Origin of the sequence: Clostridium sulfidigenes, from assembly GCF_052067195.1 — a bacterium.
GTDB lineage: Bacteria > Bacillota > Clostridia > Clostridiales > Clostridiaceae > Clostridium_J > Clostridium_J sulfidigenes.
Window position 1 is genome coordinate 1 of record NZ_JBQHQR010000017.1, and the last position, 55,501, is coordinate 55,501.

The following is a 55,501-nucleotide window of genomic DNA, read 5'->3' on the forward strand; positions in this document are numbered from 1 at the left end:
ATTTTAAACCATAAATTCAATATATTTAAATATGTTTCTTTTTTCTTATATCGCTATCCTAAGAATTAGTGAGATATAAAGAGAATATTAAAGAATAAAGAGGAAGTTGTTATATACAAATCAAAATATGGTTCAACAAAAAAATATGCAGAATGGATTGCTACTGAACTTGATGCGGATATTTTTGAGGCATCTAAAATTGATGTAGTGGATATGCAAAATTATTCTACTATTATTTATGGAGGCGGTCTTTATGCAAGTGGAATACTGGGTGTTTCATTAATTACTAAAGCCTTTGATAAGCTAAAAGATAAAAATTTAGTTGTATTTACTGTAGGACTTGCTGATCCAAGTAACACTGAACAATTTATACCTGTTATTGACAAGAATTTTACAAAGGAAATGCAGGATAGGATTAAATTATTTCATTTTAGAGGTGCTATTGATTATAAAAATCTTGGTTTTATCCACAAATCTATGATGGCTTTATTAAAAAAGAAAGTAAGTAAAATGCCTGAGGATAAAATGGATGATGAAGCAAAAATGATGCTCGAAACCTATGGTAAAGTAGTAGATTTTACAGATAAATCATCAATTAAGCCATTGATTGAATTTTGCAATGTATTATAGAGTATTACAAAACAATATGGTGATATGTTTATAAAGGAGCAATAGAGGAATGTAACTGGAGGAGTAAAATGAAGTTAGTAACAATATGGGACAAGGTTGCCGTTGATTTTGGAAAAGTTGGACCTAAATATTGGAATAGTTTTGGAGATAGATTAGTTGAGCTTTCAAGGATTAACAAAGGAGCTAAAGTGTTAGATATTGGAATGGGTAGAGGTGCTTCATTATTTGCGGCAATAGATAAAATAGGTAAAGATGGATACGCTGTAGGCATAGATAATTCAGAAGTTATGGTAGGTGAAACCCATAAAGATATTTTAAATAAGAAAATATGTAATGCAGAAGTTAAGAATATGAATGCTCAGAATTTAAACTTTAAAAAACATTCATTTGATAATGTTATTTGTGGATTTGGAATAGGATATCTTTTACTTAGTGAAAATAGATTAAATGGAATACTAGGAGTACTAAAAAATGGAGGACAAGCAGGATTTAGTATATGGGGTAAACAGGAAGATCAAAAGTGGTTAACTAAAATAGTTAATAAATATTTACCTAAGAAGATACAAAAGGAAAATAAGGATAGAAAACCTGATATTCCAAAGTTTGATACAGTAGTGGATGTAATAAAAATATTAGATGAGTCAGGTTTTAAAAATGTTAAAGTTCATGAAGAAAATACAGATGTTGTGTATAAGGATAAAGAGGAATGGTGGCAAGAAATGTGCACCAACGCAGTTAGAGGAATATTTGAAAAAATAGAAGATTTGGGTTGTGATGTATTTGAAGAGTTTAAAAAAGACATATTTCAAGGACTAGAAAGTTTCGACAAAGGTGACGGACTTCATTTTAATATGTCAGTAATATATGCATTTGGAGAAAAGTAAATATATAAACAATGGTTTTAGTTGTCGTAAGGTATTTGAAATAGATGATGGTTCTTTAGCGGAAGTATTAAGTAAAAATTTAAGATAAGTTATATACAAAGAAAGCAAAAGAAATTGGTAGAGAAAGACTTAAGTTTATGGAAAAATATTTTAATAGGTTACAGATGGAGATAGAAGGCATTAAGTAAATTAATGCTTTCTATTTTGTTTTAAGAATTAATTAACTAATATACAAGAATATATATTATATTGAAATTAATGTTATAATTAAAATATAAATAAAATGATTGAGAAGCTTAGGATAAAATAAAGAATGGAATGTTAGGAGTTGAATTGATGCCAATATTTGAAAATAAAACAATAATTACAAAAGAAGTAATAAATGAGCTTTCAGAAGAAAATTATAAGGAATGTAATAAGAAATATCGCAGTTTTGTTTTATTAATGTTTCTTATATCTGCATTTTTTACTGTTATAAACTTCATAACAAATGGAGTATACTTGGTTTCTGTGTGTATGTTTTTATCTACAGTATTTTTCCTTTTTATGTTTTTTAAAGGGTATACTTTAAAATTAAAAGAGAGTTATAAAAACTTTAAAGGGGTATATGGTGAATCAGTGGAAATAACGTTAAATTTTTACGATGAAAAAATAGATATTATTACATTTAGGTCTAATTTAACATTAGAGTATAGTCAAATTACTAAAGTACTAGAAACAGAAAATCTATTTTCACTGATGATAGAAAAACAAAATATAATTCTTAGTAAAAACGGTTTTATAAATGGTGATATTGATAAATTTAAATTGTTTATAAAGGAAAAAGGACTTATTGAATAAAATACTAATGTCAAAGGAGCATAAATTTCATTCTTTTATCTAGATTTCGAGGAGCGATAAAATATGATTTTATTTGTAGAATGTGTTATTTCCTGTGCAGTTTTCACTCTAATTATATTACCTTCTCTTTATAAAGACCCTATTAAGCATATTATATCTTACCCTAAAGAAATTAGAGAAAGGGTAGAAAATCTTCCTCAGTATAAAGATGTTATTAAAGGAGAGAAAAAAAGACATTTATCAATTAAAATAATTTCAGTATTGTTTTTTGCAATTGTTCTTGCTGTAGTGGCATATTACTCTGGTGCAAAAAACTTTAAGTCTGCATATATCCACGTTTTTATATTATTTTTTGTGGTGAATATTTACGATATGATAGTATTAGATATTGGACTTTTTTGTCATAGTAAAAGAACAAGAATACCTGGAACTGAGGATATGGATAAAGAATATAAGAATCCCTGGCATCATATAAGGGGTGCTGTTATAGGAATAATAATTGGCACTGTTGTTGCTTTATTATCAGGGGCAATAGTCCATATCATAGGGATAATATAAAGTTACTAATTGAATTTTATAATGGACTATAGAGTATTAGAAATCAGATGAAAATTAATATACAAGTAAAATTTACAAGGAAACATTAAATTTTTTAATTTGGAGGGTATTATGAATTTAACAGAACTTAATCCTAAAGGTAGATTTAGTAGTCGAGTAGAGAACTATGCAAAATATAGACCTAACTATCCTAATGAAATAATAGGGTTTCTAAATACATCCATTGACTTAACTAAAGGAGCAATTATTGCTGATATTGGCTCTGGAACTGGAATTTCTGCTAAATTATTTTTGGATAATGAAAACGAAGTATACGGTATTGAACCTAATGCAGAAATGAGGTCCGCTGGAGAGAAGTATCTAATTAATTACACAAATTTTCATTCAATAGATGCATCTTCTGAATATACAAAGTTGGAATCAGAATCAGTAGATATAATTACATCAGGACAAGCATTCCATTGGTTTGAACCAGAAGCTACAAAAAAAGAATTCCTCAGAATATTAAAACCTGGCGGGTTCGTAGTAATTATCAATAATAGAAGAAAATTTAGCAATAGCAAATTTATGAATGAATATATGGAACTAATTGAAAAATACTCAGAACGTGAGGGGGGGAATTCACTTAATACGGATTTACCCAAATTCTTTGGTTTAAAAACAATCGATAAAGAAATATTTTCTAATCCTCAAGTGTATAATTTAGAAAGATTAAAAGGGGATTTAGTATCTTATTCATATATTCCAAATGAAGAAGACCCAAGATTCAATTATATGATTTCTGAACTCGAACTTCTATTTAAAAAGTATAATAAAAATGGAACATTGATTTTTGATTATGAAACAGTAGTATATTACTGCAAAATGAAGTAGTTCACATAAATAATAATTGGAACTATTATTACTTTGTGAATTATGAAGAGAGTTAGTAATTTTTGAAAATAAAAAAATATATATGTTTTAGTATTATATTAGAAATCATATGAAAATGAATGTAATTAGGAGGGGTTATTAAAATGTTGGGAAAAGAGGAAATAATTAAAATACTTAAAAACATGGAGTTACCTTTAAATGAATATTGGATAACCTCTGGTGCTGGTTTAGTAATTCATGGTGTTAAAGAAACCACAAATGATATTGATTTAGGATGTACTACAAATTTAGTTGAACTATTTTTAAAAAAAGGTTGTAATTACACAGTAGAAAAGGATAGTTCAAGAATTGTTCAGATAAACGATACAATAGAAATACTAGAAAATTGGTTCGTAGATGAAATAGTGTTCATTGATGGATTACCTGTAGGAAGTTTAGAAAGTATAAAAAAGCAGAAGACACAATTAGGAAGAGAGAAGGATATTAAGGATATTAGGCTTATAGATGATTATATTAAGAATAAGGCTAATAATTTAATTTAGTACTATTTTGAATAGAGTTTACTTATGAAATTAAGGTAGTAGTCTTAAATAACATAAAGATAAGAAATGATGGATTAATGAAAGGAAGAATATCAATGGTTAATATATTATTTAGTTCATATAACTTTAATGAAAAATGGGCAAAAGGTTCCATGGAAAAATATATAAAGTGTGATGATAAGGTTTTGGTAATTCCATTTTCTTTCGGTGAAAATATAAGTAATGATATGGATTGGCAGTGTGCCTATAGTAAAGATAACGGGAAGTATTATAACACCATTGTTCTACCATTTTTGAGTTATGGAATTGGGAAAGAAAATATAGACTGGATAAATTATTTTAAAGATACAGAAGAAAGTGCAAAAAAGAAAGTAAGAAACAGGGATATATTATTTTTCACTGGAGGATTACCTGATAAAATCATGAATCGCTTAAAGGAGTTTGATTTAATAAATGAGATTGAAAGTTTTCTAGGAGTAATTATAGGGATTAGTGCTGGAGCGATGATTCAGATAGCAGATTATCATATTACTCCTGATAAAGATTATGATACATTCTCATATAATAGAGGACTAAATTTGATTAGAGATTTTGATATTGAAGTTCATTATGAAGAAACAGATATAGAAAAAAACTATATAAATAAGGTATTAAATGAAAGAGCGGATACCGTATATGCTATTAAAGACACTGGTGGAATAATTGTTGATAATAGTGCAATCACATTACTGGGAGACATACAGACATTTAGTAGATGATAGTTTAAATTTTTTCAAGATTTAAAAAGTTTGTCTTGATAGAAGTAGGATGTATGAAAAGAAATATAAGTATATTATTGGGCAGTTTACTGATTTGGTTTACGTTGGATATTATAGGATTTTCCTTAGGGAATTTTTGCTTAGTTGAAAGTCCTGATATACTGAGTTTTGATGCTGCTTGGTGGATAATCAAATAATTGTTAATAACATTTATAGCTTTAAATATATAATGGGAGATTAGCTGATATGAGGATAGTTAAAAAATTATTTATAGTATTAGTAATTATAATAGTAGCAATTACAATATTACCTTGGATAGTATTTCCAATTAGTAATAATATAAAGTTATATAAGTTTTCAAAGCAATTATATAATTGTAAATTGCCAAATAATACCGAGTTAATTGATAAAGATTCTGTATATGGTAAATTAAATGGTAATGGATTAGATTTTGCTACTGTTATAGTATTAAAATCTGAATTGGATAACCAAAATATAGAAAACTACTATAAATCAAGAGATTTTCATACTATAGAAGAGAAAGATAATCCTCCAACTATGGAGGTTGGAGTTATAAGTGATGGTAAAATTGATAGTAAATTATTAGAGCATAAAAGTTTTATATTGGACGAAGATAGCAAAAAGGATGATTACTATTATGTAATTATTTATGATGGTGGGTATGCTTCTTATTTTGATATTAATGGTAATTTAAAATTATATAAGCATTATATTTTGAACTTAACCAATAAAAATAAGTCATAATATTCTTAAGTTTCAATGTAATTCAGAGAATTGATTATAAATTTATACAATACTTGATATTATATAGAATATAAAGGGGGTATATTTATGGAAAAAAAGGCAGAAATATTTATACTAGGAACTTATCATTTTGGAAAGGGTGGAGAACATTTAATAAAAACTGAATATGAGGATATTACCACTGAGAAAAAACAAAAAGAGATTAAGGTAGTAATAGAAAAGCTAATGCAATTTAAACCAAATAAAATTGCTGTTGAAGCAAATCGAGGAAAAGAAGAGGAATTAAATAAGGCTTATTCCGAGTATTGTATAAATAATTATAATTCATCTAACAAAATAATAAGTCATAGAAATGAAATTGTTCAATTGGGTTTTAGATTAGGACAAATATTAAACCATAATAAAATTTATCCTATAGATTATCCAGTAGATTTACCGGAACAGGTTTTTGAATATGCTGAAAAGAATTGTCCAAAGTTCTATGAGAAGTTTATGAATGAAATAAAGGAATGTAATATAAGTGAAAATGAAATTATGAAGAATAGTACAGTTATTGAAATCCTAAAGCATCTTAATGATCCTACGCGTATTGCAAAGGAGCATAGTGATTTATATTTAGATATGGCTCAAATAGGAGCTGGAGATAAATATTATGGAGTGGACATGCTTACAGAATGGTATAGGAGAAATCTTTATATTTTTGGAAATCTACAAGATATAGTTGAACCTGGAGATAGAGTTTTGGTTATTTATGGAGCTGGACATTGCAAAATACTTCAGGATTTTGTATCAGAGTATAATGATTTTGAATTAGTAGATACCTTGGAGTATCTATAAATCTAGATATCTAGATTTATAATTTAGAAGATTAATTGATGATTTCTATAGTATTTGGTATTATATAGAAAATAAGGTTTATTGGGGGTAGTAAATATGAGATTTCAATTAGCTAAGAAAGAACAACTCAAAATACTCTGTGCAAAGTCTGTAAGTATGGCTTAAGGCGACAATTGCACAGAGGTAAATATCTAGTCGCCATTACTAAATAAATTCATACTTATACAGGCTTTGTTTCCTTAATTTAAAGTATAAATTTAAGGAGCTGAGCTTTATGGGATATGTAAAGGCTGAAACAATTTTACCAGATAATTTATTAAGAGAAATTCAAAAGTATATTCAAGGAGAATATGTATATATTCCATCTGAACATACAACACGGAAAAAGTGGGGAGAAAAGTCAGGAACTAGGCAGCGTATAAAAAATAGAAATGAAGTTATACGTAATAAGCATGAAAGTGGATATACCATTGATGAGCTGTCAGAAGAATTTTTTCTTTCTATAGATAGTATTAAAAAAATTGTATATAATAAAAATAGAAATGAAAAGCTATCACTCTAATAATGAGTGGTAGCTTTTTATGTGCAAAGAATAATATAGAATTGTTCTTTATATATTAATTGATGATCTCTGTATATTAAAATAAGTATGATGATAAATTTTGATATGTGAAATTATTAATTAAAGATATTTATGTTTTGTGGGGTGAAATATAAATAATAAATTTTTTGAATTAGGTATACAGAAAGGAATAATATTTAAAATGGGGTTAGATATAGAGGAGTTAGGTGAAGAGTTTTCTCATTTAAAACTTGTTGGTAGTAAGGACAATTCAATAAGACTAATCAATGGAATAATAAAGAATAAAAAGGTTGAAGATGAAGATTTATTTGTTATAGAGGGATTATGGGCCTATGAAAAGATAATTAAAAGTAATATTAGAATAATAAACTTTGTATTTTGTATAGAGTTTATTAAAAACAAATCTATCCTTGATATGGTTAAGAGTATTTCTATGGTAGCAGAGAATTCATGTTTAATATCAAGTAATTTGTGTAAAAGATTGAGTAGCAGAGATAGTGGAGAAGGATTTTTTCTATTATGTAGTTTTCCAAAGTACGACCTTAAGGATGTAAAGCTAAAGGAAAACAATTTGCTAGTAATACTTGATGGATTAGAGAAACCAGGAAATATTGGAACAATTATAAGGTCAGTTGATGGTGCTGGTGGAGATGGAGTAATTATTTGTAATAGTAAAGTTAGAAAAACAAATCAAAAGCTGATAAAGTCAAGCATGGGATCTAGTTTTATGTTGCCAGTTATAAGTAGTGACATAGAATTACTTGTAAGATGGCTTAAGAGTAATGGATTTAAGATTATTGTTACTGATTTAAAAGCCAGTAACAATTACTATGATGCTAATTATAAGGGGAGAATTGCTATTATTGTAGGAAATGAAATACATGGAATTTCAGAAATTTGGAATAAATATGAATGTGAAAGAATAATAATCCCCATGTTTGGAGGTGCAGATTCCTTAAATGTAGGAGTAGCAGCTACTATGATTGTTTATGAAGCAAGCCTTTCTCAAAAGAATTTAGGTAAAAGAATTGGCTAACTATGATTTAAATAAATCATAGTTTTATGGATTATATAAGTAGGAAAGAGGGCGTAGTCTTAGAGGCTACACCTTCTTTTTTAGTGATTATTTTTAGTAAGTATTAAGTAATAGCAGGATTTATTAAAATATACCTTGCAATGCAAAGTATATTTTAATATAATAATAGTATACTTTGTATTACAAGGTAAAGGAGGAGTTGCTGTGAATAATAATTCTCAAATTCTTAAAGGTATTCTTGAAGGATGTATACTAAGTATAATTTCAAAGGAAGAGACCTATGGTTATGAACTACTAACAAAATTAAAAGAATGTGGCTTTGAAGATATTGTTGAGGGAACACTGTATCCTTTATTACTTAGGCTTGAAAAAAATCAGTTAATAATTGCTGAGAGAAGGAAATCATCCACGGGAGTTAATAGAAAATATTATAAACTATCAGAAATGGGAAGTATAGAACTTGAAGGTTTTATAGAATACTGGAATAAACTACATGTTAATGTAAATAAGATTATAGGAGGGATGGACAATGAGTAATAGCATATTGAGGGATGAATATAAGGAAGCATACACCAGTATAGTAATGTACTTATCAAGTAGCGGTATGGAAGGTAGCTTTATGGATGAAGTAAGTGAGGATGTAAAGGACTTACTAATAAGTGCACAGGATGATGGTATTGATGTGAAGAGTATAATTGGTAATAATATTGAAGAATTTTGTAAAGAAATAATAAAATCAAAGGATATTAATAGTAGTACAATACTTAATATATATCAAAGTACTAGGTGGGCTATAATTATGTCAGCAATGATGTCATTATTATATTATATATTTCATATGAAATTCACCTTAAATATAATTTTTATGTTTATAGTTGACTTTTTGTTTTGTAGGTTTATTTTTAGTATAGGATTAAGGAAAGTAATAATAAAAAATAGAGGAAATACAAAAAAAATAATAAAGGTGTTATTATTATATATTTTATTTGTGATACCAGGAGCAATTCTAAACTTTATCTTAATTACAAATTTTGTTGTAGAAATTAATTCATTATACACATTCATGGTTTTAGTGGCAATATTGCTATTAAGTTACATCATAGGTAAAGCTTTTAGAAATAGGAAGGTGAGATTAGATTAAGTAATAAAGCAGTAGAATGCTAAAATTCTACTGCTTTATTTTATATAGACAAATAACTAAATATTTAACCTTTTAAATAGGTTTCTATAAGAAGTTTTTACAATATGAGTTTTTATTGTAGTGTATCCTTGGTTGTAAGTATACACATACTATATACATAAAGGAAATGAGAATTAAAGAAAAGAGGGCATAGGTAATGATTAATTTTAAAAAATACATTAAGAAGGGACAAATTTTATTGGCTGTTATGGTATTAATGTATAATATAAATGAGAAAATAATATTTGGAATAGAAAATGATGAAGTATATGGAAGGATGGAAGGTGATAAGGTTTTTATGAATGTATCTACAACCGTAGACTTACCTCATCAACCACCTAAGGAGTCCACAGAAGAACTGTATCAGGATGTGTTTTTAGCTTTACTAATGCCTTATATCCAGATTGAGGTAGAAAAATATTATTCTACATACTTATCTCAAACGCCACTAGTTGATCCTTACTCCATATATATAAATAGTATTTCTAGACCAAATGGTTATCGTTCCTTTGTCTTTGATATAAGTCTTCAAGTAAATCCCTATATAGGACCTCATATTCTTGTGGGGACTGATAATATTGATTTCACTGTAGAAGGTAACGGAAGGGTTAAGGTGAAAAAGTTTGAGCATATAAAAAGTTATGACTTACCACCAACCTATGAGCATATAATGACAGAGATTGTATAAGATTTTAGCATCAGGTTGTTATAACTAGTGAAGTTAGAGTAAAATAAAATTCGCCAATACCCTAAAAGGGATATTGGCGAAGAGGAAATAGTGGAATATAATAGCACTAGTTTTTACTATTCTTCATAGTTAGAAAGTGTGTTATTTAATGAATGTAGTGCACTTTCTACTGAGTTAAGGGTATTTTCGATTATTTGTCTGTTTTGCGATTTTTCAACAGATTTTAATGCTTGATCCAAGCAAGTTTTTGAATCTTGAAGTTCAATTTGTACATCTCGTAGATGGCGTTTAGCGCTTTTTCCTTCATTATTGTGCATAACAATTACCTCCTAAAACTTTATTTTTAAGGTATGGAGCTAGCATATTATGAAAATAAGCTTAAGCTCAATCCAAGAGTGAAATTTTGTTCATAGTAAATTTCTTCATCTACAACAGTCCTATTAACACCATTATTATCAGAAGAATTTCACTATGAAATATCAAAATTATTATATGTGATAAATTTAAAATCATACTTGGAAAGTTTAGCTTATGAAAGAAAAAAACTTAAGAAATAGATTATTAAAGAATTTATTTCTTAAGGTTTCAGTAAAAAGTTCTATTAATCATTCATTAGTTCTTCTAGATCTATTGGATACTTTCCGTATAGTTTACCAGCATCCATAAAGGCTTCAATATTATTCATTGGAGTGTGCATTGGAATTTGACATCCAGTGCTTAAAATATAACCTTTTTGAGAATTGTAACCTTTTCTAATACATTGTTTAACTGACTTAAAAATGTCTTCTTTAGTTCCAGCATATATAACATCAACAGGAGGAACATTTCCGGTTATTACAACCTTATCACCCATCACATTTTTAGCTTCTTCTATATCTTCTATATTATCAATACTAAAATTAGAAATTCCAGTATTCACAACATCTTCCCAAATGTCTCTACTTTTTCCACAGATGTGTATACCAGGGTAACTACCAGTTTTTTCTTTTATTTTATTTATGTTTTTTTGAAGAGCTGGTAAGGAAAATTCTCTGAATTGCTTTGGACTTATAAGACTTGTTGATGAGACTGGATCAGCAAAACTAATTGAGATACCCAGTTTAGCAACTTCTTCTATGTATCTATTATTAGATTCTGACACTATTTCCATAAGAGTATGAACTTTTTTAGGATATTTAATCATCCATTTTAATAAATTTTCAGTTCCTACTACAGAGGCTGCAACACTAAAAGGACCAGACATAGAGGCACTGACATCTACATCATTTATAAGTGCATCTTTAGTAAGTTTTAATGCTTCCAGTAGTATAGGTAATTTTCCATCCTTTAGAGGGTTTACTATTTTGAGAGATTCAATTTCATCTATTGATTTAATAGCAGGTTCTAGTAAATAGGAGATAGCATAATCAGGATAGCATACCTTGGCTCCCATAGCTTCAGCCACGCCTCTAAGACTAGTAGATATGCCTACGCTATCATGACGAAGTTTTTTAAACAAAGCTATTTCTAAATCTGCCATTAGTCGTGCAGAATGATAGTAATCCTTAGTTGTTATACCAATGAATGGCGCCATAGTTGCTCCCATGTCGGGGATACAAATTAGTCTATCAATTTCTAATCCTCTAGAAAATGCATCCATTCTCTCTTTTGGAGTCATTTCTTCTTTAATCACTTAAAGGTTCCCTCCTAACAAAAATATATTTTACATATTAGTTACATAACTCTAAAGTAATTATATAAGACAAAAATGAATATGTATAATTGAATTATCCTATATATAACATGTATCTATTGATATAACCAATATAAAAAGATAAATTTTGTTTGTTAAAATGATGAAATATAATATAGAAAAAGACTGAGATATTAATTGTTTTATTTAATATCTCAGTCTCTCTATTAAATTAATTGACATTCATATACAACACAAGGTTTTGGGATTAACCTTGTGTTTTACTATTCTTGATAGTTAGAAAGAGTACTATTTACTGAATTTAATGCACTTTCTACTGAATTAAGAGTGTTTTGGATTTTTTGTCTGTTTTGTGGTTTTTCAACAGAGTTTAATGCTTGATTTAAGCAGTTTGTTGAATCCTGAAGTTTACTTTGTACATCCTGAACATGTTGTTTAGCATTTTTTCCTTGATTTTGTTGCATAACAATTTCCTCCTAAGTTTTATTTTTAGATATTAAGATAAAATTTAATACCTAATTTAATTTTTATTCACAGTAAGTTTCTTTACCATAGATAATTATTATTACTAAGAGGTAAAGAAATTCACTATGAACTAGTAAAGTTATTGTATGTTATAAATTTTAAATTATACTTTTAAATTTTATTATCAAAACTAATAATATAATCACGACTATGTATTAAGATAAGAAAAGCTAGGCAGTAAGCCTAGCTCATTATTCTTTAATATCTATGGCATCTACAGGACATTGATCTCTTCCATCAACAGCTCCAGCTTCAAGATCAGAAGGAACATCTCCATCTATAGCTTCAGCTTTACCATCATCATCGAATGAATAAATTTCAGGGCAGACACCAACACAAGCTCCACAGCCTATACATGTATCTTTGTTTACTATTGCTTCCATATTTACTCCTCCTTGTTTTTAATATATTAACAAGGTTAGTGTTTGCAGTAATTGATTTCATATACGCAAAAATTAGAAAATTAATTAATAATAGGTACATAGATGTTAGAGTAAATATATATAATTATGTATTTATATCAGGAGTAGTTGAGTCTTTAAATCTCTACGGCGAGTTCATAGTCATCTTGATTTTCTCGTTCTTCAATAAGCTTTAAAATATTATCCATAGTATATATTTTAAGAGATAGATCACTGTTGTCTTCTAGTTTACCAATGTATTCTAGGGCATTAGGGGACACACTGCCTGTAGTAAGAATAATACCTTTTTTTATATTGTTTGCCATCATAGCACCAACAAGTTTTTGGCATATAACTCTTCCTATAAAAAACTCATCAGAAGCATTATCTTCATCATTAGAGGCTAGAGTTGGATTAGAATCATATCTTTTACATTCAACATAGATTTTTTCATCGTCAGAATTTGTAAGAATTAAATCAACTCCACCATCATTACTAGGAGGTGTAAGCTTTATATCCTTATATTCAGGGTTATTATGAAAAAGCCATTGACAGAAGCCTTCAAATTGAAGTCCTGTTAATCTATTAATATTTTCTTTTTTAATCCTCATAGTAAATTTTAGTTGTTCATCTTTAAAGCCTCTTATTTTCTCAATAAATTGAGTAAAGCTCTTTATAAGTATTATGAGTACTATAAGTAGTACTAAAATTTCATATTTGTTCATAAGAATCACCTCGTATAATAATTATTGTCATTATAGAAAAAAATTAATCAATATATTTGGGATTTTTGCTTTACCATGTGATATTAATGAGCACAATAAACAGATATTTTTATATGAAATCCATAACAGATTTAGAAAAGTATCTTTAATTATGAAGGTTTTTAATATAAAATAGTAATAAATACTTCAAGGAGGTTACGTATGAAGAGAGAAGATTATATTTCTTGGAATGATTATTTTATGAGTATTTCTTTGTTATCAGGAATGAGAAGTAAGGATCCATCAACACAGGTTGGAGCTTGTATAGTTGATTGCAACAATAGGATAGTTTCTATTGGATATAATGGATTTATTAATGGATGTAGTGATGAAGATTTTCCTTGGAGTAGAGATGGAGAATTTTTAGAAACTAAGTATCCTTATGTAGTGCATGCTGAGCAAAATGCTATTTTAAATGCTAGAGGTAAGTCTTTAGAAGGCTGTAGACTATATGTAAATTTATTCCCTTGCCATGAATGTGCTAGAAATATCATTCAATCAGGCATAAAGGAAGTTTATTATCTTAGTGATAAGTATGCTGAAACAGATTCTATAAAAGCCTCTAAATATATGTTTGAAAAGGCTAATGTGAAATTAACTCAATTAACTCCAAGTGTAGACAAGATAGAGATAAAATTAAAATAGACCTATTAAATTAGAGCTAAAAGGATTGTCTCATATTTTTATAGTGAGATAATCTTTTTTTTATTTATGAGCAATATCAACTGAATTTTAGAATGAATTAAAGTCCCATTTTAAGATTGGTTGAACGTATACCTAAGAGGTTAATTATAATAAATAATTATATTTAAAGACTGAATTTGTTAAGGAGTAGATTAAATGAAAACTAAAGATATGACGAGAGATGCTATAGTAATTGGTTTTGCTTTATTTTCTATGTTTTTTGGAGCAGGAAATCTTATATTTCCAACATTTTTAGGACTAGAATCAGGGATAAGTTGGAGTAGTGGATTGTTTGGATTTGTTTTAGCTGATGTAGGCTTAGCTATACTATCAATTATAGCTGCAGCTAAATGCAATGGAGATGTAAGTGAAATTTTTGGAAAGGTAGGTAAAAAATTATCAATAATTTTGGGTGCTGTTATAATGGTATGCTTAGGACCACTTCTAGCCATACCGAGGACAGCAGCAACAACCTATGAAATGGGTATTGTGCCAATATTCAAAGGATTTAGCCCAGTAGTATTTTCAATAATATTTTTTTCTATAACATTGGTTTTATCTATAAAACCATCTAGAGTAATTGATATAATAGGTCAGTTTTTAACCCCAATGCTTCTCATAACTCTACTATTACTCATATTAGTTGGAATAATAAATCCAATTGATTCTATCAGTATAGCGCCAAGAGTAGAAAGTATATTTGCAGAAGGAGTAATCCAAGGCTATCAAACCATGGATGCATTAGGAGCTATAGCATTATCTACTGTTGTAATAACAACATTAAGTAATAAAGGATATAAAGGAATAAAGGAAAAAATAAAATTAACCTTAAAAGCATCTATTGTTGCCTCAATAGGACTAGTTTTAGTCTATGGTGGGTTGACTTATTTAGGAGCTACCATTTCAAATCAATATGCAAACATACCATTAGGAGAAATATCTCAAACTGCATTAATAGTACATATAACAGATATATTACTTGGAAAACCAGGAAAGATATTATTAGCAATAATAATAGGTCTTGCATGTCTTACAACAGCAATAGGACTTACGTCTGCAACAGCCCAGTATTTTAGTAAAGTATCAAAGGGAAAATGGAAATATAGAGATATAGTTATATTCGTATGCGTGTTTAGTAGTATAGTAGCTAATTTTGGAGTAAGTACTATAATAAAATTTTCAGCACCAATATTAAGCGTAATCTATCCTCCAACAGTTACATTAGTAATATTAACATTATTTAAAGAAAAAATTAAGAACAATTATGTGTTTATTTTTTCAACATATACAGCTTTATTTATAAGTGTATTAACGGTTTTAAACCATATGGGAATAGGCAGTTCAATAGGAGTACCAATAGTAACTGAACTTCCATTTGCGAATTTAGGTTTTAACTGGATAGTTCCAGTTATAGTGGCAGGTATAATGGGGAATTTTATTAAAACAAACACAGAAATATAATATCTTCATCATATTTCATACTACAAAGATATACAAGGCAATCAATAAGTGTTATGGATGATTTATATAATTGTAGCAAACATGTTATAATAGATACATGTAAATGCGTATTTTAAAGATAGAATACCTACATAATTTAATATAAAAATTAGTTTGGAGGTAGAGTTATGATTAAAGCAATTGAAGAGCGTAGAAGCATAAGAAGATATATGGATAAACAAGTGGAAGATGAGAAGTTATTACAAATTCTTCATAGTGCAAGACTAGCACCATCAGGTAGTAATACACAACCATGGCAAATTATTGTGGTTAAGGAGCAGAGAAATAGAGAAAAAATTGCAGCTGCTGCGTATAATCAAAAGTGGATGGTTAGTGCACCTGTCCACCTTGTGTGTGTTGCAGATATAAAATCAAGGTTACCTAAGTGTGATGGCCTTTATATTGATGAATATAGTAAGGAATTCGAAGTTAAGCAAATTATTAGAGATACATCTATTGCAATTGAACATATGGCACTTGAAGCAACAGATTTAGGGTTGGGAACTTGTTGGATTGCTTGGTTTGAACAGAAGGACTTTAGACCAGTTTTAAATATTCCTGATGATAAGTATGTGGTTGCAGTATTAACTTTAGGTTATCCAGATGAAGCACCAAGTCCTCGTCCAAGAAAGAATTTAGAAGAAATAGTTCATTATGAGCAGTGGTAATAGATAATGAAAGTATATAATAAATTAGTAAGAGATAAGATTCCACAGGTGATAGCTGAAGAAGGAAATCAGTGCGATATAGAAATTGCGTCTAAAGAGGACATGATTTCTTTATTAGAAGATAAGCTAAAAGAAGAGGTAAATGAATATCTAAAGGATAAAAATTTAGAGGAGCTAGCGGATATTATGGAAGTGCTGTTTGGGCTAGCTCATAATTTAGGATATTCTGAAGAGGAATTAGTGGAGAAAAGAAATTGCAAGTTGAATCAGCGTGGGGGATTTAAGGAAGGAATTGTTCTTAAATCTGTTAAGTAAAAATATAGTTTTATCATATAATAAAGGGGATTAATTATGAGGAAAACAATTATTTCTAGATTTCATCAGGGAGTTAACACATACTATACTAATGAAAAAATTTCTTTACCAAAGGATTATAGTGACCAAGTAGAAAAACATTGGCAAGAGCTACAACAAGCAGGTAAGGATTTTTTTAGAGGGGATGTATATACTATAAGTAAAATAGAAGATACTAATGAAAGGCTAGACATCTTTGTTTCAAAAACAGATTATGCACATTTTTTATATACAATTCATAGAGAGAAATTTATAGAGCCAGATTGTAGAATCATTCATACTTCTGTTTTAATTGAAACCATAAATGGAAAATTTGTTATTGGAGAGATGAATTTAGGCACTGCAGCTCCAGGAAAGTTCCAATTTATAGGCGGTGGCATAGATAAGAATGATATAAAGAATAATGTTTTTGACTTAAGACATAACATTGAAAAAGAAATTAATGAAGAAATAGGAATAGATGTAGAGGATAAAACTTTAGTAAAAGAGTTAAAACCCTATGTTTTAAAGAGTGGGGGCAAAGATAATTTTTTATCAGCCATTTTTAAAATGTCTTTACTTATTAATGAAGATGAGCTAGATAAAATTTTAAATCAGCATAATGAAAAATTAATAGGTAGAGGAGAAAATCCAGAAATAAAATCTCTTATATGTGTGAATAAGAACAGAGATGCTATAGAAGAATTTGTGAAAGACAATTCAAGAGAAAAAGATGAAAATCTTAATGCTACGTTAATGGCAGCAATAGGAATCATTCCAATTGAGGATTATATACTACTTTAACTAGATAATAAAATGTTTAAGTATTATAATAGAATATGTTGCAAAAATAATATGATAATAGTATTACTAATAATATCATTGAAATATAAATTTAAAATATATAAAAAGTTTTTATTTACTTTCTAATGACGAGGCAAAAGATAAGGAGATACTGATGATAAGAGAATTATTTGAAGATATATATCAAATAGAGGTAGAACTTCCAGACAATCCTTTAAGGGCACTAAATGCCTATTTAATTAAGGGTAATGAAAGAAATCTACTTGTGGATACAGGCTTTCGCAAGGTTAAATCTTTAGAAAGCTTAAGACAAAGTTTAAAAGAATTGAATGTGAATATGGCCAATACGGATATATTTTTAACTCATCTTCATGATGACCATACAGGTCTTGTACCATTTCTTTTAAATTCTAATAATAAGGCTTATATTCATCCAAGAGAAAGTGAAGAGATATATAATTTAAGAAAAGTAACTTATATGGAAGAAATTAATATATTTAATGAAGCAATGGGATTTCCTAAGGGCAAGGCGGTATCAGCACTAAAGGCTCTAAGAGATCAAGAAGGTTTTGAAGAAAGTTTCAATGAGCCAACTTATACAGATATTAAGGATGGGGAAACATTAAAGGTAGGAAAGTATGAGTTTAAATGCATTTTGACTCCAGGGCATACCCCAGCTCATTGCTGCTTATACGAAGAAAACCATAGGATTTTAATTGGTGGAGATTTAATATTAGCAAAGATAACTCCAAATATAGCCTATAACCTTGAGCAATGGATGGAAAACCCTTTACAGGAATACTTTGATAGCTTAGATAGAGTTGCATCTCTACCTATAGACGTAACACTTTCTTCTCATAGAGCTATTATAAGGAATACTAAAAGGAGAATAAGAGAACTCAAGGACCATTATGATCTTAGGTTAGAGGAAATCATGGATATTTTGGCTAATGGAGAAAAACTTTCCCCTTATGAAATTGCAGGAAGAATGCACTGGAGTATAACAATTAAAAACTGGGAAGACTTCCCAATAACTCAAAGATTCTTTGCGTTAGGGGAGTGTATGTCCCACTTAGTCTATCTTGAGAAACTTGAAATGATAAATAAGTTATATAAAGATGGAAAGATTTATTATGTTATATCCAATAAAGGATTAGTGTGGGCAATAGTTAAGTACATTAAAGAAAGTTAAAAGAGTGAGTTTTAAAATAAATATAAAGGATGTTTAGAAATTAGGTTATTTCAAAACATCCTTTTAAGTTCTAAAATTATTGAGCTACTGTTGATGAACAGATTTTACAGATGTTTATAGTTTTTCCGTCTTCACATTTCTTAGTCCATACCAATTTTACTCTTTTTCTACCGCATAGAGGGCATGTACCTCTCCAACCTGCTATTTTCTTAATAACCTTACCTCTTCTTTGCTTACCCATTTTCTCATCGCTCCTTTCTTTAAAAATATATTTTTAGAAAGGCAGAGTTATGACTAAAAAGTTAAGATAAGCCTAAATAAAAAAAGTAGTACCATAATTAAATTAGCACTACTCTTATATATTTTTAGGGTATGTTGATTATCTATACATTTAGGTTATAAGATAAATGCTGGAAATGGAAACGAAAACATAACCAGCATTCATCTCATAAGAGTTTAAAATTAAATGAAAATGTAAAACGTAAAATTTTAATGTAAGTAATATTATAGTTTTATTTTAACATAAAACACTATAAATAAATTAATTAAATTAACTATTTACAATAAATTTCAAAAGTTGTTAAGTAATCATTAAAAATATTAACAAAATATGTACATAAGATAAATAAAATGATAAGTAGTATAGCGTATTTTATTTTACAATACGGTTTATTATTTTACAAATGTTGTATATAATAAAGATATGAATATTAGAAAAGTTGGTGATCACATTGTCAAACCAATTAATTAAAGAAGAAATCTTAAATAAGTTAAAATCAGAAGAATTTACTGGTTTTATAAAGAGATTTGACATTATAAATATAGTTGTATTTGGAAGTGTTTTAACTGAAGAGTTTAATGAAGAATCAGATGTAGATATTGCAGTATTAGGAAGAGGTAGTTTCTCCTTAGATGATATTTTAGAAATAGAATTATTTTTAGAAAGGTTTTTAGAAAGAGAAATTGATGTTGTAGATTTAAAGAGTAAAACTTTAGATATATTTGTTAAGATAAGTATTCTAAACTCTTGCGAAATTATATATTCAACTGATAATAAGGTCTTTGAAGAGTTTTGCGATGACGTGGAGTGGATATATAGAGAAAATGAAAATTTTATTCATTTTAGAAAGGTTGATGTTTTGTATGAATGAAGAAAGACTTATGAGGATAATTGAGGATTTAAAGGAATGTAGTAGTGATATAGAAGAATGTATAGAAATTATTAAAACTAGCAATGATAGATTACTCTTAAAGTTAGCAAAATCAAGTTTAAGGCAGTTATTTGTTAGTTTTCATACCATCCTTGAGGATTTATGCTCCATTATACTAAAGGAAATAAAAAGATTTAAGATAGGTATAAGCTTAAGTGATAGCTTAAAAATATTTAGAGAAGAGGGAATTTTAGATGAGGATACTTATGAATTCTTAGAAAAATCTAAGTTAATTAGAAATAGAATTGCTCATAGATACAAAGAACCAACTCATGAAGAACTTTTCAATCATATTGTGAAATATAAAAGTAAATTCAAAAAAATTATTAGAATAGCAGCTAGTTATTTATAAATTATGACAAGAAGAAAAGAGAGTATTATGAAAAAACACAATCTACAAAAGCAACTAAAATATAAAATTCTATTTTAGAAAGGAGCACTTAAAATGGATAACAATACTTTATGGTATATGGAGAAGAGAATTGATAGAACTATAAAAAATTTAAACAGAAGAAATATGGAGGGATTCTTTGTAAAAGATAAAAGTGAGTTAATAACCCTTTTAAAGAAACTAATAGATGATAATTCCACAGTAGGAGTAGGAGACTCTATGACACTTTTTGAAACAGGGGTTATAGATTTTCTACGCAAAGGTGATTATGTATTTTTGGACAAGTATAGAGATGGAATTACTAGTGAAGAGAAGAAGGAAATTTATATGAAAAATTTTTCTGCCAATACATTCATGTGTAGCACTAATGCATTAACTGAGGATGGTGAACTATATAATATTGATGGTAATGGAAGTAGGGTTGCACCCATGCTTTATGGTCCAAAGCAAGTTATTCTAGTAACTGGAATAAATAAGATTGTAAAGGATATAGAGGAGGCAGAAAAAAGAGTTAGAAATTATGCTGCGCCTATTGATGCCAAGAGATTAAATAAAGATACTCCATGCACTACCTTAGGCTATTGTGTAGATTGTAAGAGTCCCAACAGAATATGTAATGATTTCACAATTATAAGAGGTCAGTTTATTAAAAATAGAATAAAAGTAATTATTGTGGGAGAACAACTAGGTTATTGATAATCTGTATAGTGTTTAAAACTATAATTATAGTACAAAAAAAATAGCTTAATAAAATAGGCTATTTTTTATATGTGTAGAAGTCACTAATAGTACTTAGATATTATCTTTAAATAGGTACAGTTTTTATTGACAAAAATACTACCATGCAATACAATATAGAAAAGGACTATTATGCATTACAATATACCTTGTAATGAATGGTACTGAAAATAAGTTTTGGAGGGGAAGTTTATGAAAACAAAACAGTATATAAAAGAGGTTAATAAGTTTATTAGTAAACTAAGTAAAGAAAATGAAGAGAAGTTTGAAAATATATTATTTAAAATACGGTTTTCAAATATTAATGATCATGATGCTGAAGAGTTTATACACCATTGTCTAGATTTATTTTTACAAGCTGAGGAAAGAGAAATTGACGTAGAAGAAGTACTAGGAAATAGTGATATAAATTCCTTTTGTGATGAGTTTATATCAGAAACAATAGAAGGGTACTCTATACTGGAAAAAGTATACTGGAAGATTTCTAAACTACCTATAATACTAATTATTTTTACAGGCGTATTTGAAATGTTTGTTGGACAATTAATTGAAGGCTGGGTAAATAAAACAACACTATTTACAGTTTCAGTTACAGTTTCAATGTTAGTGAATACATTACTTGTAATTATCTTATCCAATTATTTATTATCTAAAATACAATATATGTATAATGTTTTTAATGGAGAGGATAAAAAGAAAGATAGAAAGATAACATTTTTATTATGGATAGGCTTTTGCATTATAACAGCTATATTTGTATTAACTAAATTATTTTTGACAAAGATACTTTTTGAAGTAAACTATTTAATATTCATGGGCATACTTATAACTATTTATTTGATACAGTATTTCTTTGAAAATAAAAATCAATAGAAGGAGGAAACCATGAATAATAAATCACAGTTATTAAAGGGAAGTTTAGAGGGCTGTGTTCTTAAAATTATAGACTTAAAAGATGAGATTTATGGATATGATATTGCTAGAATACTAAAGGAAAATGGGTTCATTGACATTTCTGAAGGAACATTATATCCACTATATACACGCCTACAAAAGAATGGTTTTATATCGTCAAAAATGAAGGAGTCTCCCCTTGGACCTGCTAGGAAATATTATAGTTTAACAGATAAAGGCCGTGAAGAACTAAAGGATTTTGTGGATACTTGGGAATATATGAGTAAAAATATAAATGATATAATTAAAGGGAATATTCAGTAATATATTTCTTAATATTTAAACATATTCAATAATTTATATAACCATAAAATCCTTATATATTAGTATACTTTGGAGGCGGTAATGTTAAACTATTATTTAAATAAAAAGCTTAACATTGATATAGATTTATTTTGAATACCTTTATAGAGTATTTCTATTGTATCACTTTTATCCACCATACCAAGTATATATAGTAATGGTAAATAGTGATCCTTAGTAGGAATGGCGTTATTTTTTTTATCTCCATATTCAATTAGGGATTCAAAGTTTCTTGATTTTAGATTTGTTACTACGTCATTTTCAAAATCAATAGCCCATTGATATGGAGTAGTATCATAATTCATATCTGCTAAGTATAAATTATGGACAATGTTTCCACTGCCTAATACTAAGATATCATGCTCTCTTAAAAATTTTAATTTTTTACCCATTTCGTAATGATATATAGCAGGTTGTGCCATATCAATACTAAGGGCTACTACAGGAACATCAGCCTTTGGATACATATGTTTTAAGATTGACCAAACTCCATGGTCAAGACCATATGTATCAATAGGTTTTATGTCAAGATCTTTAAGCACTCTACTGATTTCAGGAAAACCTGGACATGGATATTTTATTTCATATAATTCATTTGGAAAACCATAAAAATCATATATAAGTTCTGGATTTTGGGATGTAGTAACTGCAGTGGCACCGTCTGACATCCAGTGAGCAGTAACCACCATTATTGCCTTTGGTGTAGGTAGAGTCTCACAGATATTATAAATACTTTTTGTGTAGCTATTGTCAGTTATTATATTCATTGGTGAACCATGCCCTATAAAACCTATTGGGAATTTCATAATATCACTCCTCGTCTTAATATACTTTATTATATAACTTAATTTTATTATATCAAAAAATAAGGTGAAATATATTGAATAACTATTTTGATTAAAATTTATAATATAGAAGAGATAAGTGATAAATATCTAATCATGTCGACAAGCTATTTACCACTTATTTAAAATTAAGATATGTATTTTATAATTTAGATAAATCTGATATAAATTCAATATCTACATTTAATGAACTTAACAACCTTTTTAATTGCATTGCAGCAATAGCTGAGCTTGGTGGTGTTGATACTATATTTTTGAAACCAGTAGCCTTATACATTTTAATGCAGTTTTCAAGAATTGGAATCATTTCTGCTTTTGATGTTGATAATTCAGAACTTTCAAGTGCAAGGGTAAAGCTTGATGGAGTTATAGATTTTACAGCATTATTATAATCATTTAAGAAATTTTTGCCATCCTCCTCTTGAAAAAATCCTCCTACAGTGATAAATAAGACCTTCTTAGCATTATTAACTTCTACTTTATACATTTAAAATTCCTCCTTTAAAATTTATATAAAAAAGCTCCCATTGTGTATCCAGAACCAACTGAACAAAAAATAACGAGATCTCCCTTATTTATCTTTTTAGTTTCTATAGCTCTATTAAGTGCAAAAAACGGACTGGTGCATCCAGTATAACCATATTCATCTGCAACAAAGGTATAAGTGTCACTACTAACCTCTAAATTTAATTTATTTAATGTTTCTTTTATATCAGCATGGGAAAACTGTGAAAATAAGAAGTGTTTTACATCTGTTAAAGATTCATTTTCTTCTTTTAAGAGTTTATTGATAAGTTTTACCCATTCATCACTAAAGTAAGACACATCATGATTTACCCAAGCATATTTTTTACTATCTATAGGCAGTTCTTCATCATATATATGGGATAACCCACATTCAGGGAAAACCATATATTTATGATTTTTAGAATCAGTATGGAAGGTAGAATTAAGAACTCCACCAGTTTCTTCATCACTAGTAAGTAATATTGCAGCTGCACCATCTCCAACAGTAGAATTTACTAACTCACAATCACTTTTGGCAAGGAGTGAGCCATATGAAGCACCAACGATTAAAGATTTTTTATATTTACTTTTAGATTTCATATAGGTTGCAATGCTATCAATAGCTGTTATCATTCCTATACAATTATCGTTCATGTCATAAGTTAAATCGCAGTTACATGCATCTATAGCATCTCGTATCAAAAGAGCGTTAGTAGGTATTAAATGTTCTACAGAATCACTAACAAATACAATAATATCTAATTCAGAAGCCTTAACATTAGCTTTTTTCAAACAGGATTTAGCAGCTTCCACACTCATAGTAAGAGAGTTTTCTGTATTATTATCAACTAAATACCTAGACTTCCTTCCTAAGTGATTTAAAAGTTTTTCTAAATCTTGTCCATATTCGTCAATGAAATGTTGATTTTCTATTCTTTTCTTAGGATGATATATTGATACTTCTTGAATTTTTATTCCCATAAAGTCCTCCCCATTCACATTTGAATTTGATGTTTAAATATATATATTACATATAAACAAAATGGTACAATATATATGTAAAAATTATAAATATAATAAAAAATATATTCTATTGAGTTTATTATTCTACAAAAATTTCAAATAAAATAAATTTTTAATATAATATAGTACTATATTTTTGATATCACTCTATTATTATCGTCACAATTCGATTTACTTTATATGTTTTATAATTTATATTCTTACTTTATTAGAAGCCGATATAAATTTATGCAAAGAGAGGAAGTTGGATTAACCTCTAACTTTTTTATAGTAGTTGACTCTTGGGTTACCGAAGGGTTTATAATAATAATAGATGGCAAGGTGCACACTTGTAGAGCTTATTTGTTGAGGTGAAGTTATGTTTAAGATTGGTGAATTTTCGCGTATGAGTGGACTTTCAATTAATACACTGTATCATTATGACAATGTAGGAATTTTAAAACCTATATATATAGACAAATTTACTGGTTATAGATACTATGATGCAAGTCAACTTATAACCATAAATAAAATAATTGCTTTAAAGGATGCTGGATTTTCACTTGTTGAAATTAGCAATTTCTTTAATAATAATTCTAGTAATGAGTCGCTTATAGAGGTTTTGGAAGTGAAAGCAGATTTACTTGAAAAGGCACTAGAACTAGAAACAAGTAGGCTTCAACGTCTTCGTACAAATATATTTTTAATAAAGAATGGAGGCATACCTACTATGAATGAAATTTCAATTAAAAAAGTAGAAAAAATCTTAGTTGCATCATTGCGAAAATGTTTTGTGAAGGATGGTAATCAAACTTATGATGAATTTTGTGAAAGCCTATGGGCACAAGTTAATGAATATATAGATAAAGTAAAAGGAAAACGTACAATTCCGTGTATGACACTTTATCATAAAGACAATACTTCAATACAGGATATGGAAGTTGTAGAACCTATAATAAAATTAATCCCAGAAGGTGATAATGTTAAAGTATATGAACTGCCCATGATAGAAAACATGGCTTGTATAGTTCATAATGGCTCATTTGCTACAATTGGAGAAACCTATGAAATAATGTACAAATGGATTTCAGAAAATAAGTATTCAATCTGTGGACCAGTGCGTGAAATATACCATGAAGGTGAATGGGTAACAGATGATCCCAATGAATATGTAACAGAGCTACAATTTCCTATAAAGTAATATGATTAATTTTTAATAAAAATAGACTACTCAAATGTATATAAAGATAAATAGAAAATGAATATTATAATACCGTATTATTCTTTAAAATGAATATACGGTATTTTTTAATAATTGAATGCTAAAGTGTTGTATATAAATTACCAGATATAGATATTTTGTATTATATGGTACAATTAGGAAGGTAAATAAAAATGATATTTAAATTTTTCGAGGTAATTAATGAAAAAATAGAATAAGATGGTGAAGGAGTTTAAAGAATGGGTGATATACATTATAATCTTCAATTTGAAAAACTATGTGAATTTTTACAAATTGGTAAGATAGTAGATGAACCTAAAAGAATATCCGGAGGTCTTTTGCATAGAATGTACGCTATCAAAACAACAAAAGATAAATATGCTGTTAAAGCATTAAACCCTCAAATAATGCTAAGAGACAAGGCAATGAAAAATTTCATCATTTCAGAAGAGATTGCTAATGTTACATCAAAGAGTGTATCAGCTCTTCCAGCTAAAAGATTTAATGAAACTTTCATCCACGAAATAGATAATCAGTTTTATCTTGTATTTGATTGGATAGATGGTAAAAGTCTAAAATCTAGTGGAATAAGCATAGTTCACTGTGAAAAGATAGGTTCTATGCTTGCTGATATACATATGACAGACTTTTCGGAATTGATGATAGTTAATAATTGGTCGGATAATGAAAACATAACGAATTGGAATCATTATTTACAAATGGGAAAAGAAAATGATATGATCTGGGTAAACTTGATGAGCGAAGTAGTTGATAGGTTATATGAATGGAGTATTCAGGCAAAAAGGTCTTCAAAATTACTTGCAACAGAAATGGTTATTAGTCATAGGGATTTAGATTCTAAAAATGTTATGTGGAGCAATGATAAACCAATTATTATTGATTGGGAGGCTGCTGGCTATGTAAATCCTATGCAAGAATTAATTGAAACAGCTATATATTGGGCTGAAAATGAAATAGGAACTATTAATAAAGAAAAATTTTTAGCTTTTATAGGAGGATATAAAAATATACATGGACCATTAAAAGGAAATTGGAAAATAGTATTATTCAATGGATTTCTAGGTAAACTTGGTTGGTTAGAGTATAACTTAAAAAGATCTTTAGGTATTGAATGTGTAGATAAGGAAGAACAGAGTTTGGGAATTAATGAAGTAACTGAAACAATAAATGCTCTTATATACTATTCTGAGATAATTCCTAAATTAGAAAAGTGGATAAATAATATTCTTTGAAATGGTAATAGATATAAATATATTGAAAAGTATGTTATAATATGTATAAATATGTAATGCATCAATTTAAATTACATATAAGCAGTGAAACTTACAAAATGTTAAATTTTAATTAGGGGGATTTGGGGATGAATAAAATTACAAAATATGAATTTAGGAAAGTAACAAATAATGATGTTGAAGATATGCTTACATGGAAGTATGAAGGAATTTACTCATTTTTTGATAATGACTTCTCAGAAGGAAAAATAAATTATGTAAAAAGTTTTCCTATGGATGATAATGTGTACGCAATTTATAATGATAATAATGAATTAATAGGAAATTGCGCTTTTTACCTTAAGGATAAAGTAAGCTTTTCAATTCAAATGAGACCAAGTTTAACAAGCAAGGGCATGGGAAAGGAATTTTTACAAGCTATTTTAGAATTTGCTAAGGAAAGGTACGATTTAAAAAATATAGAGCTTTCAGTTCTTAAATTTAATGAAAGAGCTATAAGATTATATAAAAGTTTAGATTTTAAAGTTATAAATGAATTCATAGGAAAAACAGTTAAGGGAGAAATGGAATTTATAACTATGTCAAAAAAATTATAAACAGAGTTCTTAGTATCAGTACTTTCGATACTTAGAACTCGTTGTCCATTAGGGTAAATCGTTATCCAAGGACGTAGCAGCTCTTTACTCTGGCTTTTAAGAAGATGGGAGTATTAGAGCTGGTAGTCATCGGATAATTATTGTCTACCCTACATATTTGAACTCAGAATGCAGGGTAGTCTTATATTTCCTTTGTTACAATTAAATATGAAAGGGGAAGGTAAAATGGAATGGGTTGAGAGAATGACAGCAACAATAGATTATATTGAGAATCATTTGACTGATGATATTATGTATGATGAAGTAGCAAAAGTTTCTTGTTGCTCAATGCATCAATTTGGACGTGTTTTTTCTTATGTTGTAGGGGTATCTCTATCTGAATATATTCGTCGTAGAAGATTAACTCTTGCAGGATTAGATTTACAAAGTAGCAATGAAAAAGTTATTGATATTGCTATAAAGTATGGATATAATTCGCCCGATGCATTTACTCGTGCTTTCGTCGGAATGCATGGTGTAACTCCTAAGGTAGCGCGCACTTTAGGAGTAAAACTTAAAGCCTATCCACCCATCACTTTTCATATTTCAATAAAAGGAGATGTTGAGATGGAGTATCGTATTGAGGAAAAGAAAGAAATAAAATTGGTTGGACTTGTTAAACAAATAAAGAGGCAGTCTGCTAATGCTGAAGCTAATGATTGGAAAGAAGCTTTAGGTGAAGCATGGGATATTTGGGATGAATTTTTGGATGGTGATATTGATAGGAAGATAGCATGTGAATACAAACTTTATCGCAGCCCCATGTGGCAGATGGGTTTCACAAAAACTTTAGAAAATGGAGAAACTTTACTGGCTATTGGTGCTGAAGCTGATGAAAATGTTGTAACAGATTTGCAAAGTTATACTATACCAGCAGGAAAATGGGCAGTATTTACTGCAAGAGGAAGCCTCAATGGCAAGGAGCACCCAATTGATGTCATGTGGACGAAAATAACAGCAGAATGGCTTCCTAATTCTGGATATGAAAGAGCAGCAGATTATGAACTTGAAGTTTACCTACCAGGAGATACAAATGATGATGATTATGCCTGTGAAATATGGGTTCCTATTACTAAGAAGTAGATATATATATTCTAAACTTAAAAATATCTATAAAAAATAAATATTCATTGGTTAAAATACCGTAGTATTCAGTAATGATTACACGGTGTTTTAATTAATTAAATATATTATGGAAGGAGTAGTATAAATGGATTCTAAAGAAATATTAACACTCATAGACAATATATCTCCACATGCAAAAGAGTATGTAGAAAAAGCATTTGAAAATAATCAAGTTGATATAATATATTCTGTATCAACAGCGGAAAACATGGGAGTATTTATAGCTGTTGACAATAAAGATTGTTGCATTTTTTATGCTTATTTTCTTAATGAAAACAATATAGAACAAATTTTAGAAATAATTAAAAATAAAACTAAGGAATACATTTCAAAAATAGATTCAAAAGAAATATGCTTTAACGTGTACGGAAATAATCTAAAAATAATTAATCAAGTAAGAAAATTAGGTTTTAAAGTAGACATGGAGGGATATCACCTTGAATTTATTGGTAAAGAATTACCTAAGTTAAATTGTTGTAACTTAATCGATAAAGGATTTGAAGATGATATGCTAAAAGAGTTTATTAATTTATTTGATAGTTCATATTATCAGTTAAGTATAGATAATGGTTGGCAGGTAAATAGTAATGCTATAAATGAAGAACAATTTTATAAAAAACTTATTGATTTAGATAAGCATGGGCAAGTACGTTCATTCTGGATAAATAATGAGTTGGTAGGTGCGTATATTATCTGGCAAAACTATATAACTGATCTTGTCGTTAAACCTACAGTTCAAAATAAAGGATATGGAAGTTATATATTAGCACATTGTATTAGAAATATGAGTATAAATAAATTTATTAGAAACATAAGACTTCGAGTAGCTAAATCAAATATTGGTGCTAAAAAATTATATGAAAGAAATGGTTTTATTGAAATTGCTTATTTTTCAGAACATACATATGAATAAATATGGTTAGCTTGTTAAATTTAACACCTCAATTATTTGTAGTGATGTTAGTAAGTAAATATAAAAAAAGAGAAAATAAACAATATTAAATAGTTCATGATATTTTTATAAATGATGCATTTCTAAGATAGTAAAGCTGATTTAAGGAGGAAATTATGAATGACATAGAACAAGTATTACAGATAGAATATAGTGAAGAATTTGATAAACTAAGAAAAAATAGAATGTTTGTCAGTTATCATAAATACGGTCCTATAAAAAATAACTATGGTGAGGGTTTAATTAGTTCAGTTGAAAATCTAGAAATAAGATTAAAAAAGTATAAAGAAACTGGTAATACCGAATTTTTAGTTGATGTTGCAAACTTCGCTATGATTGAATTTATGTATCCCAAACATAGCAATGCTCACTTTGATAGTGAAAACCATGGTACTAGATTAAAGGGAATGACTGTTAATGACTTGAAACAATTATGATACACAATTCAACTAAATAGTTAAGAAGAAAAAAATGATGGTTGATAAAATTCTAGTGTAGATAAATGAGTTAGGTAAGATATTTGGTTTTTCAGATATAACGGAGGTAAGAATGATAAAGGATATTATCAGTGAAACAGGATTTAATATAGAAACAAGTAGGTTACTTCTTGTGCCTATTTCAGAAGAATTTGCATATGATTATTTTACTGAATTTAATGATGAAATAACAAAATACCAGTATCCAGAGCCTTTTAAAAGCCTAGATAGTACAAGAAAATTTATTGATGAGTTTACAGAACTTAAAGAATTGGGAACAAATTTGGTGTGTTGTATTTTAGATAAGGAATATAAATTCATTGGAAGTATAGAGATTCATCTGATAGATACTAAGACTCCTGAGGTGGGTTTATGGATACGAAAGAATGAACAACGTAAGGGGTATGGGTATGAAGCTATTACTGGTCTAACTAACTTTTTTCGTGAACACATGGATTTAGATTATTTTATTTATGAGGCAGATCGTCGTAATCCTAATAGTATTCAGTTGGTTAAAGCTCTAGGTGGAATAGAAGTTGGATTCAATAAAGTAGAAAGTAATGGTGGAAGCACTTTAGAGTTGAACATGTATTATATTAAATAATAAGGTTATAAAATATCGTATTATTCAGAAATGAGTATACGATATTTTTTTATTTTCTAATTTTACTACATATACAAATATATGGATGATAATCCGGTATAATATGGTATAATTTTATTAAGATTACTGTTTCTGGAGAATACTAGGGAGGGAGTTTAATGATACTTTTAAAAGAAGTTACGGAGAAAAATTGGAGAGATGTTAACTTACTAGAAGTGGAAAAAGAACAGCAACATTATGTATGCTCTAATGTTGGTATTTTGGCTAGAGCTTATGCTTTTAGATCTCAAAGAAGTCAAGCTAAAGCAATATATAATGATAGTGAAATAGTAGGATTATTAATGTATAGAGAGTGTGATGAATTACAAGCCTTTGTATTTGATCAAATGATGATTGATAGAAGATATCAGAGAAATGGATATGGAGAAGAAGCGGTATTCAAAGCAATAGAACTGATGAGAAATAATGCAAAATACAGCAGAATAGTTTTATGTTACTGTGATGGTGATATTGCTGCTAAAAATCTTTATACCAAGTTAGGTTTTCTTCATACAGGAGAAGTAGATGAAGATGAAATAATTATGGCTTTAGATTTATAGAGTTAAATACATTTATTATGTTAAATGGGGTGTAAAATATGGACATAGATAGTATTATTTTTGATTTAGATGGAACTATATGGGATTCAACATCTAGTGTTATAGATTCATGGAATAAAACTATAGGTAACTATGATGAGGTGATAAATAAACTTACGCTTGATGATATGAAGGGTGTTATGGGGTTAGTAATAGAGGACGTTGCATTAAAGTTTTTTCCATATTTAGAAGAAGAAAATAGACTTAAAATAGTTAAGCATTGCTGTAAGGATGAATGTAATCATTTAGGCAAACATGGTGCAATTCTATATGATAGGGTAGAGGAAACTTTAAAGGAATTATCTAAAAAATATAAATTATTTATTGTTAGTAACTGTCAATGTGGATATATAGAAGCCTTTTTTAAATCACATAAGTTAGATAAATATTTTATAGATTATGAGAATGTAGGAAGAACAGGTTTAAGTAAAGGTGAGAATATAAAACTAATAATAAAAAGAAATAACTTAATTAGTTCAGTATATGTTGGTGATACTGATGGAGATTTAAAAGCATCACGAATTGCTAATATACCCTTTATTTATGCACAATATGGTTTTGGGGAAGTTAAAGAATATGATTATGTAATTAATAGCTTTCACGAACTTTTAAAGTTTGTGTAACACTATAAGAACATATGTTTATAAATTATAATACATAGATTTATTAACAATCTGTAGATTATATTGTGAAGTAAAAAGGAGGAGAATAATCAATGAAACCTTATGAGAAATTAGCAAAGTTTTATAAAAAAGGTTGGGGAAAAGAGAGTATTAAATACGGAGATTTAATTTACAATGTAATTAATATTTACAATCTAAATATTAATTCTGTATTAGATGTTGGTTGTGGTACAGGCATACTAGCATCTAAATTATATAATGAAAATTTTGAAGTTAGTGGAATTGATATTTCGGAAGATATGATTAATGTAGCAAAGGAGACTACAACGGGAATAGAATTTGCAGTTGCAGATATGGTAAATTTCACTTTGAATAAAAAATTTCAGCTTATAACTTGTGCATTTGATGCACTAAATTATTTAGTAACGGATTCAGACATGAAAAAAACTTTAAAAAATGTTTTTTTACATTTAGAAGATAACGGAATTTTTATATTTGATATTAATACTCCAGTTTTATATGAAGAAAGGCATTTTGGAATAATTGATAGAAAGTTTGATAATATAGAATTCAAACAAATATTAAAATATGATAAGGCAAGTAAAATAGGTAAAACTGTCTTTGACTTTGGTGATAATCAGTGTGAAACACATATTCAAAAGGCATATACTGTTGAAGAAATGGATGCATTTCTTTTGAATTCAGGCTTTGAAATAATGAATAGGTATAAAGATTTCAGATTATCTCCAATTGATGATAAGGCATATAAAATATTTTATGTGGTCAAAAAGGTTAACTAATAATATTCATGAACTGTAAAGCTAGGAAAACTGGAGTATACCTTATTTTAAGGAGGAGTCTATGATTAGAATTGAAGGAGACAAGATTTATTTAAAAACATGTACTAGAGATGAATATCATGAACACTATAAATTCTATGTTGCAGATCCAATTATGGATCCAAATACCTATATTTATGATAAAGAAAAGGTTGATAAAAAGTATAATTCTATTATAGAAAAGGAATCATGGTATCCTAGGGTTGGAATTTTTTTAAGGGATGGAAGGATTATTGGAGAATTATCTTTCAAAAGAATTGATTATGAAAAAAGCAGATGTGAACTTGGACTTGCCCTTTCCAATAATGATTATAAGGGATTAGGGTATGGAACTGAAGCAGTTAAATTAGCAATAGACTATGTATTTAATACATTAAAACTTAAATGCATATATGCTGATACAATGTGCTCAAATAAGAGAATGAAAAGTATATTTGATAAATTTGGATTTGAGTTTATAAATAGAGAAGAGCATTTTTATGATATGCATGATAGATGGGAAGATAAGTTAAATTATATATTAAGAAATCCAGAGGTACTGTACTAACTAAAGAAGATGATAATATTGGGGAGAAAAATGAAAGGGTGGATATTAAATGAAAAGAAAGTTAGCAATAGTGTTGTTGGTAGCAGTATTTGCAATAAATATCACTGCCTGCAATAATAAAGTTAACAGCAAAGAAAAAATTTCTACTAGTGATAATGTTAAAGAAGAGGTGAAAATTGAAAGATTTCCGTACATGGCTGATTTTGGAAGAGGGAGTATAAATAACATTGAAGAACTCAAAGATCAGTGGGGAAAAAATAGTAGTGATTTAAGAGGATATGACCTTGAGAAACTTGATTTATCTGGGGAGAAAGATAAGCTTTTAAATTCAGTGTTTGATAGTAAAACAAAATGGCCAGGGAAACTTCCAGAGGAGTTTAACCCTGAAAGTTTTTTAGAGTTTCATAAAAATCCAGGTCTTGAAATAAAAAAACTTCATGAAAGAGGAATAACTGGTAAGGGCATAAACATAGCATTTATCGATTATTCTCTTTTAGTAAATCATGAGGAATATCATGATAGAGTAAAGATGTATGAAGAAATTCATTATGAACCAGAAGAAGCACAGATGCATGCTCCAGCAGTGGCATCAATTGCAGCAGGTAAGAATACTGGAGTTGCATCAGAAGCAGATTTGTATTTTATAGCATGCGAAAACTATAACTTTGTTAATAGTGAAATGGAACTAGACTTTTCTTGGACAGCAAAAGCAATTGAAAGAATTATTGAAGTAAATAAATCTTTGCCAAAGGATGATAAGATACGAGTTTTATCTATATCAGCAGGATGCAAGCCTGAAAGTAAGGGGTATAACGAATTTATAGAAGCAGTTAAAAAAGCAATTAAAGAAAATATATTTGTTATAACAGTAAATATGTTTGACACATATGAGGATAAGTTTTATTTCCATGGATTAGATATAGATTCCCTTGCAGATAAAGATGATATTTCTAATTATAAAGTTACAGAATGGAATAAGTGGGTATCGAAAATAGAGCATATTGATGAACTTAATAAGTATTATGAAGAGAAATTTAATATGGACAAACCAGAAGAATTACTACTAATTCCTATTGATTCTAAAACAGTGGCTAGTCCTACAGGAGAGAAGGATTATGTATTTTATAGAGAAGGTGGATGGAGCTGGTGTATGCCTTATCTTGCTGGACTTTATGCTTTAGCTTGTCAAGTAAAACCAGATATTACGCCAGAAGAATTTTGGAAGCAAGCTCTTGCAACAGGCGATAGCAGACAAATAGAAAAAGGAACAGAAAAATATAAGGGGAAAATACTAAATCCTGAAAAATTAATCTCTAGTTTTGAATAAGAATAGTAATATTAAATACTTGTACATTAGGGAGGAGTAAGAAAATGAGTATAAAATTAATAATGCAACCAAACCCATGTGCATGTGGACAAGCATGCATAGCTATGCTTGTGGGAGTGTCAGTTGATGAAGTTATTAAAAATATGCATACACATGGGCCAACATCCATTGGACAGCTAATTGAAGCTCTTGATTTTTATAACATTAAACATGCTGATAAAAATGTAAGATTATCTAAAAAGAATCCTAAGATTTCAGAAGTAGCAATTTTGACAGTACACATGCCAAAGTATACACATTGGGTAGTACATTATAAAGGCAAATTTTATGACCCGGAGTTTGGACTTCTTGAAGAATGTCATCCTGATGGAAAGATAACATCATTCTTGGAGATTTATTAATATAGGTATATCTGATATTTATTCTAAAAATTATAAAAGTGGCTACTTCCATTTTGAAGTAACCACTTTGCTTTTTCTTGTAGAATAAATTAACTTATATATAAAATATATACATAGCATTAAAATAAATGTTACAATGAAAACATGCTTAAGCAGTGGTTATGTAGGTGATAAAGTACTGATAATTTTATAGGAGGAAAACACATGGAGTATTTTGATATTTTAAATAGAGATGGTAGTAGAAGTGGTAAAATAGCACCAAAAGATGAAGAGCTTTTAGAAGGACAATATGATTTAGGAGCACATGCATATATACATAACTCAAAGGGAGAATTCTTAATTCAGAAAAGGTCAAAATCAAAACAGTTCTTACCTGGTGGATGGGATATTCACATGGGACACGTTATATCTGGAGAAACAAGTAAAGAGGCTATTATTAGAGAGATACATGAAGAATTAGGTATAAAGATAAATGATATAATTTTTCTTAAAAAAGTTTTATGGGAAAAATACAATCATTTCATTGATATTTTTGTATTATGTAAAGATATTGATACTTCAGATTTAACTTTACAAAAGTCAGAGGTAGACGATGTTAAATTTATTTCAGCCCAAGAGATGATTAATTTGATAAAATCCATGGACTACAGACCTGAAGAATATAGAACAGTTATGAATGACTATGTTAATGAAATTATTTTAAATTTTAAGTAGAATAAAATAAATATGTAACTATTTATATATGAAAATAGTTACATAGGAAACTATACAACTATTTAACTATTTAACTATTTAAATAGTTGTTGTCATACCAAGGGTTTCAGCGAATTTCATATTTGAACAACATGAAATTTATCCGATGACTACCCGCTCTAAGACTCCCATCTTCTTCAAAGTGGGAGTAAAGAGCGGCTACGACCATGGATAACGATTTCCCCTAAAGGACAACGACTTCTAAGTATCAAATAAATTGATACTAATAATTCTGTTAGTAACCTTCAGAGGGAGTAAAAACTCCTTCTGAAGCAAAGAACTCTACTCTGTTTATAGCATATGTATAAAATACATATATCAGGTGGATATTTAGCTTATTATATTACAAAAATATTTGAGCTTCAAGGAGATGAGGTTAAGGCATTAATTTAAATATATCAAGAGCCATTTGTATATAAGAAATACTATAAAAGAGTAAGCTATCTTGAAACAGTATTAAAAGGGATGGAACGTTGGAGAAAGATAACTAGAAAAGAAAAAAAATATACAATGGAAAAAATGAAGAAAATATTTGAGAAGAAATATATAATTACAAAAGAAAGGCAAATGGAAATTATAAGTAGTAGAGAATCCATAAGGGATTTCTTTACTAAAGAGTTAATGTCAAAATGTAACTATTGTTTCTTTGCAAGAAGTGTAAAAAGTTTGACTTTAGTTGTAAAAGCAAAGGAGAATAAATGTGCTTTATTTGAGCTTGAGTCATGGGAGAATATGACTCAAAATAGGCTTGAGTTTTATGAAATTCCAGGAACACATGATACTATTCTAGCGCCACCAAATGTTGAAAAATTATCTGAAATTATATTGCAATACTTAGATAAAACATAATTTTAAAATATAGTAAAATTATAAAAATATTAAATTTTAAGACTACTTACAGATTATATGTATAATAAGGAGGGAGAGTGTGAGTTTTACTAACTTGCCGTTTAAATTATGAAGAGAGAACAAGAATTAAAACAACAGCTTACAATGATAAAAGAAAATAACTGGGAGATTCCAAGAGGGGTAGATCCATATGTGTTGTCACTAGAAATGCTTGATAACATAGGATCAATAGACTCTCAGCTTAGAGATAGCCTCATATTAGGAGCATTTTTAAGAGTAATAATAAATAAAAAAATTTCATATGAACAAATGAAAGAACTTTTGAAATTATGTTTAAGTGAAGAGCATTTATTTTATGGTGTTGGAAAAATTGATGATGATTCAGTATTTAATAGAACGTTTACTATATGTATAGTGGAGTCTATTATTAGTGTTAATAATAAGCATGAAGAAGGATTTTTAAATGAATCAGAAGTATTACATGTTTATAATGAAGTAATGAGATATTTTACAAATGAAAAAGATTTAAGAGGATATGTAGAGGGTAAGGGATGGGCTCACTCTAGTGCACATACTGCTGATGCTTTATGTGTATTGGCAGAAAATAAATTTATTAAGCACAAAGAATTGATGGAAATATTAGAAATAATAAAGGAGAAAATATGTGTAGATACTTACACATATATAAATGAAGAAGAAGAGAGACTAATAAATGCATTTATGTGCATATATAATAGAAATATTATTAGAAATAAAGATATTATAAAGTGGATATATAGTTTTGAAGTGGTCGGAAAAAGAGGCAAATATCCAGCTGAGGAGCATTTGAGAGAGAATCGTAAAGTATTCCTTAGGAGCCTATTCTTTAGATTTAAAAAAATTAATCTAGATGAAAGTCTTATAAAAACAGTTGAACAGGTGCTAAACAATTTACCAGCTTTTTTTTAGAAACCAAAAACTAAGGTAAGAATTAAATAATTAATCTTATAAAATACAATATTTATTTGAACCACATTCATAATAAATTATCTTTATATATTGGAGGAGAATTAGCATGAAATATGCAATAGAATTATACTTTGATAAGGAAACAGAGGAAAAAATTATTAAATTAGCTAAAGGAATTGCAAGAGCGGGAATCAGTGAAAAATATTTAGAATGGAAGACTCGTCCTCATATTACCATAGCTATATTTAATGATATTGATATTGAAAAGTGTGACGAGTTATTAAAAGAAATAGCTAAGGATACAAAATCATTTCCCGCTTTGCTTTCTAGTATTGGGGTATTTAATAATACCCGAACTGTATATCTTGCACCAGTTGTATGTGATGAATTAATTGCTTTACACAAAAATATACACGAAACTTTTGCGTTTTGTGATCATAGTGGTTGGGAATATTACACAGCTGGACAATGGATACCTCATTGTGCCGTTATGCTGGGAAATGAAGATAAAGAATCAGCATTAGTAGAGGCTACAAAATACGTAATCGAAAACTATGAGGTTTTTCCAAACAGTAGATATGAAGAAATTGGTTTTGTTGAAGTTGTAATGCCTGTAAAAGAAATAAAACCTCATAAGCTCAATATTTTCATGTAATTATAATTATTATAAGAAGTTTTTCAGAATAATTTATTTAAAAATCTAGTCTTAAAATTGAAAATAATATAATAAATAAAAATTTTAGTGAGGAAGTAATATGAAAAAAATTACTATGTCAAAGGGCGAATTGAGAAAATTTCTGGTTATGTATCAAGGTTTATCTTCACCAAAATCTTTTGATGGTGAAGAGGGTATTAAGAATTTTATAAATAGAGTAGGGTGCATACAATATGATCCTTTAAATATGGTAGGGAGAAATGCTGATTTGGTGCTTCAGTCCAGAGTTGAAAATTATAACCCTATGATGCTAGAAACTCTTCTTTATGATAAAAGAGAGATCATAGATGGTTGGGATAAAATGATGGCTATCTATTCTGTCAATGACTGGCCTTATTTTGAAAGAGTTAGATTAAGAAGAAAAGAAGAGATTGAGAGAGTATTGAATCATAGAAATTCAATTGAAGCAATTAACTATGTTGATGTAGCAAAGGAATATATAGAGAAAAATGGTGCTACCTTGCCTTCAAAGCTGGATATTGGACGTGTGAAAAGTGGAGTTTGGGGTCATGGGAAACTTTCCAGCGCTACCATGGACTATATGTGGAACAGCGGAATTTTGGGCGTTAAAGAAAAGAAGAACACACAAAAGGTTTATGATTTGATAGAAAACCTATTGCCAAAAGAACTACTGGAAATGAAGGAACCTTTTAATAATGATAATGATTTTTATAAGTGGTATTTTAAAAGGAGAATAGGAAGTATAGGGATTTATTGGGAGAGAAATGGTGAAGGATGGCTTGGTCATTTTGTATCCGATAAAAATCTTAGAAAGAAAATATTAAAGGAACTACTAGAGGATGGTGAGCTTATACTTGTAAAAGTAGAAGGACTAAATGAAACTTTTTATATAAGGGCTGACGATACATCAATGTTAGATAATCTTAATTCTAGTATTGATAAAAAAGCAAGTTTTCTGGCTCCACTTGATAATCTTCTTTGGGACAGAAAGTTAGTTAAAGATATTTTTGATTTTAAATATAGTTGGGAAGTATATAAACCTGTTTCAAAGAGGCAGTATGGATATTATGTATTACCAGTTTTATATGGAGATAAGCTTGTAGCAAGATTTGAACCTGAAATACATCGAGGAAATGAACCATTGATAATAAAAAATTGGTGGTGGGAAGAGAACTATCAAGTAACAGAAGAGGCTATAGCTGCTATGATGGGATGCTTTGAAAGATTCTGTAAGTATCTAAAAGCAGATGGATTAGAAGAAAGTTCATGGAGGAAAATAAAAGGCTAGACTATAGTTAATTTTTATTATGTAAAGTAATTGCTAGTAATTGACTAAGGAGTGATATTTATGATTATGCCAACACATATTGTTACAGGAGCAGGAGTAGTTGAAAATGATAAAGAAGAGATTTTATTAGTCAAAACTCATCATGGGGGCTGGGTTTTTCCTGGTGGTCAAGTTGAAGTCGGAGAAAACGTTATTGATGCAGTTGTAAGAGAAATAAAAGAGGAAAGTGGGATTAATGTTACAGTAAAAAAACTTTTTGCTATTTCTTCAAATACAGCCACGCATGAAGGATATAATGGAGTTAAGACAGTACCTACAAAGGTGATGATGGATTTTATTTGTACATTTGTAGATGGTGACTTATGTATTTCAGATGAGAATTCAGAATCATGTTGGGTAAAGAAGTATAAAGTTCTTGATATGATTACATCACCATCAATTCGTCAACGTTTTCAAGCATATTTAGATTTTGATGGTAATGTTCAATATCTAGCATATGTTACAAAGCCAGAATTTGACTTGCAAGTTAGTAGAAAGATATAGGGGTAATATTTAGATGAAAAAAATCTGTTTATTTAATATAATTTTTATAACTTATATATTAATGATAATTTTATTGATAGCTATAAAATTAGCTTTCAATCTATCACTAATTGGAAATTATACTAATACAGCTTTAATTATATTGGGGTTATATCTTGTTATTTTATATATAATTAAAGAAACACAATCTAGTAAAGTGATTGGATATATGGTGTTTATAGCGATCTCATTTTTAGTTATAACTTCTCAGTTATTGTTCCTTTCTAAAAAGGAGTTATATTTTCAGGCTCCTAATAGATCAAATACTATAATAGTTGTTGAAAAATCATCACTATTAGATGGTTATAGTACTATATATGAAAAAAAGTATTGGTTATTTAAGCGAAGTGTAAACTGGAATAGGATAGAGGGGCTTAATAATTTTTCAAGTGGACAATATACAATTGAATGGATTAGTGAAAGTTCTGCTATTATAAAATGTGCTGGTGAACATTATGGACAAGTTAATATAGATTAATAGTATTTCAATTAAGTTATAAATTTAAGGAGAGTATTCATAATGAAAGTTACTTTAAATAATTATTATATAAAAAATTATGAAGAAAGAAATAAAAGGCAAAATTCAAAAGGAGAATTTTTAAAATTATTGGAAGAATCAAAAGCTAGTAATACTGAAATAAAAACATCAGGTAAAAGGAAAATAGAGTACATACTTGAAGGTGGTATTATAAAAGTTTATGTTAGTGATGGTAAAAATCCACCTAAGTGTATAAAGAGTATTCCAGCAAAATCTGCATCAAAGGAATTATTGGCAAGGGTGAAATGCTTAACAATAGCAGATTCTTTATACATTAATGAATTAATGAAGTCTAAAGGGGAATCTGATGAAAAGGTAAGTGGAGATACTGCCATTAATGAAGAGAGCATGATAAATAATTACGATTAAATTAAATATTTTAGGGGTGATAAGGAAATACGAGAGAGTTAGAATGTTAAGTTTAGTTGACAAATTTCCATTTTAACTTGATAGAAAAGGTGTTTAGTGTTTAGTATACTATAGCTACAAGTTAACTTGGATTTTCGGAAAGGCTGGTGATAGTTATGTCATTAGGCGAAAAATTATTATATTTACGTAAAAAGGAAGGTTTATCTCAGGAGGATGTTGCAGAGAAATTAGGTGTATCTCGACAAACGGTAAGTAAATGGGAGACCGACCAAACGGTTCCTGAACTTATTAAAGCAAAATTACTAAGTCAACTTTATAATGTAAGTTATGATTATCTTATTAGTGGAAGCCATATTAGTGGTGATGTTACTGGAATTGAAATGATAGTTGATAAAATTGACTGGACAGGAGCGTGGAGTAAAAAGTATCCAATTTTGGCTTCATATCAAGGGATAAAAGGGATATATACTTATAGTGAGAAAATATCTGAGTTATATGATGCTTTTAAAATTGAGTTTGGGTTTGACGACGTAGATACTGTTTTAGTTTTAAAAGATATTCTTTACCAAAAGTATAAAATAGCAAAAAAGAAAAACAACCAATAAGAGCGTAATTTGTAGTAATTTTAATATTAACAAGATGTATTGGTATATTTTGTAATAAAAATTAATTAAATTGCTTTGTCAGTATATAGGTATAAGCATATATTGTTAATGAAGTATTATTTAAAGGGAGAAAATATGTTATCTAAGGAGAAGTTTATTAAACAATCGCTAGAATTAAATCTATTCTTTTTAAGAATAATGAAGGAGCATCTAGTTTTTGTTGGTGCATCATTAATGCCTAGATCTCAAAATTACCTTCATTATGCAGATATGTTAAAGGAACAACTAGATGGATTGCTTAGAAAGACTATAAAATTATCTAATGGAATTATCGATCCAAACATTGGTAATACAGGAGAAATAATTACAAACTATACACTAGAAGCAGAAAGAGCTACAGAATTTTACACTGGAATTAATATCAATACAAATACAACTGAAATGGAATTATCTTTAGGAGATTATCAAAATAGTAAAACTCTAGATGGTTTATCAGAAGAAGTATTTTATTTAAATAAAGAGATTATTCCTGTAGTAAATGAAACAGCTAAGTTAAAAAATAAAATAAAAGTAAATGTATTAAAGTGCAAGATGTTTACAGGTTCTTATCCTCTTTTAGTGGATCATATTTTAAGAGAAGCAATGTTCTATCTTAGAATGTTAGGAAGGTTACAGGAAAGAGTTGAGATGGACATTAATAAGGAAATGGTTGATCAGGAAGCTTTCTGGAACAGAATTATGGCTGAGCATTCTAAATTTATTAGAGGCTTTTTAGATCCAACAGAAGAGGAATTATTTAATGTTGCTAACAAGTTTGGTAAGCAATTTGATAGATTGACAGAAGAAGCACTTACTATGCACGATAATACAATTTCATTAGCACATATATCCACTGTGACTGAGGAGAGTAGAGAGGCCACTAAAGATATTAGAGATTTCAAGATGAAAGGAACAGAAGGATTATTAAATTGTAAGATTAAGTCCATAATTTTACCACTCTTAGGAGATCATGTTCTAAGAGAAGCAAATCATTATCTAAGATTGCTAAATAATTACAAAACAAAAACATATTCTTCATATAGATAAAACTGATATAAGAATAAATGGGTTTCTAAAATACTGTGAAATTTAGTGATGAATTTTACGGTATTTTTATTTTTCAATAATTAACTTGTAAATAAGCTACCTATAATTTATATGGTATAATTTACATATAATAACCATGCAAAATGGTATTGAATATAGGCGATTAATTTATCATATGCGTTAATAAAGTCAAAGAAAATATTTTAAGTTTGGTATTATAGAAGTTAAATGGATAATTTTACAAAAATCCTTGAAGTGTATTTTAATAAATGATACCCTTATATTATCCCCTATGGGGGGATAATATAAGGAGGGATAGAATGAATTGGGCAAAGAAAAATAAAGATAATATTATTACTATATTTTTATTATCAATTCCTGTAATAGTAGAAAATATTCTTCAAACACTACTGGGAACGGTAGATACCTACTTTGCAGGACAGATTAATGATAGTGCAATTGCAGCAATTAGTGTAACTAATTTAATTGTTAATGTGTTCATTGCTTTTTATACTGCTATAAGTATAGGAACTAACGCAATTATTTCAAGAAATGTTGGGAGATGTGATTTTGAGGAAGCCAATGCCACCATAAAACAATCCAATATATTAGGTATTATAATAGGAATATTGGTTGGAGCAGTCAATTTAATATTTTATAAACCGATATTAATGATTTCAGGTGCTTCAAATGAAATATTAAGTTATACAGTACCATATTATATGGTTGTTGCAGTACCATCAGTATTTCTTTGCTTATCACTTATTCTATCAAGCTGTTTAAGAGCAACTAAAGATACTAGTACACCAATGATAGCAACAGGGATTGCTAATGTGTTAAATATATTTTTAAATTACATTTTTATAAAATTAGGATTGGGGATTCTGGGGTTAGGTTTAGCTACAACTATTTCACGTATGATAAATGTTTTGATTCTTACATTAAAGCTAGTAAATGGTAGTGTTATTAAGCTTGATTTGACAAATATAAAGATTAAAAAAGATATAATTAAATCCATCATGAGAATTGGAATACCAGCTGGAATTGAAAAATTAGTTATGAGATTAGGTCAATTAGTATACAATAGCATGATTATTTCTATTGGTATATCAGCATATGTAGCCCATAATATAGCAGGCAATATTGAAAGCTATTCATATATACCTGCAATGGGTTTGGGGGTTGCTACAGCTACTCTTGTTGGTATAAGTCTTGGTGAAGACAATACTAATAAAGCTAAAAATATTGTTTTTTTATCGGATTTCATCGCAACTATTTTTATGATTATTATTGGAATTATATTTTTTATATTTGCTCCACAATTTGCAAGAATATTTACAAATACAGAAGAAATACAAGAAATGGTTGTAAAAGTATTAAGGTTGATTGCGTTATTTCAGCCATTTGCAGCAATTACTCAAGTATTTACCAGTGCGTTGCAAGGTGCTGGAGATACAAAATTTCCAATGTATGCAACACTAATAGGAATTTGGTGTGGAAGAGTAATAATTGGATATTTACTAGGAGTAACATTTGGATTTGGATTATTGGGAGTATGGCTTGGGTATGCTTTAGATATTACAATTAGAGGTATAATTTTATTAAAACGTTTCTTAAGTGGAAAGTGGCAGAAAATCAACATATAATTAAAATATAACAAAAGGAGATAAATTTATGAGTGATGAACATGGACATAACCATACACATAAAAATACTAAAGCTGTAATAAATAGATTATCAAGAGCTATAGGACATTTAGAGGCAGTGAAAAAGATGGTTGAGGAGGGGCGAGATTGCAGTGAAGTATTAGTACAGGTTTCAGCAGTGAAATCTGCAATTAATAATATTGGTAAAATAATTTTACAAGATCATATTGAAAATTGTGTTGTTGATGCTGTAGAAACAGGAGATAAAAAAGTTCTCACAGATTTAAATGATGCAATAGGTAAATTTATTAAGTAAATCCTAAAATATTTTTAATAATACTAATTATAATTAGTTTAAATATCACATGTTCTAAAAGGAATGTGTGATATTTTTTCATTTAATAACCAAGCTATATTACAATTCAAACATTGAAATGTAAATAGTTGATGTTGGAAACGGAATAGTAGAAATTAGAAGAATGTGATATATTTTGGGACTTTCATTAAAATTATATGTTATAATTTTCTTAAAGAATTATTTGTAATTAATTTAAATATATAGTAATTATTCAAAAATAGATATGTTAAGGAGATTTATATTATGAAGGCAGAATTATATGAAAAAATTTTGGAAACTGAATTGAAATATATAAAATGTTTTTCAGATTATGCTGAACTGAAGAAATCAATCATTTTCACAGACAAAACACTACTTGATATGTACATGCATAATTTCACTTTTCTTAAAGAGTCAATGGAGATGGGGGAACTAAGAAGCTTTATTGAAAATAAGCTTGGTGAAATGCAAAAGTCAAATAATGAACATTTACATATCATGATGGATTATAGTGTGAAATGGGATGAGTTAAAAAACTTGATTCAAGAGCCTGAGATTACAGAATACTGTTTTATGGCTATAGAGCCAAAAGATTTTAAGAAATTAAAAGTAAAAGATGATTGCATAGCTTTAAAAGCAGATACTCTTGAAATACTTGATGATGGATACAAAGCTGATGTACAGGCCAATAAGGCAGCTATGGGAGAAGAGTTTGCTATAAAAAGAAGCAAAAGAAAGATGGAGGTATATAAGGAAAATCCTGATTTGAACCTTTATGTTTGCTACAAGGGAAAGGAACCTATAGGTAAATGTGAGCTTTTCATAAAAGATGGCATTGCAAAGATTGAGGATTTTGATATTATTGAGGAATTTCAAAAACAAGGATATGGTACTTCTATGTTGCATAAATTGCTAGAAGAATCTCTTAATGCAGGAGCTGATATAGCATACTTAATAACAGACAATTTCGATACAGCAAAGGATATGTATAAAAAATGTGGATTCTCAATATGCGGTATTAAGACATCTATATTATTTATAAGATAGTTATAGATTATAACATGAATTAAAGTAGATAGTTGGGGAGGAAATATGAATATGATTAACATTGTAAAGGCAGAATTAACAGATTCTAAAGTTATAACTGAAATTAAGAAATTTGCATATAATGATGAAACAAGTAGATTTGGACCAGGAAGGGATGGTGGTCCTCCAGGATATGATTCAGAAGAAGAAACACGAAGACTTATTAAAAACTATTTATGCTATAAGATTATCCTTGATAATGATATAATTGGATTCTTTTGGCTACACGGAGTAGAACAAGAGTTTTATGAATTGGAAGATCTATGTATTCATCCGAAATATCATAATAAAGGTTTTGGATTTAAGACTATGAGTCTAATGGAAGAAATGCATCCGCAGATAAAAAGATGGATATTGGGAACTCCTTATTATAGTGTAAGAAATCAATATTTATATGAAAAAGCTGGTTATAAAAAAACTGGACAATCAGAAGATGGATTTCTGTTCTTTTATGAAAAGTTAATTTGTTAAACTATAAAGTTGTATATCAAAGATGATTTAATATGAACTTCTAAAACATTACTAATAATGTTTTAATAATGGTCAATGAAGCTTTGAAGATATTAACTAAGTTTTGATTTAGGCAAATAGGAGTAAAGATTATGAAAGAAAAAATAAAAAAACTTTTAGGTGCAAATATGGACATAGATTTAACAAGTAATGACAAGGTTGATTGGAAGCAAAGTCGTTGTCCTTGGAATGAAAAAGAAGGTTCTAATACACATAAATGTGCAGTGAAAAATACTTCAATATGTGAATATTTTTGTGGTATTGAGTATCTCGATACAGTAATTTGTTGTTTTCCTAATGAAAATCCAAATAGATGATATATACATTTAACTATGTCTAAATCCTTGGGGCATTGGGATAAAATTACAATTGAGAGATGATAATGGGAGATATATTTTTCTTTGAAAATTAATGATTGATATCCGTTATAAATGTATAGGGGGGAATATGTGTGATAGAAAAAATCAATTCAGAGATTATTAAAAGTGAAAATGACATACTTGATATGTTAGATAATTTAGTAGAGAAACGGGATAATGAGTGGTGGAGCAATTTTTATTCTGATAAGGAAAAAGCAATTCCATTCTTTAAAAATATTCCTGATGAAAACCTTGCTTCATATTTTGAGTTAGATTTATTAAAACAAGGAAAAGCACTTGATATAGGATGTGGAAATGGTAGAAATTCATTATATCTTGCACACAAAGGGTTTGAAGTTTATGGAATTGATTTTTCAAAAACATCTATTGAATGGGGAAAACAATTGGCGAAAGAACAATCTATAGAAGTGAATTTTTTATGCCAATCAATATTTGACTTTAAATGTGAACCAGAGAGTTTTGATTTTATCTATGATTCAGGATGTTTTCATCATATAAAACCTCATAGGAGAAATCAATACCTAAGTGCTGTTTTAAAACTTTTAAAGCCAGATGGATATTTTTCCATGAACTGTTTTAATTTAAACGGAGGTGCAAATATATCTGATTATGATGTGTATAGAGATTATTCAATGCATGGTGGACTTGGATTTTCTGAGTATAAGCTAAAAACAATTTTAAAACCACACTTCAATATACTTGAATTTAGAGAGATGAAAGAGATAGAGAATGACAATGTATTTGGAAAATCTTTTATGTGGACAACATTATTGAAGAAAAAATAAAATGTAAATATCTTTATATTTATATAGTGAAAATTTTAAATTAAGTTGATGACAATTTATGGTGTGTCAGATTACAAATTTGAGGGGGAGAAATATGAATTTTATCGTATCTACCGGAGAAGTTGATAATGTAATTAATATTATGAAAGAAGTCGCTTCTTGGGGACGCTCTGTTGGATTAAATGTATGGAAGGATGAACACCTTACAAAAGAAAAATTAATGGTAAATGTTATGGAAGAAGATTTTTGTGTGGGAAAAGTTTCAGGAGCTAATGCATGTTGTATGATATTGCAATGGAGTGATACTTTCTTTTGGCCAAATTCAAAGGAAAATGAAGCTGGATATATACATAAACTGTGCGTGAGAAGAGAGTATGCAGGACTGGGTCTACCAGGCAAAATGGTTAAATTTGCAATAGAAGAATGTAAAAAAAGAAATATTAAATACTTAAGATTAGATACAGGATGGACTAATAAGAAATTATGTAATCTTTATAAGAGTCTAGGATTTGAGATAGTTGATAAATTCTTATTAGATAATGGTGGAGCATTTGCATTATTTGAGATGAAAATAGAATAAATAGACTATTGAAATTTGTAATGGTAAGGAGTTTCATGTTCAATATTGGCCTATATTTGAAATAACAACAGGAGAATTGATTGGCTGCTGTGGTGTACGCCCATTTAAATCTAAACAACACTCATATGAAATTGGTTTTCATCTTCGTAAAAGATACTGGGGTCAAGGTTATGCCCATGAAGCAGCAAAAGCAGTAATCAATTATTGTTTTTCTAAATTAAATGCAGACAAGCTTTTTGCAGGACATCACCCACATAATGTTGGATCTAAAAAACTTTTAGTATGCTTAGGTTTTCATTATATAGGGGATAATTTCTATGAACCAACAGGACTGTATCATCCATCATATGAAATGACTAATCCAAGATTATAATTATAACTTGTAGTAAGCTAAGTCCAGTAGTGAAGAATTCTATTGAAGGAAGGGGGAAATATCAATGGAGAATTATAATAGCACAAAAATATTTTGGGACAATATATTTAAAGCAGTAATACCAAATAAATATGAAAATGCAGATTTGGGACAAGAAGATTTAAATGAAGCTTTAAAGTGGTTAAGTAGAGGAACAAATAGCATTGTAGATTATGGATGTGGAAGTGGGGCATTTTTGTTTCATTGTGCACTTTGTGGAACCAAGCATCATGTAGGAATTGATATTTCAACAGAGGCAATAACTCTTGCAAAGGAAAGGGCAAGATATTTTGAAAGGGATAACTTTGAGTTTATTCAAGGGGGCTTAGAGTGTTTGAATAAAATAGAAGAAAATATTATGGATGGTGCTATATTATCAAATATTGTTGATAATATGATTCCTAAAGATGCAGAACTAGTGTTGAGTAATATCCATAGAATAGTTCATAAGGGCGGTAAGATTTTATTTAAGGTAAATCCAATATTGAATGAAGAACAGATTAAAGAATGGGGTATTAAAGACTTAGGCAATGATTTATTACTTGAAACAACAGGATTATACTTGTGGAATTTAGAAACAGAAAAATGGTGTAGTATATTGGAAAAATATTTTCATATATATCTTAAAAAGGATATTTACTATAATCAACATGAACAGTATAATAGATTATTTTTATTAGTAAACAAATAGTATAAATTTTAAATATAAGGAGTGGTAATAAAATATGCATAACCTTATAAATGCTATTCCGTTATATAATTTCTTAAAATATTGTAATAACAATTCCTCTGAGAAAATTATATTAGACTGTGGTGCTGGTGGTTCTAATCCACCTCTTTCTTTGTTTTATGAATTTGGATATGAAACTTATGGAATTGAAATATCTGAAGATCAACTAGAAAAAGCAAGGGCATTTTGTATAGAACAAGATAAAGATTTAAATATCATATTTGGTGATATGAGAAAAATACCTTTTGAAAATGAGTTTTTTAGTTTTTTGTATTCTTATAATACATCTGTTCATATGAAAAAAGAAGATTTCTCACTTGCTTTATCAGAATTTTATAGAGTGTTAAAACCTGGAGGACTATGCTATGTGAATTTTTTAGGTGAAGAGTGTGATACTTATGGCATAGGAAAAGAAATTGGTGAAGGGGAGTTTTTACAAATTGAAGATAATGATGAAGTGATCTATTGTCATTATAAGGATAACGAAATTGAGCAAGCCCTTACAAAATTTGAAGTTATATATAAGGAAAAGAAATCAGTAAAAAGAAATATCGATGATAGAGAAAATACATCGGTTTATCTTGAATATATACTAGTGAAAAAGTAATTGAATAAGATTAGTTGTATAATTGGGGGGATGAATCAATGATTGAAATTAGACAATTAAAGGAATCTGACATGCAGCAGGCCTTAGAATTAAAGATTTTGTGCTGGACGGAAGAGTTGGTAGGTAAGGCTGAAAACACCCTTTCAGTTTCTCAAGAATTAGACTTCTGGGTAGAGTGGATGCATACAGGGAAAGAAAATAATGATGTTCGCTTGTTAATTGGAGCATTTGAAAATGACAAGATGCTTGGAGTAGCCTTTAGCAGTTTTGCGGAAACCTTTGATATACCTGAAAAAGGTATAGAGTTAAATGGTCTTTGGGTATATCCTGACCAGCGAAATAGGGGGATTTCTCTCATGATGATTATTTATACATTGAATTTCTACATGTCTATGGGTATGGAAAAGATTGTTGTCTATAACCATCATTATGCAGCATCAAATCAGTTTTATCGTAAATTTTGTGGACAAGTTACCAAACAAGAATATCAGATGGAGGGTAAACTTTTGGTGGATGTATTCTTATCAGATATATTATCAATGAAAATTAGAATGGAGCAAGCTTTAAAGAAATATATAGGAGAATATGCTTAGAAGTGCATTAATGATACAGTGTACTTGGAAGAAATAGGAGGATAAGTAAATGAGCATACAACTTAGAAAGAAGTTAATTAACCAAATAGAAAAACCATTTCAATTTAAAATCAGTGAGCTAGTTTTAGAAGGAGCAGAGTTAGAAAGTAAATTAAATACTTATCTATCAATGTTTATAGAGGGAACCTTAGACCCTGACCTTTCTGGTAAGAAACCAGATAAGTTTATTGAAAATCTTAGGAATAATATTTTAGGGGATTTTTCAAAACGATATATTATAACTGCACAATGTAAGGATGAAGTAATAGGTATTTTAATAGCTTTACCTGGAAGTGCGAATGAGATGCATATTTATTCACTGCATGTTGCACCAGATCATAGAAATAAAGGGGTTGCTTCTACACTATTAGCTACCTGTGTAAATGATATGTATACAAAGAATATAGAAGATATTATTATAGATGTACATATAGACAATAAACCTGCCTATGATCTATATAAAAAATTTGGATTTATTGAAGTTGAGAATATAATTTAATAAAGGAATAATGTTAAGTATATTAAAGCCATAGATATTAATAATTAAATTAAATAAAAAATAATAATGAATATTTAGAAAATATGCTATAATAGAAATATTAAAAACAGAATAATTATAATTTAGTTTTAATAGTGGTAACAATTATCTAAAGAACGGAGGAAGGCTTTTGATATACATTACAGAACCTGGATTTGAACCGAAACATATAAATCCATTTACAGATGAAAGATATACTGATGATTGGATTGTATTTTGCTTAACTAATTCTAAGAATTATGAAATAACCAATGGAAGAGGAAATTCATCTGTATATACTTTAAAGGTAAGTAAAAAGTGTAAGCAATGGGAATTTAATCTTATGGATTTTATAGAATATGAAAATAGCTATTGTAAAAATATGATTTTGTCGGTAAATGAGGAAGACTTAATTAAAGCAAAGGAAGCATATGAGAATCATCATTATAATGAAGCTTTTTTAAGGGGAAATGAACCTAGGGTTCTTATTCATAGTACCACAATGGAAAATTGGGAAAAAATTAAAACCGATGGATGTTTAAAGTCGTGGAATATACTAAAAAAAGAAGGCAGCAACTACAAGGACAAGCCTATAGGTGAGCTTCTTGGTGATCCAAAGGACTATAGTGATTATATTATGTTTTCTAATGGGAATGTTTCAAGTGAAGTCGTTGTATTATCCAAGGAAAACAATAAAATTATTATGGATGAGAAAATGAAATATAAAACAGGTGCAAGGTTATATTTTGATATTGAAAAAATAGCTAAAGATGGATTATTAGTTCGTGATGGTTGTCATCTAAAGGTAAAGGGCATGTTACCCCTAGATAAATATCTAATCTGGACTGCTACATGGGAAAATCTTAATCTAGAAAATAAATATTCTACACCTGAAAACTTTACAAAAATAGCAAATGAAACCTTCAATTCTCTCTTTGGAGATGCACTTATTAAATAAAAGTTTATATATTAAAAAAGGAGAGAAATAAATTTGTGTTTACACAAACTTACTTACTCTCCTTTATATTTTAAATGATTAATAAATTTTTTGTTTTTAACATTTCTTCATAAATTCTTCAATTTCTTCAACAGTTTTTATAATATCATCAGACAAGACTTTACATCCATTTTTAGTTATAACTACATCATCCTCAATTCTTATTCCTATGCCTTCTTGGGATAAATATAGGCCAGGTTCTACTGTAATTACCATGCCTTCCTCAAAAGGAGCATCATAATCTTCTACATCATGGGTATCTAGTCCTAAATGATGACTTACTTGATGATAGTAATAATTAGACAATTCACTTTCATCCTTTATTATACCAAGGTCAATTAATCCTTCTGTTAAAGCTTTTTTTGTAACCTCATTTATTGACTGAAAAGTATGACCTGGTTTAAGAGCTTTTATAGTTTCAAGTTCAGCATTTAATACTATATTATATATTTGTTTTTGTCTTTCAGTAAACTTACCGTTAACAGGGAAAGTTCTAGTTATATCTCCATGATAATAATTCCATGCTGCACCTACATCACATAAAACCAAAGAGTTATCATCAATTTCACAATTATTATCTTCATAATGAAGAATTGTTCCATTTTTTCCACTGGCAATTATACTTGGAAAGGCAAAATCTTTCACACCATTGTTTTTTAATGCAAAATCGAAATAGGACTCAAGTTGATATTCCATAATATTAGGTTTAGCATTTTTCATCATCGCTTCTATTCCTAATTTAGTTTTCTCTATAGCAGCCTTAATTTCTTTAATTTCCTCTTTTTCTTTGCACATTCTAAGAATAGATAATTTAGGATATACGTTGTGTATAAATACCTGAGAGTATCTTTCCTTTAAATCTTTGGCAAAGCAACCATTAGTAGTTAAATCATCTTCATAGGCATCTTTTTCTAAATCTAAATATATATGAGTTAAATTCTTAGTTGATATTAAACTATTTAAATCTGTTTTAAAGCCATCTATAAATCTAATATCATTTATTCCAGATATTTTTTTGGCATCCTCAACATTAATACTCTTACCTACCCACTTAGCTCTTTTTTCATCAAATTTTCTGATATAAAGTCTTTCTTCTATATTCCCATTTCTATCTTTAATAACTACAAGATTTATATGCTCTTCATCAACTCCGCATAGGTAATAGAAATTTCTATTTGGTGTGAACTTATAATTATAGTCATTTGATTTCTTCGGTGCTTTTCCAGCAAACATTATTAATATGGATCCATTAGCTAATTCCATTGATAACTTTAGCCTATTCTTCTTGAAAAAATCTTTATTCATCTCAAACAACCCCTTCATTAAGTAATAGATAATAGTTAAGTTCAAGTCACATAAAATTTTTTATAAAAGATGTTTATATAATAATATTAACCTAATTTCAGGCTATAGTAAATGATTACATAAGTGAAAATATAAAAACTTATTCATGGATAAAAATAATTTTTTTCTTAAAGATATCTCCAATATGCATATGTATGGTAAAATATTACCTATAAGTAATAAATGCAATAATTAGTTTTTATATTCCTTATCATTGTTATATTGGAGGTGAATAAATGGCAAAGATTAGAGAAATTACTTGTGATGTAGCGTGTAATAAATTAAAAAGAAAAATACCCTTTGCTTGGGATTTAAATATATATAGAGGGTGTGAACATGGTTGTAAATATTGTTATGCTATGTATTCACATCAATATTTAGATTCAGATAAATATTTTGAAGACATATATGTAAAAACTAATGTGGTTGAACAATTGGAAAAACAACTGAGTAGTCCTTCTTGGAAAAGGGAAGTTGTGAATATTGGAGGGGTAACAGATAGCTATCAACCAGTAGAAGAACAGTATAAACTAATGCCGGATATATTAAGACTTATGATAAAGTATAAAACGCCATGCATTATTTCAACTAAGTCAGATTTAATTTTAAGAGATTATGATTTAATAGATGATCTTTCTAGAGTTACCTATGTAAATATAGCAGCTACAATTACATCTATGGATGAAAATATACGAAAATTAATTGAACCAAATGGAGTAGAATCTTTAAAGCGATTTGCAATGTTAAAGGAATTTAGTAAAACCAATGCATCTACTGGACTTCATTTTATGCCTATTATTCCATATATAACAGATACTTTTGAAAATATAAATTCTCTATATTTTCATGCTAAAGAATGTGATGTGGATTACGTTCTACCAGGAACTCTTTATTTAAGAGGTAGCACAAGAAAAGTATTTTTAGATTTCATAAAGAAAGAATTTCCAAAGATATATGATGACCTACTATTATTATATAAAACTGGTGGAGCAAATAAGGAATATAAAAATAATTTATATAAAACAGTAAATGCTTTGAGAGAAAAATATGGTTTATCAAGTAGTTATTCCAAACCAATGAAAGAAAAGTTAAATCAAGGATGCTATACTCAATTATCAATTTTTGATTGAAATTGGAAAATATAATACAAATGGCAAATTGGAAAATATTTAAAGTTATAGAAAGGTGTTATAATTATGATGAAGAAAAAAAATCACAATGAACTTATAATTAGAAAAGCAACAGTTGAAGATTCTAATGAAATTGTAATGTTAGTGAAACAAGTAATGGGCGAGGTAAGTTTCTTTCCTAAAGAGCCAGACGAATTTGACTTAACAGCTGAAGACGAGGCAGAATATATTAAAAATACATCTTTATTTTTAATAGCAGAAGTAAATGAGAAAATAGTAGGTTCTACCACATTACAGAGGGGTAACACTAAAAGGACAAGTCATGTTGCAGATTTTGGTATAACAATTTTAAGGGAATACAGTGGGTTAAAAATAGGAACTTTGTTAATGGAAGAGGTTATAAAGTGGTGCAAAGAAAATCAAGTTGAGAAAATTGAATTAGAGGTTTTTGAAGAAAATACACCTGCTATAGCACTTTATAAAAAGTTCGGATTTATTGAAGAGGGAAGAAAAAATAAAAACATAAAAATCAAAGATGAATATAAAAACACATTGTTACTAGCTAGATTTTTAAAAGAAAATTAGGTATATTTTCTTAAAGTGAAGTCTGTTTTGAGACTTCACTTTATTTTATTTAGCTAAAATATTAAATAATTCTTAGAATTATTATAAATTAGTAGTTATAAAAATTTTTACTAACTTCTAACTAGATGCATTATCAAATTATCTCTATACTGACCTTCATGCAATTCTCTTTTTTCAAGGATTTTAATAGCTTTAAAT

General features: G+C 28.5%; 74 protein-coding genes (1 of these 74 cut by a window edge). 63 read left to right on the forward strand and 11 right to left on the reverse strand.

Annotated features, from left to right (window positions below; all coding sequences use genetic code 11):
• Positions 1-84: 84 nt before the first annotated feature.
• The 14 genes from ACTNBA_RS16325 to ACTNBA_RS16390 all read left to right on the forward strand — a co-directional run bounded on the left by ACTNBA_RS16325 (position 85) and on the right by ACTNBA_RS16390 (position 10,174).
• Positions 85-630: a flavodoxin domain-containing protein gene (locus ACTNBA_RS16325; protein WP_441075453.1), complete on the forward strand. Its 546-nt coding sequence runs from the start codon at positions 85-87 to the stop codon at positions 628-630.
• Positions 631-698: 68 nt separating this feature from the next.
• Positions 699-1,514: a class I SAM-dependent methyltransferase gene (locus ACTNBA_RS16330; RefSeq protein WP_441075377.1), complete on the forward strand. Its 816-nt coding sequence runs from the start codon at positions 699-701 to the stop codon at positions 1,512-1,514.
• A 336-nt stretch (positions 1,515-1,850) separates the two neighbouring features.
• Positions 1,851-2,354 carry a YcxB family protein gene (locus tag ACTNBA_RS16335; RefSeq protein WP_167402993.1) on the forward strand — a complete coding sequence of 168 codons (504 nt, stop codon included), beginning with the start codon at positions 1,851-1,853 and terminating at the stop codon, positions 2,352-2,354.
• A 63-nt stretch (positions 2,355-2,417) separates the two neighbouring features.
• A complete protein-coding gene (locus ACTNBA_RS16340) occupies positions 2,418-2,912 on the forward strand; it encodes a hypothetical protein (protein ID WP_441075378.1) in 495 nt (164 codons plus the stop codon).
• A gap of 111 nt (positions 2,913-3,023) precedes the next feature.
• Positions 3,024-3,785 (forward strand): class I SAM-dependent methyltransferase, encoded by a 762-nt coding sequence (locus ACTNBA_RS16345; protein ID WP_441075379.1) that lies wholly within the window; start codon positions 3,024-3,026, stop codon positions 3,783-3,785.
• A gap of 143 nt (positions 3,786-3,928) precedes the next feature.
• The gene (locus ACTNBA_RS16350; RefSeq protein ID WP_441075380.1) at positions 3,929-4,327 is read left to right on the forward strand and encodes a hypothetical protein; all 399 of its coding nucleotides are present in this window, start codon (positions 3,929-3,931) and stop codon (positions 4,325-4,327) included.
• A 95-nt stretch (positions 4,328-4,422) separates the two neighbouring features.
• Positions 4,423-5,085, forward strand: coding sequence for a Type 1 glutamine amidotransferase-like domain-containing protein (locus tag ACTNBA_RS16355; protein WP_441075381.1), 663 nt, complete (start codon positions 4,423-4,425; stop codon positions 5,083-5,085).
• A gap of 246 nt (positions 5,086-5,331) precedes the next feature.
• Positions 5,332-5,850: a hypothetical protein gene (locus ACTNBA_RS16360; RefSeq protein ID WP_441075382.1), complete on the forward strand. Its 519-nt coding sequence runs from the start codon at positions 5,332-5,334 to the stop codon at positions 5,848-5,850.
• A gap of 87 nt (positions 5,851-5,937) precedes the next feature.
• Positions 5,938-6,687, forward strand: coding sequence for a DUF5694 domain-containing protein (locus tag ACTNBA_RS16365; RefSeq protein ID WP_441075383.1), 750 nt, complete (start codon positions 5,938-5,940; stop codon positions 6,685-6,687).
• A 274-nt stretch (positions 6,688-6,961) separates the two neighbouring features.
• Positions 6,962-7,249: a CD3324 family protein gene (locus ACTNBA_RS16370; protein ID WP_441075384.1), complete on the forward strand. Its 288-nt coding sequence runs from the start codon at positions 6,962-6,964 to the stop codon at positions 7,247-7,249.
• A 202-nt stretch (positions 7,250-7,451) separates the two neighbouring features.
• Positions 7,452-8,306, forward strand: a complete 855-nt coding sequence (locus ACTNBA_RS16375; protein WP_441075385.1) for an RNA methyltransferase — start codon at positions 7,452-7,454, stop codon at positions 8,304-8,306.
• Positions 8,307-8,510: 204 nt separating this feature from the next.
• Positions 8,511-8,843: a PadR family transcriptional regulator gene (locus ACTNBA_RS16380; protein ID WP_346897612.1), complete on the forward strand. Its 333-nt coding sequence runs from the start codon at positions 8,511-8,513 to the stop codon at positions 8,841-8,843.
• The gene (locus ACTNBA_RS16385) at positions 8,836-9,447 is read left to right on the forward strand and encodes a DUF1048 domain-containing protein (protein ID WP_441075386.1); all 612 of its coding nucleotides are present in this window, start codon (positions 8,836-8,838) and stop codon (positions 9,445-9,447) included. Before ACTNBA_RS16380 ends, ACTNBA_RS16385 begins: the two co-directional genes overlap by 8 nt.
• Before the next feature lie 196 nt (positions 9,448-9,643).
• On the forward strand, positions 9,644-10,174 hold the full coding sequence (locus ACTNBA_RS16390) for a DUF3888 domain-containing protein (RefSeq protein WP_441075387.1): 531 nt from the start codon (positions 9,644-9,646) through the stop codon (positions 10,172-10,174).
• A 116-nt stretch (positions 10,175-10,290) separates the two neighbouring features.
• Here ACTNBA_RS16390 and ACTNBA_RS16395 read toward each other — a convergent pair whose 3' ends face one another.
• The 5 genes from ACTNBA_RS16395 to ACTNBA_RS16415 form a co-directional block, all read right to left on the reverse strand.
• Positions 10,291-10,491, reverse strand: coding sequence for a hypothetical protein (locus tag ACTNBA_RS16395; RefSeq protein WP_035131744.1), 201 nt, complete (start codon positions 10,489-10,491; stop codon positions 10,291-10,293).
• Positions 10,492-10,775: 284 nt separating this feature from the next.
• Positions 10,776-11,846 carry a uroporphyrinogen decarboxylase family protein gene (locus ACTNBA_RS16400; protein ID WP_441075388.1) on the reverse strand — a complete coding sequence of 357 codons (1,071 nt, stop codon included), beginning with the start codon at positions 11,844-11,846 and terminating at the stop codon, positions 10,776-10,778.
• 284 nt (positions 11,847-12,130) lie between these two features.
• Entirely contained in the window at positions 12,131-12,331 is a 201-nt protein-coding gene (locus tag ACTNBA_RS16405) for an EscE/YscE/SsaE family type III secretion system needle protein co-chaperone (RefSeq protein WP_035131749.1), read from the reverse strand.
• Positions 12,332-12,583: 252 nt separating this feature from the next.
• Positions 12,584-12,775 (reverse strand): ferredoxin, encoded by a 192-nt coding sequence (locus ACTNBA_RS16410; protein WP_035131751.1) that lies wholly within the window; start codon positions 12,773-12,775, stop codon positions 12,584-12,586.
• A 155-nt stretch (positions 12,776-12,930) separates the two neighbouring features.
• Positions 12,931-13,518 (reverse strand): restriction endonuclease, encoded by a 588-nt coding sequence (locus ACTNBA_RS16415; protein ID WP_441075389.1) that lies wholly within the window; start codon positions 13,516-13,518, stop codon positions 12,931-12,933.
• Between the two features lie 201 nt (positions 13,519-13,719).
• Between ACTNBA_RS16415 and ACTNBA_RS16420 the strand changes: the two genes are divergently transcribed.
• From ACTNBA_RS16420 to ACTNBA_RS16445, 6 genes are all read left to right on the forward strand, one after another.
• A complete protein-coding gene (locus ACTNBA_RS16420) occupies positions 13,720-14,202 on the forward strand; it encodes a deoxycytidylate deaminase (RefSeq protein ID WP_035131756.1) in 483 nt (160 codons plus the stop codon).
• Positions 14,203-14,397: 195 nt separating this feature from the next.
• The gene (gene brnQ / locus ACTNBA_RS16425) at positions 14,398-15,702 is read left to right on the forward strand and encodes a branched-chain amino acid transport system II carrier protein (RefSeq protein WP_441075390.1); all 1,305 of its coding nucleotides are present in this window, start codon (positions 14,398-14,400) and stop codon (positions 15,700-15,702) included.
• A gap of 167 nt (positions 15,703-15,869) precedes the next feature.
• A complete protein-coding gene (locus ACTNBA_RS16430) occupies positions 15,870-16,409 on the forward strand; it encodes a nitroreductase family protein (RefSeq protein WP_150843949.1) in 540 nt (179 codons plus the stop codon).
• 6 nt (positions 16,410-16,415) lie between these two features.
• Complete coding sequence (locus tag ACTNBA_RS16435) at positions 16,416-16,724, forward strand: nucleoside triphosphate pyrophosphohydrolase (RefSeq protein ID WP_346879716.1); 309 nt, start codon at positions 16,416-16,418, stop codon at positions 16,722-16,724.
• A 36-nt stretch (positions 16,725-16,760) separates the two neighbouring features.
• A complete protein-coding gene (locus ACTNBA_RS16440) occupies positions 16,761-17,546 on the forward strand; it encodes a hypothetical protein (protein WP_441075391.1) in 786 nt (261 codons plus the stop codon).
• 154 nt (positions 17,547-17,700) lie between these two features.
• Complete coding sequence (locus tag ACTNBA_RS16445) at positions 17,701-18,738, forward strand: MBL fold metallo-hydrolase (protein ID WP_441075392.1); 1,038 nt, start codon at positions 17,701-17,703, stop codon at positions 18,736-18,738.
• 76 nt (positions 18,739-18,814) lie between these two features.
• Here ACTNBA_RS16445 and ACTNBA_RS16450 read toward each other — a convergent pair whose 3' ends face one another.
• Positions 18,815-18,979 carry a hypothetical protein gene (locus tag ACTNBA_RS16450; RefSeq protein ID WP_441075393.1) on the reverse strand — a complete coding sequence of 55 codons (165 nt, stop codon included), beginning with the start codon at positions 18,977-18,979 and terminating at the stop codon, positions 18,815-18,817.
• 490 nt (positions 18,980-19,469) lie between these two features.
• On the opposite strand from ACTNBA_RS16450, the gene mntA reads away from it, so the two are divergent.
• The 5 genes from mntA (at position 19,470) to ACTNBA_RS16475 (ending at position 22,296) form a co-directional block, all read left to right on the forward strand.
• Positions 19,470-19,889, forward strand: a complete 420-nt coding sequence (gene mntA / locus ACTNBA_RS16455; RefSeq protein WP_441075394.1) for a type VII toxin-antitoxin system MntA family adenylyltransferase antitoxin — start codon at positions 19,470-19,472, stop codon at positions 19,887-19,889.
• Entirely contained in the window at positions 19,882-20,301 is a 420-nt protein-coding gene (locus tag ACTNBA_RS16460) for a HepT-like ribonuclease domain-containing protein (RefSeq protein ID WP_441075395.1), read from the forward strand. Before mntA ends, ACTNBA_RS16460 begins: the two co-directional genes overlap by 8 nt.
• 93 nt (positions 20,302-20,394) lie before the next feature.
• Positions 20,395-21,036, forward strand: a complete 642-nt coding sequence (locus ACTNBA_RS16465) for a lactate utilization protein (RefSeq protein WP_441075396.1) — start codon at positions 20,395-20,397, stop codon at positions 21,034-21,036.
• Between the two features lie 234 nt (positions 21,037-21,270).
• On the forward strand, positions 21,271-21,951 hold the full coding sequence (locus tag ACTNBA_RS16470; protein WP_441075397.1) for a DUF1129 domain-containing protein: 681 nt from the start codon (positions 21,271-21,273) through the stop codon (positions 21,949-21,951).
• 12 nt (positions 21,952-21,963) lie between these two features.
• A complete protein-coding gene (locus tag ACTNBA_RS16475) occupies positions 21,964-22,296 on the forward strand; it encodes a PadR family transcriptional regulator (RefSeq protein WP_441075398.1) in 333 nt (110 codons plus the stop codon).
• A gap of 92 nt (positions 22,297-22,388) precedes the next feature.
• On the opposite strand, the gene ygiD is transcribed toward ACTNBA_RS16475, so the two are convergent.
• From ygiD to ACTNBA_RS16490, 3 genes are all read right to left on the reverse strand, one after another.
• Positions 22,389-23,141, reverse strand: coding sequence for a 4,5-DOPA-extradiol-dioxygenase (gene ygiD / locus ACTNBA_RS16480; protein WP_441075399.1), 753 nt, complete (start codon positions 23,139-23,141; stop codon positions 22,389-22,391).
• Between the two features lie 181 nt (positions 23,142-23,322).
• Positions 23,323-23,667 (reverse strand): hypothetical protein, encoded by a 345-nt coding sequence (locus tag ACTNBA_RS16485; protein WP_441075400.1) that lies wholly within the window; start codon positions 23,665-23,667, stop codon positions 23,323-23,325.
• Between the two features lie 14 nt (positions 23,668-23,681).
• Positions 23,682-24,668, reverse strand: a complete 987-nt coding sequence (locus ACTNBA_RS16490; RefSeq protein ID WP_441075401.1) for a 3-oxoacyl-[acyl-carrier-protein] synthase III C-terminal domain-containing protein — start codon at positions 24,666-24,668, stop codon at positions 23,682-23,684.
• A 400-nt stretch (positions 24,669-25,068) separates the two neighbouring features.
• On the opposite strand from ACTNBA_RS16490, the gene ACTNBA_RS16495 reads away from it, so the two are divergent.
• From ACTNBA_RS16495 to ACTNBA_RS16670, 36 genes are all read left to right on the forward strand, one after another.
• Entirely contained in the window at positions 25,069-25,890 is an 822-nt protein-coding gene (locus ACTNBA_RS16495) for a MerR family transcriptional regulator (protein WP_441075402.1), read from the forward strand.
• A gap of 260 nt (positions 25,891-26,150) precedes the next feature.
• The gene (locus ACTNBA_RS16500) at positions 26,151-27,164 is read left to right on the forward strand and encodes a phosphotransferase (protein WP_441075403.1); all 1,014 of its coding nucleotides are present in this window, start codon (positions 26,151-26,153) and stop codon (positions 27,162-27,164) included.
• Between the two features lie 128 nt (positions 27,165-27,292).
• Positions 27,293-27,760, forward strand: a complete 468-nt coding sequence (locus tag ACTNBA_RS16505; protein ID WP_441075404.1) for a GNAT family N-acetyltransferase — start codon at positions 27,293-27,295, stop codon at positions 27,758-27,760.
• 225 nt (positions 27,761-27,985) lie between these two features.
• Positions 27,986-28,882 (forward strand): AraC family transcriptional regulator, encoded by an 897-nt coding sequence (locus ACTNBA_RS16510; protein WP_441075405.1) that lies wholly within the window; start codon positions 27,986-27,988, stop codon positions 28,880-28,882.
• A gap of 127 nt (positions 28,883-29,009) precedes the next feature.
• The gene (locus ACTNBA_RS16515; RefSeq protein ID WP_441075406.1) at positions 29,010-29,837 is read left to right on the forward strand and encodes a GNAT family N-acetyltransferase; all 828 of its coding nucleotides are present in this window, start codon (positions 29,010-29,012) and stop codon (positions 29,835-29,837) included.
• A 155-nt stretch (positions 29,838-29,992) separates the two neighbouring features.
• Positions 29,993-30,313 carry a hypothetical protein gene (locus tag ACTNBA_RS16520; protein ID WP_441075407.1) on the forward strand — a complete coding sequence of 107 codons (321 nt, stop codon included), beginning with the start codon at positions 29,993-29,995 and terminating at the stop codon, positions 30,311-30,313.
• A gap of 112 nt (positions 30,314-30,425) precedes the next feature.
• Positions 30,426-30,956 (forward strand): GNAT family N-acetyltransferase, encoded by a 531-nt coding sequence (locus tag ACTNBA_RS16525; protein WP_441075408.1) that lies wholly within the window; start codon positions 30,426-30,428, stop codon positions 30,954-30,956.
• Between the two features lie 158 nt (positions 30,957-31,114).
• Positions 31,115-31,555, forward strand: coding sequence for a GNAT family N-acetyltransferase (locus ACTNBA_RS16530; protein WP_346886117.1), 441 nt, complete (start codon positions 31,115-31,117; stop codon positions 31,553-31,555).
• A 38-nt stretch (positions 31,556-31,593) separates the two neighbouring features.
• Entirely contained in the window at positions 31,594-32,217 is a 624-nt protein-coding gene (locus ACTNBA_RS16535; protein WP_441075409.1) for an HAD family hydrolase, read from the forward strand.
• 92 nt (positions 32,218-32,309) lie between these two features.
• On the forward strand, positions 32,310-33,017 hold the full coding sequence (locus ACTNBA_RS16540; RefSeq protein WP_441075410.1) for a class I SAM-dependent DNA methyltransferase: 708 nt from the start codon (positions 32,310-32,312) through the stop codon (positions 33,015-33,017).
• 61 nt (positions 33,018-33,078) lie between these two features.
• Positions 33,079-33,603: a GNAT family N-acetyltransferase gene (locus ACTNBA_RS16545; RefSeq protein WP_441075411.1), complete on the forward strand. Its 525-nt coding sequence runs from the start codon at positions 33,079-33,081 to the stop codon at positions 33,601-33,603.
• A 49-nt stretch (positions 33,604-33,652) separates the two neighbouring features.
• A complete protein-coding gene (locus tag ACTNBA_RS16550) occupies positions 33,653-34,930 on the forward strand; it encodes a S8 family serine peptidase (RefSeq protein ID WP_441075412.1) in 1,278 nt (425 codons plus the stop codon).
• A 44-nt stretch (positions 34,931-34,974) separates the two neighbouring features.
• Positions 34,975-35,331, forward strand: coding sequence for a hypothetical protein (locus tag ACTNBA_RS16555; RefSeq protein ID WP_441075413.1), 357 nt, complete (start codon positions 34,975-34,977; stop codon positions 35,329-35,331).
• A gap of 204 nt (positions 35,332-35,535) precedes the next feature.
• Positions 35,536-36,045, forward strand: a complete 510-nt coding sequence (locus tag ACTNBA_RS16560) for an NUDIX domain-containing protein (protein WP_441075414.1) — start codon at positions 35,536-35,538, stop codon at positions 36,043-36,045.
• 504 nt (positions 36,046-36,549) lie between these two features.
• On the forward strand, positions 36,550-36,933 hold the full coding sequence (locus ACTNBA_RS16565) for a hypothetical protein (protein WP_441075415.1): 384 nt from the start codon (positions 36,550-36,552) through the stop codon (positions 36,931-36,933).
• A 108-nt stretch (positions 36,934-37,041) separates the two neighbouring features.
• Positions 37,042-37,881 (forward strand): DUF2785 domain-containing protein, encoded by an 840-nt coding sequence (locus ACTNBA_RS16570; protein WP_441075416.1) that lies wholly within the window; start codon positions 37,042-37,044, stop codon positions 37,879-37,881.
• Positions 37,882-37,987: 106 nt separating this feature from the next.
• The gene (locus ACTNBA_RS16575; RefSeq protein WP_441075417.1) at positions 37,988-38,536 is read left to right on the forward strand and encodes a 2'-5' RNA ligase family protein; all 549 of its coding nucleotides are present in this window, start codon (positions 37,988-37,990) and stop codon (positions 38,534-38,536) included.
• Positions 38,537-38,636: 100 nt separating this feature from the next.
• On the forward strand, positions 38,637-39,845 hold the full coding sequence (locus ACTNBA_RS16580) for a DNA glycosylase AlkZ-like family protein (RefSeq protein WP_441075418.1): 1,209 nt from the start codon (positions 38,637-38,639) through the stop codon (positions 39,843-39,845).
• A gap of 60 nt (positions 39,846-39,905) precedes the next feature.
• Positions 39,906-40,388 carry an NUDIX hydrolase gene (locus ACTNBA_RS16585; protein WP_441075419.1) on the forward strand — a complete coding sequence of 161 codons (483 nt, stop codon included), beginning with the start codon at positions 39,906-39,908 and terminating at the stop codon, positions 40,386-40,388.
• A 13-nt stretch (positions 40,389-40,401) separates the two neighbouring features.
• Positions 40,402-40,905, forward strand: a complete 504-nt coding sequence (locus tag ACTNBA_RS16590) for a hypothetical protein (RefSeq protein ID WP_441075420.1) — start codon at positions 40,402-40,404, stop codon at positions 40,903-40,905.
• 42 nt (positions 40,906-40,947) lie between these two features.
• Complete coding sequence (locus tag ACTNBA_RS16595) at positions 40,948-41,334, forward strand: hypothetical protein (protein WP_441075421.1); 387 nt, start codon at positions 40,948-40,950, stop codon at positions 41,332-41,334.
• Positions 41,335-41,489: 155 nt separating this feature from the next.
• A complete protein-coding gene (locus ACTNBA_RS16600; protein WP_441075422.1) occupies positions 41,490-41,939 on the forward strand; it encodes a helix-turn-helix domain-containing protein in 450 nt (149 codons plus the stop codon).
• 135 nt (positions 41,940-42,074) lie between these two features.
• Complete coding sequence (locus ACTNBA_RS16605; RefSeq protein ID WP_441075454.1) at positions 42,075-43,025, forward strand: DUF2935 domain-containing protein; 951 nt, start codon at positions 42,075-42,077, stop codon at positions 43,023-43,025.
• 320 nt (positions 43,026-43,345) lie between these two features.
• Positions 43,346-44,671 carry an MATE family efflux transporter gene (locus tag ACTNBA_RS16610; RefSeq protein ID WP_441075423.1) on the forward strand — a complete coding sequence of 442 codons (1,326 nt, stop codon included), beginning with the start codon at positions 43,346-43,348 and terminating at the stop codon, positions 44,669-44,671.
• 28 nt (positions 44,672-44,699) lie between these two features.
• Complete coding sequence (locus ACTNBA_RS16615; protein WP_346867784.1) at positions 44,700-44,987, forward strand: metal-sensing transcriptional repressor; 288 nt, start codon at positions 44,700-44,702, stop codon at positions 44,985-44,987.
• A gap of 285 nt (positions 44,988-45,272) precedes the next feature.
• Positions 45,273-46,055 (forward strand): GNAT family N-acetyltransferase, encoded by a 783-nt coding sequence (locus ACTNBA_RS16620; RefSeq protein WP_441075424.1) that lies wholly within the window; start codon positions 45,273-45,275, stop codon positions 46,053-46,055.
• Positions 46,056-46,106: 51 nt separating this feature from the next.
• Complete coding sequence (locus ACTNBA_RS16625; protein ID WP_346878336.1) at positions 46,107-46,565, forward strand: GNAT family N-acetyltransferase; 459 nt, start codon at positions 46,107-46,109, stop codon at positions 46,563-46,565.
• A gap of 131 nt (positions 46,566-46,696) precedes the next feature.
• Positions 46,697-46,921: a hypothetical protein gene (locus ACTNBA_RS16630; RefSeq protein WP_346849012.1), complete on the forward strand. Its 225-nt coding sequence runs from the start codon at positions 46,697-46,699 to the stop codon at positions 46,919-46,921.
• A gap of 134 nt (positions 46,922-47,055) precedes the next feature.
• On the forward strand, positions 47,056-47,769 hold the full coding sequence (locus ACTNBA_RS16635) for a class I SAM-dependent methyltransferase (protein WP_441075425.1): 714 nt from the start codon (positions 47,056-47,058) through the stop codon (positions 47,767-47,769).
• Positions 47,770-47,863: 94 nt separating this feature from the next.
• Positions 47,864-48,349 (forward strand): GNAT family N-acetyltransferase, encoded by a 486-nt coding sequence (locus tag ACTNBA_RS16640; protein WP_346849010.1) that lies wholly within the window; start codon positions 47,864-47,866, stop codon positions 48,347-48,349.
• 52 nt (positions 48,350-48,401) lie between these two features.
• Positions 48,402-48,722, forward strand: a complete 321-nt coding sequence (locus ACTNBA_RS16645; RefSeq protein ID WP_441075455.1) for a GNAT family N-acetyltransferase — start codon at positions 48,402-48,404, stop codon at positions 48,720-48,722.
• A gap of 64 nt (positions 48,723-48,786) precedes the next feature.
• Positions 48,787-49,452: a class I SAM-dependent methyltransferase gene (locus tag ACTNBA_RS16650; protein ID WP_441075426.1), complete on the forward strand. Its 666-nt coding sequence runs from the start codon at positions 48,787-48,789 to the stop codon at positions 49,450-49,452.
• 34 nt (positions 49,453-49,486) lie between these two features.
• A complete protein-coding gene (locus ACTNBA_RS16655; RefSeq protein WP_346849008.1) occupies positions 49,487-50,098 on the forward strand; it encodes a class I SAM-dependent methyltransferase in 612 nt (203 codons plus the stop codon).
• Between the two features lie 38 nt (positions 50,099-50,136).
• On the forward strand, positions 50,137-50,691 hold the full coding sequence (locus ACTNBA_RS16660; RefSeq protein ID WP_441075427.1) for a GNAT family N-acetyltransferase: 555 nt from the start codon (positions 50,137-50,139) through the stop codon (positions 50,689-50,691).
• A gap of 49 nt (positions 50,692-50,740) precedes the next feature.
• Positions 50,741-51,229, forward strand: a complete 489-nt coding sequence (locus tag ACTNBA_RS16665; RefSeq protein WP_441075428.1) for a GNAT family N-acetyltransferase — start codon at positions 50,741-50,743, stop codon at positions 51,227-51,229.
• 169 nt (positions 51,230-51,398) lie between these two features.
• A complete protein-coding gene (locus ACTNBA_RS16670) occupies positions 51,399-52,205 on the forward strand; it encodes a hypothetical protein (protein ID WP_441075429.1) in 807 nt (268 codons plus the stop codon).
• A 96-nt stretch (positions 52,206-52,301) separates the two neighbouring features.
• On the opposite strand, the gene ACTNBA_RS16675 is transcribed toward ACTNBA_RS16670, so the two are convergent.
• The gene (locus tag ACTNBA_RS16675; RefSeq protein WP_441075430.1) at positions 52,302-53,549 is read right to left on the reverse strand and encodes an aminopeptidase P family protein; all 1,248 of its coding nucleotides are present in this window, start codon (positions 53,547-53,549) and stop codon (positions 52,302-52,304) included.
• Positions 53,550-53,824: 275 nt separating this feature from the next.
• On the opposite strand from ACTNBA_RS16675, the gene ACTNBA_RS16680 reads away from it, so the two are divergent.
• Together ACTNBA_RS16680 and ACTNBA_RS16685 are read left to right on the forward strand one after the other, a co-directional pair.
• The gene (locus ACTNBA_RS16680) at positions 53,825-54,718 is read left to right on the forward strand and encodes an SPL family radical SAM protein (protein WP_441075431.1); all 894 of its coding nucleotides are present in this window, start codon (positions 53,825-53,827) and stop codon (positions 54,716-54,718) included.
• A gap of 66 nt (positions 54,719-54,784) precedes the next feature.
• Positions 54,785-55,303: a GNAT family N-acetyltransferase gene (locus ACTNBA_RS16685; protein WP_441075432.1), complete on the forward strand. Its 519-nt coding sequence runs from the start codon at positions 54,785-54,787 to the stop codon at positions 55,301-55,303.
• Positions 55,304-55,413: 110 nt separating this feature from the next.
• Here the strand turns inward: ACTNBA_RS16685 and ACTNBA_RS16690 are convergent, their stop codons facing one another.
• On the reverse strand, positions 55,414-55,501 hold the 3' end of the coding sequence (locus tag ACTNBA_RS16690; RefSeq protein ID WP_441075433.1) for a GNAT family N-acetyltransferase. Its footprint extends 509 nt past the window's final position; the window shows 88 of its 597 coding nt (coding positions 510-597); its start codon lies beyond the right edge, outside the window; the stop codon is at positions 55,414-55,416.

Excerpts from the sequence above, each read along its gene's own strand:
- ACTNBA_RS16585 (WP_441075419.1), top strand. The coding sequence starts at position 39,906 with ATGATTATGCCAACACATATTGTTACAGGAGCAGGAGTAGTTGAAAAT.
- ACTNBA_RS16485 (WP_441075400.1), bottom strand. The coding sequence starts at position 23,667 with ATGTATAAAGTAGAAGTTAATAATGCTAAGAAGGTCTTATTTATCACT.
- ACTNBA_RS16440 (WP_441075391.1), top strand. The coding sequence starts at position 16,761 with ATGAGGAAAACAATTATTTCTAGATTTCATCAGGGAGTTAACACATAC.
- ACTNBA_RS16545 (WP_441075411.1), top strand. The coding sequence starts at position 33,079 with ATGATTAGAATTGAAGGAGACAAGATTTATTTAAAAACATGTACTAGA.
- ygiD (WP_441075399.1), bottom strand. The coding sequence starts at position 23,141 with ATGAAATTCCCAATAGGTTTTATAGGGCATGGTTCACCAATGAATATA.
- ACTNBA_RS16510 (WP_441075405.1), top strand. The coding sequence starts at position 27,986 with ATGGAATGGGTTGAGAGAATGACAGCAACAATAGATTATATTGAGAAT.
- ACTNBA_RS16450 (WP_441075393.1), bottom strand. The coding sequence starts at position 18,979 with ATGGGTAAGCAAAGAAGAGGTAAGGTTATTAAGAAAATAGCAGGTTGG.
- ACTNBA_RS16500 (WP_441075403.1), top strand. The coding sequence starts at position 26,151 with ATGGGTGATATACATTATAATCTTCAATTTGAAAAACTATGTGAATTT.
- ACTNBA_RS16660 (WP_441075427.1), top strand. The coding sequence starts at position 50,137 with ATGATTGAAATTAGACAATTAAAGGAATCTGACATGCAGCAGGCCTTA.
- ACTNBA_RS16615 (WP_346867784.1), top strand. The coding sequence starts at position 44,700 with ATGAGTGATGAACATGGACATAACCATACACATAAAAATACTAAAGCT.
- ACTNBA_RS16460 (WP_441075395.1), top strand. The coding sequence starts at position 19,882 with ATGAATGAAGAAAGACTTATGAGGATAATTGAGGATTTAAAGGAATGT.
- ACTNBA_RS16410 (WP_035131751.1), bottom strand. The coding sequence starts at position 12,775 with ATGGAAGCAATAGTAAACAAAGATACATGTATAGGCTGTGGAGCTTGT.
- ACTNBA_RS16680 (WP_441075431.1), top strand. The coding sequence starts at position 53,825 with ATGGCAAAGATTAGAGAAATTACTTGTGATGTAGCGTGTAATAAATTA.
- ACTNBA_RS16515 (WP_441075406.1), top strand. The coding sequence starts at position 29,010 with ATGGATTCTAAAGAAATATTAACACTCATAGACAATATATCTCCACAT.
- ACTNBA_RS16625 (WP_346878336.1), top strand. The coding sequence starts at position 46,107 with ATGATTAACATTGTAAAGGCAGAATTAACAGATTCTAAAGTTATAACT.
- ACTNBA_RS16620 (WP_441075424.1), top strand. The coding sequence starts at position 45,273 with ATGAAGGCAGAATTATATGAAAAAATTTTGGAAACTGAATTGAAATAT.
- ACTNBA_RS16580 (WP_441075418.1), top strand. The coding sequence starts at position 38,637 with ATGAAAAAAATTACTATGTCAAAGGGCGAATTGAGAAAATTTCTGGTT.
- ACTNBA_RS16590 (WP_441075420.1), top strand. The coding sequence starts at position 40,402 with ATGAAAAAAATCTGTTTATTTAATATAATTTTTATAACTTATATATTA.
- ACTNBA_RS16430 (WP_150843949.1), top strand. The coding sequence starts at position 15,870 with ATGATTAAAGCAATTGAAGAGCGTAGAAGCATAAGAAGATATATGGAT.
- brnQ (WP_441075390.1), top strand. The coding sequence starts at position 14,398 with ATGAAAACTAAAGATATGACGAGAGATGCTATAGTAATTGGTTTTGCT.
- ACTNBA_RS16360 (WP_441075382.1), top strand. The coding sequence starts at position 5,332 with ATGAGGATAGTTAAAAAATTATTTATAGTATTAGTAATTATAATAGTA.
- ACTNBA_RS16385 (WP_441075386.1), top strand. The coding sequence starts at position 8,836 with ATGAGTAATAGCATATTGAGGGATGAATATAAGGAAGCATACACCAGT.
- ACTNBA_RS16505 (WP_441075404.1), top strand. The coding sequence starts at position 27,293 with ATGAATAAAATTACAAAATATGAATTTAGGAAAGTAACAAATAATGAT.
- ACTNBA_RS16640 (WP_346849010.1), top strand. The coding sequence starts at position 47,864 with ATGAATTTTATCGTATCTACCGGAGAAGTTGATAATGTAATTAATATT.
- ACTNBA_RS16490 (WP_441075401.1), bottom strand. The coding sequence starts at position 24,668 with ATGGGAATAAAAATTCAAGAAGTATCAATATATCATCCTAAGAAAAGA.
- ACTNBA_RS16415 (WP_441075389.1), bottom strand. The coding sequence starts at position 13,518 with ATGAACAAATATGAAATTTTAGTACTACTTATAGTACTCATAATACTT.
- ACTNBA_RS16435 (WP_346879716.1), top strand. The coding sequence starts at position 16,416 with ATGAAAGTATATAATAAATTAGTAAGAGATAAGATTCCACAGGTGATA.
- ACTNBA_RS16665 (WP_441075428.1), top strand. The coding sequence starts at position 50,741 with ATGAGCATACAACTTAGAAAGAAGTTAATTAACCAAATAGAAAAACCA.
- ACTNBA_RS16600 (WP_441075422.1), top strand. The coding sequence starts at position 41,490 with ATGTCATTAGGCGAAAAATTATTATATTTACGTAAAAAGGAAGGTTTA.
- ACTNBA_RS16345 (WP_441075379.1), top strand. The coding sequence starts at position 3,024 with ATGAATTTAACAGAACTTAATCCTAAAGGTAGATTTAGTAGTCGAGTA.
- ACTNBA_RS16650 (WP_441075426.1), top strand. The coding sequence starts at position 48,787 with ATGGAGAATTATAATAGCACAAAAATATTTTGGGACAATATATTTAAA.
- ACTNBA_RS16685 (WP_441075432.1), top strand. The coding sequence starts at position 54,785 with ATGATGAAGAAAAAAAATCACAATGAACTTATAATTAGAAAAGCAACA.
- ACTNBA_RS16330 (WP_441075377.1), top strand. The coding sequence starts at position 699 with ATGAAGTTAGTAACAATATGGGACAAGGTTGCCGTTGATTTTGGAAAA.
- ACTNBA_RS16530 (WP_346886117.1), top strand. The coding sequence starts at position 31,115 with ATGATACTTTTAAAAGAAGTTACGGAGAAAAATTGGAGAGATGTTAAC.
- ACTNBA_RS16495 (WP_441075402.1), top strand. The coding sequence starts at position 25,069 with ATGTTTAAGATTGGTGAATTTTCGCGTATGAGTGGACTTTCAATTAAT.
- ACTNBA_RS16570 (WP_441075416.1), top strand. The coding sequence starts at position 37,042 with ATGAAGAGAGAACAAGAATTAAAACAACAGCTTACAATGATAAAAGAA.
- ACTNBA_RS16475 (WP_441075398.1), top strand. The coding sequence starts at position 21,964 with ATGAATAATAAATCACAGTTATTAAAGGGAAGTTTAGAGGGCTGTGTT.
- ACTNBA_RS16445 (WP_441075392.1), top strand. The coding sequence starts at position 17,701 with ATGATAAGAGAATTATTTGAAGATATATATCAAATAGAGGTAGAACTT.
- ACTNBA_RS16655 (WP_346849008.1), top strand. The coding sequence starts at position 49,487 with ATGCATAACCTTATAAATGCTATTCCGTTATATAATTTCTTAAAATAT.
- ACTNBA_RS16520 (WP_441075407.1), top strand. The coding sequence starts at position 29,993 with ATGAATGACATAGAACAAGTATTACAGATAGAATATAGTGAAGAATTT.
- ACTNBA_RS16595 (WP_441075421.1), top strand. The coding sequence starts at position 40,948 with ATGAAAGTTACTTTAAATAATTATTATATAAAAAATTATGAAGAAAGA.
- ACTNBA_RS16390 (WP_441075387.1), top strand. The coding sequence starts at position 9,644 with ATGATTAATTTTAAAAAATACATTAAGAAGGGACAAATTTTATTGGCT.
- ACTNBA_RS16630 (WP_346849012.1), top strand. The coding sequence starts at position 46,697 with ATGAAAGAAAAAATAAAAAAACTTTTAGGTGCAAATATGGACATAGAT.
- ACTNBA_RS16370 (WP_441075384.1), top strand. The coding sequence starts at position 6,962 with ATGGGATATGTAAAGGCTGAAACAATTTTACCAGATAATTTATTAAGA.
- ACTNBA_RS16550 (WP_441075412.1), top strand. The coding sequence starts at position 33,653 with ATGAAAAGAAAGTTAGCAATAGTGTTGTTGGTAGCAGTATTTGCAATA.
- ACTNBA_RS16540 (WP_441075410.1), top strand. The coding sequence starts at position 32,310 with ATGAAACCTTATGAGAAATTAGCAAAGTTTTATAAAAAAGGTTGGGGA.
- ACTNBA_RS16335 (WP_167402993.1), top strand. The coding sequence starts at position 1,851 with ATGCCAATATTTGAAAATAAAACAATAATTACAAAAGAAGTAATAAAT.
- ACTNBA_RS16605 (WP_441075454.1), top strand. The coding sequence starts at position 42,075 with ATGTTATCTAAGGAGAAGTTTATTAAACAATCGCTAGAATTAAATCTA.
- ACTNBA_RS16610 (WP_441075423.1), top strand. The coding sequence starts at position 43,346 with ATGAATTGGGCAAAGAAAAATAAAGATAATATTATTACTATATTTTTA.
- ACTNBA_RS16395 (WP_035131744.1), bottom strand. The coding sequence starts at position 10,491 with ATGCACAATAATGAAGGAAAAAGCGCTAAACGCCATCTACGAGATGTA.
- ACTNBA_RS16675 (WP_441075430.1), bottom strand. The coding sequence starts at position 53,549 with ATGAATAAAGATTTTTTCAAGAAGAATAGGCTAAAGTTATCAATGGAA.
- ACTNBA_RS16350 (WP_441075380.1), top strand. The coding sequence starts at position 3,929 with ATGTTGGGAAAAGAGGAAATAATTAAAATACTTAAAAACATGGAGTTA.
- ACTNBA_RS16525 (WP_441075408.1), top strand. The coding sequence starts at position 30,426 with ATGATAAAGGATATTATCAGTGAAACAGGATTTAATATAGAAACAAGT.
- ACTNBA_RS16420 (WP_035131756.1), top strand. The coding sequence starts at position 13,720 with ATGAAGAGAGAAGATTATATTTCTTGGAATGATTATTTTATGAGTATT.
- ACTNBA_RS16365 (WP_441075383.1), top strand. The coding sequence starts at position 5,938 with ATGGAAAAAAAGGCAGAAATATTTATACTAGGAACTTATCATTTTGGA.
- ACTNBA_RS16560 (WP_441075414.1), top strand. The coding sequence starts at position 35,536 with ATGGAGTATTTTGATATTTTAAATAGAGATGGTAGTAGAAGTGGTAAA.
- ACTNBA_RS16465 (WP_441075396.1), top strand. The coding sequence starts at position 20,395 with ATGGATAACAATACTTTATGGTATATGGAGAAGAGAATTGATAGAACT.
- ACTNBA_RS16555 (WP_441075413.1), top strand. The coding sequence starts at position 34,975 with ATGAGTATAAAATTAATAATGCAACCAAACCCATGTGCATGTGGACAA.
- ACTNBA_RS16355 (WP_441075381.1), top strand. The coding sequence starts at position 4,423 with ATGGTTAATATATTATTTAGTTCATATAACTTTAATGAAAAATGGGCA.
- ACTNBA_RS16565 (WP_441075415.1), top strand. The coding sequence starts at position 36,550 with ATGGAACGTTGGAGAAAGATAACTAGAAAAGAAAAAAAATATACAATG.
- ACTNBA_RS16405 (WP_035131749.1), bottom strand. The coding sequence starts at position 12,331 with ATGCAACAAAATCAAGGAAAAAATGCTAAACAACATGTTCAGGATGTA.
- ACTNBA_RS16575 (WP_441075417.1), top strand. The coding sequence starts at position 37,988 with ATGAAATATGCAATAGAATTATACTTTGATAAGGAAACAGAGGAAAAA.
- ACTNBA_RS16375 (WP_441075385.1), top strand. The coding sequence starts at position 7,452 with ATGGGGTTAGATATAGAGGAGTTAGGTGAAGAGTTTTCTCATTTAAAA.
- ACTNBA_RS16340 (WP_441075378.1), top strand. The coding sequence starts at position 2,418 with ATGATTTTATTTGTAGAATGTGTTATTTCCTGTGCAGTTTTCACTCTA.
- ACTNBA_RS16470 (WP_441075397.1), top strand. The coding sequence starts at position 21,271 with ATGAAAACAAAACAGTATATAAAAGAGGTTAATAAGTTTATTAGTAAA.
- ACTNBA_RS16535 (WP_441075409.1), top strand. The coding sequence starts at position 31,594 with ATGGACATAGATAGTATTATTTTTGATTTAGATGGAACTATATGGGAT.